This is a genomic window from Mesorhizobium sp. M0590 (assembly GCF_040320905.1).
Classification (GTDB): domain Bacteria; phylum Pseudomonadota; class Alphaproteobacteria; order Rhizobiales; family Rhizobiaceae; genus Mesorhizobium.
This window is the reverse complement of record NZ_JAMYQN010000003.1, coordinates 226,774-281,075: the sequence shown is the minus strand read 5'-3', so window position 1 is coordinate 281,075 and position 54,302 is coordinate 226,774. Positions and strand designations below refer to the sequence as shown.

Annotated in this window: 61 protein-coding genes (2 of these 61 only partly in view); 38 read left to right on the top strand and 23 right to left on the bottom strand. The window is 62.7% G+C overall.

The window, feature by feature from the left end; translation table 11 throughout:
* Positions 1–285: the 5' portion of a (R)-mandelonitrile lyase gene (locus tag NKI52_RS08450; RefSeq protein ID WP_023678338.1), read on the bottom strand. 111 nt of this gene lie to the left of the window's left edge; 285 of the gene's 396 nt are visible here — the first part of the coding sequence; it begins with the start codon at positions 283–285; its stop codon lies off the left edge, out of view.
* Positions 286–315: 30 nt separating this feature from the next.
* Positions 316–912, bottom strand: coding sequence for a methyltransferase family protein (locus tag NKI52_RS08445; RefSeq protein WP_023678339.1), 597 nt, complete (start codon positions 910–912; stop codon positions 316–318).
* 147 nt (positions 913–1,059) lie between these two features.
* On the opposite strand from NKI52_RS08445, the gene NKI52_RS08440 reads away from it, so the two are divergent.
* Together NKI52_RS08440 and NKI52_RS08435 are read left to right on the top strand one after the other, a co-directional pair.
* Positions 1,060–1,926, top strand: coding sequence for an alpha/beta fold hydrolase (locus NKI52_RS08440; protein WP_023678340.1), 867 nt, complete (start codon positions 1,060–1,062; stop codon positions 1,924–1,926).
* A gap of 163 nt (positions 1,927–2,089) precedes the next feature.
* On the top strand, positions 2,090–4,141 hold the full coding sequence (locus tag NKI52_RS08435; RefSeq protein ID WP_023678341.1) for an elongation factor G: 2,052 nt from the start codon (positions 2,090–2,092) through the stop codon (positions 4,139–4,141).
* 514 nt (positions 4,142–4,655) lie between these two features.
* On the opposite strand, the gene NKI52_RS08430 is transcribed toward NKI52_RS08435, so the two are convergent.
* Positions 4,656–4,859, bottom strand: a complete 204-nt coding sequence (locus tag NKI52_RS08430) for a hypothetical protein (protein ID WP_352697627.1) — start codon at positions 4,857–4,859, stop codon at positions 4,656–4,658.
* A 101-nt stretch (positions 4,860–4,960) separates the two neighbouring features.
* Here NKI52_RS08430 and NKI52_RS08425 point away from each other — a divergent pair, with 101 nt between their 5' ends.
* Positions 4,961–5,458 (top strand): methyltransferase family protein, encoded by a 498-nt coding sequence (locus tag NKI52_RS08425; protein ID WP_023678342.1) that lies wholly within the window; start codon positions 4,961–4,963, stop codon positions 5,456–5,458.
* A 19-nt stretch (positions 5,459–5,477) separates the two neighbouring features.
* Here NKI52_RS08425 and NKI52_RS08420 read toward each other — a convergent pair whose 3' ends face one another.
* Complete coding sequence (locus NKI52_RS08420) at positions 5,478–6,230, bottom strand: SDR family oxidoreductase (protein WP_352697625.1); 753 nt, start codon at positions 6,228–6,230, stop codon at positions 5,478–5,480.
* Positions 6,231–6,351: 121 nt separating this feature from the next.
* Between NKI52_RS08420 and NKI52_RS08415 the strand changes: the two genes are divergently transcribed.
* Positions 6,352–6,996, top strand: a complete 645-nt coding sequence (locus tag NKI52_RS08415) for a TetR/AcrR family transcriptional regulator (protein WP_023678344.1) — start codon at positions 6,352–6,354, stop codon at positions 6,994–6,996.
* A gap of 104 nt (positions 6,997–7,100) precedes the next feature.
* Here NKI52_RS08415 and NKI52_RS08410 read toward each other — a convergent pair whose 3' ends face one another.
* The gene (locus NKI52_RS08410; protein WP_023719100.1) at positions 7,101–7,997 is read right to left on the bottom strand and encodes a LysR family transcriptional regulator; all 897 of its coding nucleotides are present in this window, start codon (positions 7,995–7,997) and stop codon (positions 7,101–7,103) included.
* Between the two features lie 97 nt (positions 7,998–8,094).
* Complete coding sequence (gene trxB / locus NKI52_RS08405) at positions 8,095–9,069, bottom strand: thioredoxin-disulfide reductase (RefSeq protein ID WP_352586850.1); 975 nt, start codon at positions 9,067–9,069, stop codon at positions 8,095–8,097.
* Positions 9,070–9,324: 255 nt separating this feature from the next.
* Between trxB and NKI52_RS08400 the strand changes: the two genes are divergently transcribed.
* Entirely contained in the window at positions 9,325–9,801 is a 477-nt protein-coding gene (locus tag NKI52_RS08400) for an Lrp/AsnC family transcriptional regulator (protein WP_023678347.1), read from the top strand.
* 283 nt (positions 9,802–10,084) lie between these two features.
* Here NKI52_RS08400 and NKI52_RS08395 read toward each other — a convergent pair whose 3' ends face one another.
* From NKI52_RS08395 to NKI52_RS08385, 3 genes are all read right to left on the bottom strand, one after another.
* Positions 10,085–10,660 carry a D-sedoheptulose-7-phosphate isomerase gene (locus NKI52_RS08395; protein ID WP_352586848.1) on the bottom strand — a complete coding sequence of 192 codons (576 nt, stop codon included), beginning with the start codon at positions 10,658–10,660 and terminating at the stop codon, positions 10,085–10,087.
* Between the two features lie 7 nt (positions 10,661–10,667).
* Positions 10,668–12,146, bottom strand: coding sequence for a D-glycero-beta-D-manno-heptose-7-phosphate kinase (gene rfaE1, locus NKI52_RS08390; RefSeq protein WP_352586847.1), 1,479 nt, complete (start codon positions 12,144–12,146; stop codon positions 10,668–10,670).
* Positions 12,147–12,285: 139 nt separating this feature from the next.
* Positions 12,286–12,918 carry a LysE family translocator gene (locus NKI52_RS08385; RefSeq protein WP_023678350.1) on the bottom strand — a complete coding sequence of 211 codons (633 nt, stop codon included), beginning with the start codon at positions 12,916–12,918 and terminating at the stop codon, positions 12,286–12,288.
* Positions 12,919–13,095: 177 nt separating this feature from the next.
* On the opposite strand from NKI52_RS08385, the gene rfaD reads away from it, so the two are divergent.
* The 3 genes from rfaD to waaC are packed head-to-tail and all read left to right on the top strand — an operon-like array spanning position 13,096 to position 15,997.
* On the top strand, positions 13,096–14,046 hold the full coding sequence (gene rfaD, locus NKI52_RS08380) for an ADP-glyceromanno-heptose 6-epimerase (RefSeq protein WP_352517064.1): 951 nt from the start codon (positions 13,096–13,098) through the stop codon (positions 14,044–14,046).
* Positions 14,019–15,026: a lipopolysaccharide heptosyltransferase II gene (gene waaF, locus NKI52_RS08375; protein ID WP_352697623.1), complete on the top strand. Its 1,008-nt coding sequence runs from the start codon at positions 14,019–14,021 to the stop codon at positions 15,024–15,026. The genes rfaD and waaF overlap by 28 nt, the downstream gene beginning before the upstream one ends.
* Positions 15,023–15,997 carry a lipopolysaccharide heptosyltransferase I gene (gene waaC / locus NKI52_RS08370; protein WP_352697621.1) on the top strand — a complete coding sequence of 325 codons (975 nt, stop codon included), beginning with the start codon at positions 15,023–15,025 and terminating at the stop codon, positions 15,995–15,997. Before waaF ends, waaC begins: the two co-directional genes overlap by 4 nt.
* Positions 15,998–16,135: 138 nt before the next feature.
* Here the strand turns inward: waaC and greA are convergent, their stop codons facing one another.
* Complete coding sequence (gene greA, locus NKI52_RS08365; RefSeq protein ID WP_352697619.1) at positions 16,136–16,609, bottom strand: transcription elongation factor GreA; 474 nt, start codon at positions 16,607–16,609, stop codon at positions 16,136–16,138.
* Positions 16,610–16,926: 317 nt separating this feature from the next.
* Positions 16,927–17,484: a tetratricopeptide repeat protein gene (locus NKI52_RS08360; RefSeq protein ID WP_254819249.1), complete on the bottom strand. Its 558-nt coding sequence runs from the start codon at positions 17,482–17,484 to the stop codon at positions 16,927–16,929.
* 235 nt (positions 17,485–17,719) lie between these two features.
* On the opposite strand from NKI52_RS08360, the gene NKI52_RS08355 reads away from it, so the two are divergent.
* The 4 genes from NKI52_RS08355 (at position 17,720) to NKI52_RS08340 (ending at position 20,859) form a co-directional block, all read left to right on the top strand.
* Positions 17,720–18,145 carry a DUF3775 domain-containing protein gene (locus NKI52_RS08355; protein WP_023678354.1) on the top strand — a complete coding sequence of 142 codons (426 nt, stop codon included), beginning with the start codon at positions 17,720–17,722 and terminating at the stop codon, positions 18,143–18,145.
* A 100-nt stretch (positions 18,146–18,245) separates the two neighbouring features.
* Positions 18,246–19,118 carry an extensin-like domain-containing protein gene (locus NKI52_RS08350; RefSeq protein WP_502897745.1) on the top strand — a complete coding sequence of 291 codons (873 nt, stop codon included), beginning with the start codon at positions 18,246–18,248 and terminating at the stop codon, positions 19,116–19,118.
* Positions 19,119–19,230: 112 nt separating this feature from the next.
* On the top strand, positions 19,231–20,085 hold the full coding sequence (locus NKI52_RS08345; protein WP_352697615.1) for an extensin-like domain-containing protein: 855 nt from the start codon (positions 19,231–19,233) through the stop codon (positions 20,083–20,085).
* A 66-nt stretch (positions 20,086–20,151) separates the two neighbouring features.
* Positions 20,152–20,859, top strand: a complete 708-nt coding sequence (locus NKI52_RS08340) for an LssY C-terminal domain-containing protein (protein WP_023678357.1) — start codon at positions 20,152–20,154, stop codon at positions 20,857–20,859.
* Between the two features lie 45 nt (positions 20,860–20,904).
* On the opposite strand, the gene NKI52_RS08335 is transcribed toward NKI52_RS08340, so the two are convergent.
* Positions 20,905–21,924, bottom strand: coding sequence for a zinc-dependent alcohol dehydrogenase family protein (locus NKI52_RS08335; RefSeq protein ID WP_352697613.1), 1,020 nt, complete (start codon positions 21,922–21,924; stop codon positions 20,905–20,907).
* A 127-nt stretch (positions 21,925–22,051) separates the two neighbouring features.
* On the opposite strand from NKI52_RS08335, the gene NKI52_RS08330 reads away from it, so the two are divergent.
* The 3 genes from NKI52_RS08330 to NKI52_RS08320 all read left to right on the top strand — a co-directional run bounded on the left by NKI52_RS08330 (position 22,052) and on the right by NKI52_RS08320 (position 25,178).
* A complete protein-coding gene (locus NKI52_RS08330; RefSeq protein WP_023678359.1) occupies positions 22,052–22,993 on the top strand; it encodes a LysR family transcriptional regulator in 942 nt (313 codons plus the stop codon).
* Between the two features lie 60 nt (positions 22,994–23,053).
* Positions 23,054–24,364, top strand: coding sequence for a hemolysin family protein (locus NKI52_RS08325; protein ID WP_023678360.1), 1,311 nt, complete (start codon positions 23,054–23,056; stop codon positions 24,362–24,364).
* Between the two features lie 76 nt (positions 24,365–24,440).
* Positions 24,441–25,178, top strand: coding sequence for a class I SAM-dependent DNA methyltransferase (locus tag NKI52_RS08320; protein ID WP_023678361.1), 738 nt, complete (start codon positions 24,441–24,443; stop codon positions 25,176–25,178).
* 133 nt (positions 25,179–25,311) lie between these two features.
* Here NKI52_RS08320 and arr read toward each other — a convergent pair whose 3' ends face one another.
* A complete protein-coding gene (gene arr, locus NKI52_RS08315) occupies positions 25,312–25,734 on the bottom strand; it encodes an NAD(+)--rifampin ADP-ribosyltransferase (protein WP_352697611.1) in 423 nt (140 codons plus the stop codon).
* Between the two features lie 199 nt (positions 25,735–25,933).
* Here arr and NKI52_RS08310 point away from each other — a divergent pair, with 199 nt between their 5' ends.
* Complete coding sequence (locus tag NKI52_RS08310) at positions 25,934–26,227, top strand: hypothetical protein (RefSeq protein WP_352541050.1); 294 nt, start codon at positions 25,934–25,936, stop codon at positions 26,225–26,227.
* 52 nt (positions 26,228–26,279) lie between these two features.
* Here the strand turns inward: NKI52_RS08310 and NKI52_RS08305 are convergent, their stop codons facing one another.
* Positions 26,280–26,570: a hypothetical protein gene (locus tag NKI52_RS08305; RefSeq protein WP_352450454.1), complete on the bottom strand. Its 291-nt coding sequence runs from the start codon at positions 26,568–26,570 to the stop codon at positions 26,280–26,282.
* A 195-nt stretch (positions 26,571–26,765) separates the two neighbouring features.
* On the opposite strand from NKI52_RS08305, the gene NKI52_RS08300 reads away from it, so the two are divergent.
* From NKI52_RS08300 to NKI52_RS08280, 5 genes are all read left to right on the top strand, one after another.
* Positions 26,766–27,083: an ArsR/SmtB family transcription factor gene (locus NKI52_RS08300; RefSeq protein WP_023678365.1), complete on the top strand. Its 318-nt coding sequence runs from the start codon at positions 26,766–26,768 to the stop codon at positions 27,081–27,083.
* On the top strand, positions 27,080–27,568 hold the full coding sequence (locus NKI52_RS08295) for an SRPBCC family protein (protein WP_023678366.1): 489 nt from the start codon (positions 27,080–27,082) through the stop codon (positions 27,566–27,568). The genes NKI52_RS08300 and NKI52_RS08295 overlap by 4 nt, the downstream gene beginning before the upstream one ends.
* 574 nt (positions 27,569–28,142) lie before the next feature.
* The gene (locus NKI52_RS08290) at positions 28,143–30,140 is read left to right on the top strand and encodes an ABC transporter ATP-binding protein/permease (protein ID WP_352697609.1); all 1,998 of its coding nucleotides are present in this window, start codon (positions 28,143–28,145) and stop codon (positions 30,138–30,140) included.
* Positions 30,141–30,398: 258 nt separating this feature from the next.
* Positions 30,399–30,872, top strand: a complete 474-nt coding sequence (locus tag NKI52_RS08285) for a VOC family protein (protein ID WP_352450557.1) — start codon at positions 30,399–30,401, stop codon at positions 30,870–30,872.
* A gap of 84 nt (positions 30,873–30,956) precedes the next feature.
* On the top strand, positions 30,957–31,739 hold the full coding sequence (locus NKI52_RS08280) for a class I SAM-dependent methyltransferase (protein WP_352697607.1): 783 nt from the start codon (positions 30,957–30,959) through the stop codon (positions 31,737–31,739).
* A 39-nt stretch (positions 31,740–31,778) separates the two neighbouring features.
* Here NKI52_RS08280 and gcvA read toward each other — a convergent pair whose 3' ends face one another.
* Complete coding sequence (gcvA, locus tag NKI52_RS08275) at positions 31,779–32,672, bottom strand: transcriptional regulator GcvA (protein WP_352615639.1); 894 nt, start codon at positions 32,670–32,672, stop codon at positions 31,779–31,781.
* Between the two features lie 207 nt (positions 32,673–32,879).
* Here gcvA and NKI52_RS08270 point away from each other — a divergent pair, with 207 nt between their 5' ends.
* The 5 genes from NKI52_RS08270 to NKI52_RS08250 all read left to right on the top strand — a co-directional run bounded on the left by NKI52_RS08270 (position 32,880) and on the right by NKI52_RS08250 (position 36,483).
* Positions 32,880–33,065, top strand: coding sequence for a DUF1127 domain-containing protein (locus NKI52_RS08270; protein ID WP_352637203.1), 186 nt, complete (start codon positions 32,880–32,882; stop codon positions 33,063–33,065).
* Positions 33,066–33,137: 72 nt separating this feature from the next.
* Positions 33,138–33,623 (top strand): VOC family protein, encoded by a 486-nt coding sequence (locus NKI52_RS08265; protein WP_352697605.1) that lies wholly within the window; start codon positions 33,138–33,140, stop codon positions 33,621–33,623.
* A gap of 34 nt (positions 33,624–33,657) precedes the next feature.
* A complete protein-coding gene (locus NKI52_RS08260; protein WP_352586823.1) occupies positions 33,658–34,383 on the top strand; it encodes an SDR family oxidoreductase in 726 nt (241 codons plus the stop codon).
* Between the two features lie 234 nt (positions 34,384–34,617).
* Positions 34,618–35,052 (top strand): FKBP-type peptidyl-prolyl cis-trans isomerase, encoded by a 435-nt coding sequence (locus tag NKI52_RS08255; RefSeq protein WP_352450461.1) that lies wholly within the window; start codon positions 34,618–34,620, stop codon positions 35,050–35,052.
* An 840-nt stretch (positions 35,053–35,892) separates the two neighbouring features.
* The gene (locus NKI52_RS08250; protein ID WP_352645022.1) at positions 35,893–36,483 is read left to right on the top strand and encodes an HAD family acid phosphatase; all 591 of its coding nucleotides are present in this window, start codon (positions 35,893–35,895) and stop codon (positions 36,481–36,483) included.
* Between the two features lie 41 nt (positions 36,484–36,524).
* Here NKI52_RS08250 and NKI52_RS08245 read toward each other — a convergent pair whose 3' ends face one another.
* A complete protein-coding gene (locus NKI52_RS08245) occupies positions 36,525–37,505 on the bottom strand; it encodes a quinone oxidoreductase family protein (protein WP_352697603.1) in 981 nt (326 codons plus the stop codon).
* A 98-nt stretch (positions 37,506–37,603) separates the two neighbouring features.
* Between NKI52_RS08245 and NKI52_RS08240 the strand changes: the two genes are divergently transcribed.
* On the top strand, positions 37,604–37,996 hold the full coding sequence (locus NKI52_RS08240) for a winged helix-turn-helix transcriptional regulator (RefSeq protein ID WP_352697601.1): 393 nt from the start codon (positions 37,604–37,606) through the stop codon (positions 37,994–37,996).
* 74 nt (positions 37,997–38,070) lie between these two features.
* Here NKI52_RS08240 and NKI52_RS08235 read toward each other — a convergent pair whose 3' ends face one another.
* Positions 38,071–38,676 carry an NADPH-dependent FMN reductase gene (locus NKI52_RS08235; protein WP_352697599.1) on the bottom strand — a complete coding sequence of 202 codons (606 nt, stop codon included), beginning with the start codon at positions 38,674–38,676 and terminating at the stop codon, positions 38,071–38,073.
* A gap of 91 nt (positions 38,677–38,767) precedes the next feature.
* Here NKI52_RS08235 and NKI52_RS08230 point away from each other — a divergent pair, with 91 nt between their 5' ends.
* Positions 38,768–39,136, top strand: a complete 369-nt coding sequence (locus tag NKI52_RS08230) for a winged helix-turn-helix transcriptional regulator (protein WP_023678378.1) — start codon at positions 38,768–38,770, stop codon at positions 39,134–39,136.
* Positions 39,137–39,185: 49 nt separating this feature from the next.
* Here the strand turns inward: NKI52_RS08230 and NKI52_RS08225 are convergent, their stop codons facing one another.
* From NKI52_RS08225 to NKI52_RS08210, 4 genes are all read right to left on the bottom strand, one after another.
* A complete protein-coding gene (locus tag NKI52_RS08225) occupies positions 39,186–39,506 on the bottom strand; it encodes a hypothetical protein (RefSeq protein WP_352567975.1) in 321 nt (106 codons plus the stop codon).
* A gap of 143 nt (positions 39,507–39,649) precedes the next feature.
* Complete coding sequence (locus tag NKI52_RS08220; protein WP_023678380.1) at positions 39,650–40,045, bottom strand: acyl-CoA thioesterase; 396 nt, start codon at positions 40,043–40,045, stop codon at positions 39,650–39,652.
* Between the two features lie 200 nt (positions 40,046–40,245).
* Positions 40,246–41,217 carry an MBL fold metallo-hydrolase gene (locus NKI52_RS08215; RefSeq protein ID WP_352697597.1) on the bottom strand — a complete coding sequence of 324 codons (972 nt, stop codon included), beginning with the start codon at positions 41,215–41,217 and terminating at the stop codon, positions 40,246–40,248.
* Positions 41,218–41,479: 262 nt separating this feature from the next.
* On the bottom strand, positions 41,480–42,406 hold the full coding sequence (locus NKI52_RS08210; protein ID WP_352697595.1) for a LysR family transcriptional regulator: 927 nt from the start codon (positions 42,404–42,406) through the stop codon (positions 41,480–41,482).
* A 106-nt stretch (positions 42,407–42,512) separates the two neighbouring features.
* On the opposite strand from NKI52_RS08210, the gene NKI52_RS08205 reads away from it, so the two are divergent.
* From NKI52_RS08205 to NKI52_RS08175, 7 genes are all read left to right on the top strand, one after another.
* Positions 42,513–43,304 (top strand): alpha/beta fold hydrolase, encoded by a 792-nt coding sequence (locus NKI52_RS08205; protein WP_352697593.1) that lies wholly within the window; start codon positions 42,513–42,515, stop codon positions 43,302–43,304.
* Between the two features lie 127 nt (positions 43,305–43,431).
* Positions 43,432–44,001: a GNAT family N-acetyltransferase gene (locus NKI52_RS08200; protein ID WP_352697591.1), complete on the top strand. Its 570-nt coding sequence runs from the start codon at positions 43,432–43,434 to the stop codon at positions 43,999–44,001.
* A gap of 623 nt (positions 44,002–44,624) precedes the next feature.
* Positions 44,625–45,814 (top strand): IS3 family transposase gene (locus tag NKI52_RS08195; protein ID WP_352697589.1). Its coding sequence is split into 2 segments (ribosomal slippage): positions 44,625–44,874 and positions 44,874–45,814, totalling 1,191 coding nucleotides; the frame shifts between segments, so codons are not numbered across the junction.
* A gap of 18 nt (positions 45,815–45,832) precedes the next feature.
* On the top strand, positions 45,833–46,234 hold the full coding sequence (locus tag NKI52_RS08190; protein ID WP_352697587.1) for an SMI1/KNR4 family protein: 402 nt from the start codon (positions 45,833–45,835) through the stop codon (positions 46,232–46,234).
* Between the two features lie 332 nt (positions 46,235–46,566).
* On the top strand, positions 46,567–47,169 hold the full coding sequence (locus NKI52_RS08185) for an SMI1/KNR4 family protein (RefSeq protein WP_352567981.1): 603 nt from the start codon (positions 46,567–46,569) through the stop codon (positions 47,167–47,169).
* Positions 47,170–47,311: 142 nt separating this feature from the next.
* Positions 47,312–48,928 (top strand): GMC family oxidoreductase, encoded by a 1,617-nt coding sequence (locus NKI52_RS08180; RefSeq protein ID WP_352697585.1) that lies wholly within the window; start codon positions 47,312–47,314, stop codon positions 48,926–48,928.
* A complete protein-coding gene (locus NKI52_RS08175) occupies positions 48,925–50,136 on the top strand; it encodes a mandelate racemase/muconate lactonizing enzyme family protein (protein WP_352697583.1) in 1,212 nt (403 codons plus the stop codon). Before NKI52_RS08180 ends, NKI52_RS08175 begins: the two co-directional genes overlap by 4 nt.
* Before the next feature lie 105 nt (positions 50,137–50,241).
* Here NKI52_RS08175 and NKI52_RS08170 read toward each other — a convergent pair whose 3' ends face one another.
* Positions 50,242–51,180 carry a diacylglycerol/lipid kinase family protein gene (locus NKI52_RS08170; protein WP_023719156.1) on the bottom strand — a complete coding sequence of 313 codons (939 nt, stop codon included), beginning with the start codon at positions 51,178–51,180 and terminating at the stop codon, positions 50,242–50,244.
* 737 nt (positions 51,181–51,917) lie between these two features.
* On the opposite strand from NKI52_RS08170, the gene NKI52_RS08165 reads away from it, so the two are divergent.
* The 3 genes from NKI52_RS08165 (at position 51,918) to NKI52_RS08155 (ending at position 54,165) form a co-directional block, all read left to right on the top strand.
* Positions 51,918–52,352 carry a DUF4383 domain-containing protein gene (locus NKI52_RS08165; protein ID WP_023719157.1) on the top strand — a complete coding sequence of 145 codons (435 nt, stop codon included), beginning with the start codon at positions 51,918–51,920 and terminating at the stop codon, positions 52,350–52,352.
* Between the two features lie 6 nt (positions 52,353–52,358).
* On the top strand, positions 52,359–53,489 hold the full coding sequence (locus tag NKI52_RS08160; RefSeq protein ID WP_352697581.1) for a hypothetical protein: 1,131 nt from the start codon (positions 52,359–52,361) through the stop codon (positions 53,487–53,489).
* Positions 53,490–53,649: 160 nt separating this feature from the next.
* Positions 53,650–54,165 carry a hypothetical protein gene (locus tag NKI52_RS08155; protein ID WP_352645045.1) on the top strand — a complete coding sequence of 172 codons (516 nt, stop codon included), beginning with the start codon at positions 53,650–53,652 and terminating at the stop codon, positions 54,163–54,165.
* Positions 54,166–54,173: 8 nt separating this feature from the next.
* Here NKI52_RS08155 and NKI52_RS08150 read toward each other — a convergent pair whose 3' ends face one another.
* Positions 54,174–54,302, bottom strand: partial view of an FAD-binding oxidoreductase gene (locus NKI52_RS08150; protein WP_352697580.1) — the end only. Its footprint extends 1,551 nt past the window's final position; the window shows 129 of its 1,680 coding nt (coding positions 1,552–1,680); its start codon lies off the right edge, out of view — the gene reads right to left on this strand; its stop codon occupies positions 54,174–54,176.

The following is a 54,302-nucleotide window of genomic DNA, read 5'->3' as shown; positions in this document are numbered from 1 at the left end:
CCAGTGCTTTTCGCCGGCCGCAAAGGAGATGACGTCGCCGGCCCTGATCTCCTGCAGCGGCCCGCCCCAGCTTTGCACGAGACCGGCACCGGATGTGACATAGAGCGTCTGGCCGAGCGGATGCGTGTGCCAGTGGGTGCGAGCGCCGGGCTCGAAGCTGACCAGCGTGGCTCTGAGCCGCGCCGGCGCCTCTTTCTCGATGATCGGCGTCTGCAAAACCCGGCCAGTGAAGTATTTTTCCGGCGCAACAATCGTCGGCACGCTGCCGCAGGCAATAATCTTCATCGTCGCAAGTCCTCGATTCAATCCAGTGTCTTAGACCCTACCACTTTCGTCCGATGCCGGCTGCATCTCCTGCCGGCTGCGGGCAAAACGCGGCCAGAACAGACCGGTCCGCGTGCGGTAAGCGTCGTAGGCATCGGCCAACCTTGTCCGCGAAAATTTTCGCTCTTCGTCCAAGGCTGCGATCACGTAGATCGTAACGATGCCGGCGACCGGAACCACCGCCCAGACCGACCAGGTCGCGATACCCCATCCGATCCAGAAGATGATGTAGGACGTGTAGAACGGATGCCGGACATGGAGATAAGGGCCTTCGGTCACCAGGCTGTCGGGATTGTCAGGATCGAATGCGAACCGCAGCCGCGCCTTGCGGGAGACCGAGATCGCCCACCAGAACAGCGCCGAGCTTGCCAGTTCGATGGCGAGCCCGCCGATCTTCGCCGCCACCGGCTGCCGCTCGATCCACAGCAGCGCAAGAAAGAACAGCGCCGTGCCGACCACGACGGCCGAAATGATCATCGCGCCTTGAGACATGGTCTGCGACTGGAAATGCGCGCGCATCGACCAGGCATATTGCCCGAGCGTCGCGATGCTGCTGATCGAGAGGAGAAGGTCGAGCGTGGATTCCATCATCAGGGTCCCGGGGTTAGCTGTGGTGGATTCGTTCATCATACCCGGCGCAAGCCGAGAAATCATTTCTTAACCACCGTTCTAAACAACATGGTGACCTCGGCATGCGATGTTGACCTGGAGACAATCCCAAGGTCCAAACCAGATATGGCCGTTTCCCACCGCACGATCCGCACGCCGCAAGCGGATTTGCGCCTCAGCCAGTCGTCGGGACCCGGCATCCCGCTTGTCCTGATCCACGGCTCGGGCAGTTCGCGCGCCGTATTCGCCCGTCAGTTCGACAGCCCGTTGGCCGCTGCCCATCGGTTGATTGCTTTCGACCTGCCCGGCCATGGCGAATCGTCGGACGCCCGCGATCCGGCGACGGACTACACCATCGCCGGCCTTGCCCAATCGGCGGCTCAGCTCCTCGATGTTTTGGGGATCGGCCGCGCCGTCGTCTTCGGCTGGTCGCTTGGCGGGCACGTGGCAATCGAACTCGCAAGTTTTCACCGCGCCGTCGGCGGGCTGATGCTGACCGGCGCGCCGCCGGTATCGAAGGGTCCTTTCGGCATGCTGCGCGGCTTCCACGCGCATTGGGACATGCTGCTGGCGTCCAAAAAGACGTATTCCGAACGCGATGCCGAGCGCTTCGAGACGCTGTGCTTCGGCGACACCGCCGATCCGTCCTTTCGCCAAGCCATCCTGCGCACCGACGGCCGGCTGCGCGCCGCGGTGACGCGCGGCATGCTCACCGGCAAGGGCGCCGACCAGAGACAGGTGGTCGAGCAAGCCGCGTTTCCGGTCGCTATCGTCAATGGCGAGAACGATCCGTTCGTCCGGCTCGGCTATTTTGAGACACTCGCATACGGCTCGCTGTGGGAGCATTGCCACATCATCTCTAGCGCCGGGCATGCGCCTTTCTGGGAGCGTGCGGACCTGTTCAATCCGTTGCTCGCGCGCTTTGCCGAGACGGTGGCGGTGCAGCGCGTCGACGCACCCTCGCTGGCGTCGCGCCTAACCGGCACCGGCTGAACCGGCCCCAACTTCAAATCCCTTCAACCTCAAATCCCTTGCCCTCCCGGCCTGCCCGTGGGACGATGCCCTTTGGGTAGGTGGCAAATTGAAAAAAGCCTCGCCCGCGACGGCCGACAGGCCGGCCGCCGCTCACAGGGAAACGCCTGAGTGGAGGTCAGCCATGGGTACTCGCGCCGGAGGACGACGCACGGGACCGAAATGCATTGCCATAGTCGGTCCCTTCGCAAGCGGTAAGACGACACTTCTCGAAGCCATACTCGCCCGTACAGGCGCCATTCCCCGCCAGAATCCCGTTTCGTCCGGAAATACCGTTTCCGATCATTCGCCCGAGGCGCGCGCTCACGGCATGAGCGTCGAGGCGACCTTCGCCACCACCGATTTCATGGGCGAGCCGTTCACCTTCGTCGATTGTCCCGGCTCCATCGAATTCTCCTTCGAAGCCGAGCCGGTGCTGGCCGCCTGCGACGTCGCCGTGGTCGTTGCCGAGGCCGACGAGAAGAAGATCCCTGCCCTGCAGCTGATCATGCGCAAGCTCGACGATCTCGGCGTGCCGCGCATGCTGTTCCTGAACAAGGTCGACAAGGCGATAGCAGGTGTGCGCGACACGCTGAAGATGCTGCAGCCGGCAAGCTCGGTGCCATTGCTGCTGCGCCAGATCCCGCTGCGCAAGGACGGCGTCGTCATCGGCTCGATCGACCTCGCTCTGGAGCGTGCCTACATCTACCGCGAATATGCCGAGAGCGAGGTCGCCCAGATCCCGAGCGACGACAAGGCGCGCGAGCTCGAGGCGCGCTTTTCCATGCTGGAGACGCTCGCCGACCATGACGACCGGCTGATGGAGCAATTGCTGGACGAGATCGAACCGCCGAAGGATGCGATCTTCGACGATCTTGCCGCCGACCTGCGCGACGGCATGGTGACGCCGGTGCTGATCGGCACCGCCGAGAAGGGCAATGGCGTGCTGCGCCTGTTGAAGGCGATCCGTCACGACGCACCCGACATCGAGGCGACGCGCCAGCGCCTCGGCGCTCTCGATGGCAATGCCACCGTGGTCCAGGTGATGAAGACCATCCACACCGCGCATGGCGGCAAGCTGTCTGTGTCGCGCATCCTGTCCGGCCAGGTCGCCGACGCCGCCGAGCTGTTCCTTTCCAATGGCGAAACGGCAAAGGTCTCCGGCATCTACAAGATGCTCGGCAAGGACCAGGTCAAGCTGACTTCGGCCAAGGCCGGCGACACGGTCGCGCTCGGCAAGCTGGACGCCGTCAGGACCGGCCAGACGCTGAGCTCGACCAAGGGCGGCATCCAGCCGCTGGTCACGCTGGCGCCGCCGCAACCGGTCTTCGCCTTCGCGCTGCGGCCGAAAGAGCGCAAGGACGAGGTCAAGATGTCGGCGGCCATCCAGCGCCTGGCCGAGGAAGATCCCTCGCTCAACCTGCATCACAACCAGGATTCGGCCGAAACCGTGCTGTCCGGCCATGGCGAGATGCATCTGCGCGTCGTGCGCGAGCGGCTGGAAGGCAAGAACCAGATCCCGGTCGAAGGCCATGTGCCGGCCGTGCCCTACCGCGAGACGATCCGCAAAGCGACGCAGCAGCGCGGCCGCCACAAGAAACAATCAGGCGGCCACGGCCAGTTCGGCGACGTCGTGATTGAGATCAAACCGCTGCCGCGCGGGTCAGGCTTCCAGTTCACCGATACGATCACCGGCGGCGTCGTGCCGAAGACCTACATCCAGTCGGTCGAGACCGGCGTGCGCGATTACCTGAAATCCGGCCCGCTCGGCTTCCCGGTCGTCGATGTTGCCGTCAACCTTTCCGACGGCTCCTACCATGCGGTCGATTCCTCCGACATGGCCTTCCAGATGGCAGCGAAGCTGGCGATGAAGGAAGGCATGGCCGCGTGCTCGCCGGTGCTGCTCGAGCCGGTGATGAAGGTCGAGATCGTCACGCCGTCGGATGCGACGTCGAAGATCATCGCTCTGATCCCGCAGCGGCGCGGCCAGATCCTCGGCTACGACGCGCGGCCCGACTGGCCCGGATGGGACGTCGTCGAGGCGACCATGCCGCAAGCCGAGATCGGCGACCTCATCATCGAGCTGCGCTCGGCCACGGCGGGTGTCGCCAGCTACCGGGCCGTCTTCGACCACATGGCCGAACTCACCGGCCGGTTGGCCGACGAAGCGCTGAACGCCAACGGCAAGGCCGCCTGATCTGCCTTTGCGGCCCAACAGGAAACGGCGCCCGGATGATCCGGGCGCCGTTTCTTGCGGACCGTCTTCGTGGGAGGCGAAACGGCAGGTCCGCCGCATGCTTGCCGCCGGTGCCTGGCGGCGGAGGAAGGTTCGGACGCGGTAGCTGCCTGAGCCCGGGTCGTCCGAGTGATGCCCCCATCCCCCGGACGAGCCACACCGCGTCCTGTGCTCTGCTTAATCGATTTGGCGCGCCCGCGGCATGTTACCCGAGGTTACATGTCACTGTTACGCGACCGCTCCGGCCGATTTTCTGGCGATGTGTTGGTTTCGGGCAACAAAAAAGCCGGATCAATGAAGACCCGGCTGAGTTTGATTGGAAGTGCCTGTTAAGGCTAACCTCCAGAGGGGAACACTCGAGAGCGCTAATGGGAGGAGAACGCGCTCAGGAGATGATCTATATATGTGCTCTTCATGCCCAAGAAACAAGCATCTATTTTGCAACACTCACATGCAAAAAGGCGCCGGCTGTGGTCTAATCCGTCCCGAAGCGCAATAGGACCAGTTGAATCGCTGAAATACAGCCTACGGCAAGGCAAAAATCGATCCGCGGCAGCGAATCAGCAGCGATTCCTGCTCGGAAAGTCGAAAAACGCAGGATGACGTGGAATCGTGCAGCACGCGTTTGTTTTTTCGGCAGCCAGACCTTGCTGGTGCATGCCGCCCAAAAGCCCGCCATCGAGCTTGACCTGAGGGTGCAGCGGTTTGGGTTACATGCCGGACAAGACCTGAAGCGCGTTGCAGGAGACCGTTCAAGGCCGCGCCCGTAAGGAGAGCTATATGCGAGCCACTTCGGCGATCGCCGGCAGCGTCATCTTCCTTGCTGTAGCGCCCGGCGTGGTCGCCGGGCTGTTGCCTTGGCTGCTGACCGATCGCTATCGCCTGCCCTGGTCGAGACTGCCCGGTTTCGTTCCTGTGGGCTGGCTGCTGGTTGTCGCCGGCACAGCCATACTGCTGCACGCCTTTGCCCGGTTTGCCCTAGAGGGCCTGGGTACCCCCGCCCCGGTCGCGCCGACCGAAAGGCTGGTCGTCGGCGGCATCTACCGCCATGTGCGCAATCCGATGTACGTCGCCGTGCTGTCGATCGTCCTCGGCCAGGCACTGCTGTTTTCGAGCTGGACGGTCGCCGCCTATCTAGTCATCGCCGCGGCCGCCATGATCTCCTTCGTGAGACTATATGAGGAACCGACGCTTGCCCGCCGCTACGGCGACGAATACGAGGCCTACCGCCGTGCCGTACCAGGCTGGCTGCCCCGCCTGACACCTTGGCGCGGCTGAAGCAGGCTCCAACGCTACGTCACCACGGCAGCGGGCCGTCCTCGTTCGAGAACGTGCCCGTCGGACCGCTCGCGTCGAGAAGCGCGAGGCGCACGGGCTCCCGCGCGGCCTGTTCGACGGTGCGCGGACCTTCGAAGTTGTTCAGCTCCGTCGCGGTGTAGCCCGGGCACGCAGCGTTGACCTTGATGCCGGTCTCCTCGAGCTCGATGGCGAAGGCGAGCGTCATCGCGTTGACGGCCGTCTTCGACGGGTTGTAAACGGCGCCAAACGAAGCGCGGTACGGAAAGGCCGGATCCGCGTTCAATGTCAGCGAGCCGGCGCCGCTCGATACGTTGACGATACGCGCCGCCGGCGCCTCACGAAGGAGCCGCAGCATCGCTTGCGTGACGGCGACGATGCCAAACACGTTCGTCTCGAACACCGCGCGTACGTCGTCGAGAGAGGCAACACTCGGGCGGCCCGAGTTGATGATCTCCTCGAACAACGTGCCGGGCTTTCCCGCGTGGGAGATGCCGGCATTGTTCACCAGCACATCGAGGCGGCCGATTTCGATGCGGATGCGCTCTGCCGCGGCGGCGATCGAGGCCTGGTCGGTGACGTCGAGCTGCAGGGCGTGGGCATCCTCTCCGATGCTCTTTGCGGCTGCCTCGGCATGCTCGAGCCTGCGCGATCCTACGAGCACGGTAAGGCCGTTCGCCGCGAGGTCCTTGGCGATCTGAAGACCGATGCCCTTGTTGGCCCCGGTGACCAGGGCGACGGGTTTGTCCTGCATGGTAATCTCCTTTTGTGCACCGATGTGTGGCCAACACCGCCTTGCCGTGCTAGATACAAGTCAAACGGAACCACGTTCCACATATATCCGGAACAAGGTTCCGTTTGCAAGAGGTAATTTGATGGGCGAAAAAACGCCGAACGGCAAAACGGATCAAGGCGATAGTCTGGAACCCCGCGACCGCGCGGATCGGCACGTGCGCGCCGACGCACGGCGCAACATCGACGCGTTGCTCCGGGCGGCCATGGCGGTGTTCGCGACCTCCGGCGTGGAGGCTCCGGTGCGAGAGATCGCGGAAAAGGCTGGCGTCGGCGTCGGCACCGTCTACCGCCACTTTCCACAGCGCTCGGACTTGATCGTGGCCGTCTTCCGCAACGAGGTTGACGCCTGTGCGGACGCCGCGCCGATCCTGGCCGGAAAGCATGAGCCCGGTGAAGCGCTGGCCCTGTGGATGCAGCGCTATGTGGATTTCATCACGGCAAAACGCGGCCTCGCGGCAGCCTTGTACTCAGGCAATCCGGCCTTCGACACTTTGCCTGCCTATTTCAACCAACGGCTCCGGCCCGCGCTCCAAACATTGCTGGAGGCAGCGGCCGCGGCCGGCGAGGTGCGCGCCGATATCGAGCCGGGCGATCTGTTGGGGGCGGCCGCCAGCCTTGCCATGCCGGCACATGGCGGCGGCCCTGCCCAGGCGCGGCGCATGGTTGCCCTGCTGGTCGACGGTTTGCGCTACGGCGCCAGCACGCTGGCGGATACGCGTTCCTAAAGCGCGTTGCGTTCGACCGACCTGATGCGACGCGCTTTAGGTTCTTGTTTGATGCATGTCGTTATCGCAAAACCGCTGCACACTTTTGCGCGACATGCATTAAATCAGAACGACCAGCTGCGCGCCTTGGCGATGATGAAATCGCGGAAGACATGCAGCTTCGCCTGGTTCTTCATCGCGTCGGGATAGGCGAAATAGGTATCGAAGGACGGCACTTCGGTCTCGGGCAGCAACTGCACTAGCCCGGAATCCTTGCTGACCACGTAATCCGGCAGCATGGCGATGCCGGCGCCGCCCTGCACCGCCCGCTTGATCGACAATATGTCGTTGATCTGCAGCGTCGGCACCCTTTGCCCGCCTTCGAAATCGCCGACCGTTTCCAGCCAGTTCAGTTCCGACAGATGCGCCGGCACCGGCACGCCGAAGGTGACGATACGATGGGCCTTCAGCTCGGCAATCGAATTCGGCTTGCCGTATTTGTTCACATAGGAGGGCGCCGCGTAGAGATGGAAATGCACGGTGAACAGGCGGCGCTGGATGAGGTCGGGCTGCTGCGGCTGGCGCAGCCGGATGGCGCAGTCGGCCTGGCGCATGGTGAGGTCGAGCTCCTCATTGGCCAGGATGAGCTGCAGGCTGACCTCGGGATAGAGCTCGATGAACTCTTGCACGCGCTCGGTCAGCCAGCCTGCGCCGAGGCCGACCGTCGTCGTCACCCTGAGCACGCCGGAGGGCCGGTCCTTGGTTTCGGTCAGTCGCGATTTGATGGTTTCGAGCTTCATCAGCACGTCGTGTGCCGTGCGGAACAGCATCTCGCCCTGCTCGGTCAGCACCAGGCCGCGGGCATGGCGATTGAACAGCGGCACGCCGACGTCATGCTCGAGCGCGCTGACCTGCCGCGAGATCGCCGATTGCGACAAATGCAGTGTTTCCGCGGCATGGGTGAACGACCCCGCTTCCGCTGCGGCGTGAAACACGCGTAGCTTGTCCCAATCCAACGCCATGATTTCCCCTCGTCCTGTTTTCTGGCGTCCGCCTGTTTTGGCGTCTGAATGAAAAATCAGGCTTTTGCGCGGCTTTTCTCAGCCGCTTGTTCAACATTCACTCCGCCGCTTCGCGGTGAACCTCGATCCCCGCCAGATATTTTTCCGCCTCGAGCGCGGCCATGCAGCCGAGCCCGGCCGCCGTCACCGCCTGGCGGTAGATATCGTCGGTCACGTCGCCGGCGGCGAACACGCCCGGCATATCGGTGCGGGTCGAATCCGGCGCCGTCCACAGATAGCCGTTCGGCTTTTGCTTCAGCTTGCCGGCAAACAGCTCGACCGCCGGCGCGTGGCCGATCGCCACGAACACGCCGTCGACCACCAGATGCATCTCCTGCCCGGTCACCACGTTGCGCAGCTTCAGCCCTTCGACCGATGGCGGCAGCGGCGCCTTGCCGGGCCTGCCGGTGATCTCGTCGACCACCGCGTCCCAGATGACGCGGATATTATCTTTCCGCAGCAGCCGCTCGCGCAGGATGCGCTCGGCGCGGAAATCGCTGCGCCTGTGGATGACGGTGACGCTCTTGGCCAGGTTGGAGAGATAGAGCGCTTCCTCCACCGCCGAATTGCCGCCGCCGATCACCGCGACATCCTTGCCGCGATAGAAGAAGCCGTCGCAGGTGGCGCAGGCCGAAACGCCAAATCCCATGAAGGTCCGTTCGCTCGGGATGCCCAGCCATTTCGCCTGCGCGCCGGTGGCGATGATCAGCGCGTCGGCGGTATAGATCGTGCCGGAATCGCCCTTGGCGCGGAACGGCCGCACGTTGAGGTCGACTTCGGTGATGATGTCGTTGACGATGTCGGTGCCGACATGCTCGGCCTGCCTGAGCATCTCGCTCATCAGCCATGGACCCTGGATCGGTTCGGCGAAGCCCGGATAGTTTTCGACATCGGTGGTGATCATCAGTTGCCCGCCCTGCTGCAGGCCGGCGACCAGCATCGGCTTGAGCATGGCGCGGGCGGCATAGATCGCCGCCGTATAGCCGGCGGGGCCGGAGCCGATGATGAGAACAGGCGCATGCTTGGTGATCATGAAAAACCTCTGCGGGGAGCAGCCATGGATTGTGGCATGAACTCTCGTCGATTGTTGCGCGTAATGTAAGTGTTGCCTGCGACGCGAGCAAGGCAAGTTGCCGTTCGTCCCCGGAAAGCTTCGGCGCCGGCGACGGCGACAAGCAACCCGCAGCAAGATGATGCAAAAATCCTCGATCCAGCGGATGGAATAGACAGCAAAGTCGTTTAATTACAAAGTCGCGAAAGATTCTTTCGCGTCATCACGGAAGCCACCATGCCGATCAAGGCCGATCTCGATGCCATCGACTGGAAGATCCTGCGCGAGCTTCAGCAGGACGGACGCATGACCAATGTCGAACTGTCGAGCCGCGTCGGCATTTCGGCGCCGCCGTGCCTGCGCCGCGTCAGGCGGCTGGAAGAGGCCGGCATCATCCGCGGCTACCGCGCTTTGCTCAACGCTCCGGCGCTCGGCCTCGACGTCGTCGCCTTCTGTCTGATCGGCCTGCATCACCAGGCCGACGCCGAACTCAAGACCTTTGCCGAGCGCACCCGCGGCTGGCCGATCGTGCGCGACGCCTGGATGGTGTCGGGCGAGTCCGATTTCCTGCTACATTGCGTGGCGAGCGATCTCGGCACCTTCCAGACCTTCGTCATCGAGGAACTGGCCTCGGCCCCCAATGTCGATACGGTGCGAACCGCGCTGACCATCCGCCGGGTCAAAGACGAAGGGCTGGTGGCGTTTTCGGCTTAAGAGAGCAGGCAAAGCGGCTGCGAAACAAAAACCCGGAAACAAAAAACCCGCCTCGGCGGGCGGGATCGTCGGTGGAAATCATCACCATACCGAAATTAGTAGCATAGCTGCCGGCACAAAGCAAGAACAAAATGTGGCTATGCGTCAAATAATAATCGCTACAGGCTAGGGCTGCCCCTCACCGACCCCTCTCCCCGTGAAGGACGGGGAGAGGGGTCGCCAGCGTTGCGGCTAGTCCCTTCTCCCCGTTGACAATTGACGGCCTCTACCCGGCCTGGCGCAATCACCCTGCGTCGCAGAGGCGCGTTTCGACCATTTCGCACAAATGGTGGTAGAGGCACAAATGCCCCTGCTGGATGATCGGCGTCGAGGTCGAGGGTACATTGAGCAGGATGTCGGAGAGCGGCTTCAGCTTGCCGCCGGTGTCGCCGGTCAGGCTGACCACCGTCATGCCCATCATGCGCGCCTGTTGGGCGGCGGCGAGGATGCTTGGCGAATTGCCGCTGGTCGAGATGGCGAGCAGCACGGCGCCCGCCGAACCATGCGCCTCGACCTGGCGCGCAAACACCGTGTCGAAGCCGTAATCATTGCCCCAGGCGGTCAGCACCGCCGCGTTGGCCGGCAGCGCGATGACGTTGTAGGCCTTGCGCTCCCTGAGGAAGCGGCCGACCAGCTCGCCGGCGATATGGATGGCGTCGCTGGCCGAACCGCCATTGCCTGCTATCAGCAGCGCCTTGCCCTGCGAAAGCGCGGCGACGACGGCGCTGACCGCCCGCTCCATCTCGCTGGTCAGGTCGCGCTCGACCATCGCCGAAATCGCGGCCGCCGAGCGGGCCAGGTAATCGTTCAGTTCGGACATGAAACCCTCAGTTCCCGGCGCGCAACCTGCCGATAGTGCCGGTCGTGCTCTTGCCGGCGACGAGGTCGACCAGCACGACGCGCCCGCCGGCCTTCTGCACGACATCGGCGCCAACCACCTGATCGACCGTATAGTCGGCACCCTTGACCAGTATGTCGGGGCTCAGCGCCTCGATCAGCGAAAGCGGCGTATCCTCCTCGAAGATGACGACGGCGTCGACCGAGGCAAGTGCTGCCAGCACGCAGGCCCGGTCATGCTGGTCGTTGACCGGGCGCCCCGGCCCTTTCAGCCGGCGCACCGAGGCATCGCTGTTGAGGCCGAGCACCAGCCGATCGCACTGGCTGCGGGCCGCATGCAACAGGCTGACATGGCCGGCATGCAGGATATCGAAACAGCCATTGGTGAAGCCGACGCTCAAGCCCTCGTCTTTCCAGCCCGCCACCAGCCGCGCGGCGGCGGCGGCATCGAGGATCGCATCCAAGTGGGCGACCGGACCATGCGAGCGAAACAGCGCACCGGTGAGTTCCTCGATCGTCAGCCGCGCCGTGCCGCGCTTGCCGACGACAACGCCGCCGGCGGCGTTGGCGATCGATCCGGCCATGACGCGGTCGGCGCCTGCTGCAAGTCCCAGTGCAAACGTCGCGATCACCGTGTCGCCGGCGCCCGAAACGTCGAACACTTCGCGCGCCTGCGTGGCGATATGGCGGGCGTCGTCCGCACCGATGACGCTCATGCCCTTTTCGCTGCGCGTCGCGACGACGAAATCGAAACCGTGCGCCGAAATCAGCTGGCGCGCCGCCGCCTCGATTTCGTCGTCGGCAAACACTGCGCGGCCGACCGCCTCGCCGAGTTCCTTGCGGTTGGGCGTGATTGCCGTCGCGCCGGCATAACGCGCATAGTCGCGGCCCTTCGGGTCGACCAGCACCGGCTTGCCCGCTTCCCGACAGATCGAGATCAGCTCGCCGGCGGCGCCGTCGAGCAGCACGCCCTTGCCATAGTCGGACAGGATGACGATGTCGGCGCGCGCCAGCGCTTCGCGAAAATGCCCGACCAATGTCGCGCGCTCGGCATCGCCCAGCGGCTTGATTTCCTCTTCGTCGAAACGCAGCACCTGCTGGTTGAGCGCGCTGAATCGGCTTTTGGACGACGTCATGCGATCGGCATCCTGCGCCAGCCCGCCGGTGTCGACGCCAAATTCGCCGAGCATGCGCATGAGGTTCTTGCCGGCCTTGTCAGCGCCGATCACCGAGACCGGTATGACGGCAGCGCCGAGCGAAACGATGTTGGCGACGACATTACCGGCGCCGCCCATCGCCAGCGTTTCGCCGCGCCCGTGCAGCACGGGGATCGGCGCTTCCGGCGAAATGCGCTCGATCACGCCGTTGACGAAACGGTCGAGGATGAAATCGCCGACCACCAGCACAGTGGCGCTGCCGAAGCGCGAGATGGCGCGGTGAAGGGGTTCGGGAGAGGGCAGCTTGATCATGTCAACGCGTGGGAGGGCCGATTTTCGGTGACGGGAAATTCGATGGGCAGGGCCGGCCGTTCATGGCGATGCCGATATACCGCAATTTCAGCCGACGCAACGGCAGGCCTTCGACCGATCGCCGCGGCGAGACAGTGCGTCAGCTTTTCTGCAACGCGACATGCACGCCCAGTCCGACAAGCACCGCACCGCCGGCGCGCCGCATCAGGCGCTGCGCCCGGCTCGACTGCCGCAGCCTGGCGATCACCGCGCCGGCCAGTATCACGCAAACAATGTCGGCCGACGAGAACATCAAATTGACGATCGTTCCAAGCACGACGAACTGCAGCCAGACCGGAAACGCTGCCGAGGCATCGATGAATTGCGGCAGGAACGCCATGAAGAAAATCGCCGTTTTCGGGTTGAGCACCTCGACGGCAACGCTCTCCAAAAACGCGCGGCGGGCGGATTTCGGCTGAATTCCCGGCAAGACAACGTCGCCTTGCGCCTTGGCGCGAAACAAAGAAACACCGAGCCAGACCAGATACAGCGCACCGACCAGCTTGACCGCCATGTAAAGCACCGGCACGGCATGGAAAAGCACCGACAGGCCGACAGCGGCGGCGAAGACATGAACGTAGCCGCCGAGATGGATGCCGAGCGCCGCCATCAGCCCGGACCAGCGGCCGCGCGCCATGGTTTGCGCGGCGGCATAGAGCATGGCGGGACCGGGGATATAGGCGAAGATCGCCGTGGTGGCGAAAAAGGCGACAAGCAGTTCGGTTGACGGCATTACCTTGCTCCTGTCACGCTTCGCCGGTGGTCACCGACTGAAGCGAGAGCTTTGCGGCGGCACTGTGGCGCTCATCCGGCCGCCCCGCCACCTGCTTTGTCGACAGCCCGGCCCGCCTCCCCTATAAGGCCAGAATCCCACAAGGGCTACAACCGGCACAAGGTACCAGAGGCTTTCATGATCATCGTCACGGGCGGCGCCGGCATGATCGGTTCCAACATCGTCGCCGCGCTCAACGCCGAGGGTTTCAGCGACATCCTCGTCGTCGACGACCTCACCGACGGCCACAAGATCGCCAACCTCGCCGATCTCGAGATCGCCGATTATCTCGACAAGGACGATTTTCTGGCGCGGATGGAGGCCGGCGACCTCGGCCGCATCGAGGCCGTCTTCCACCAGGGCGCCTGCTCGACCACCACCGAATGGAACGGCAAGTTCATGATGGAGGTCAACTACGCCTATTCGAAGCGCCTGCTGCACGCCTGCCTGGCCCTGCGCTTGCCCTTCCTCTATGCCTCGTCCGCTTCCGTCTATGGCAGCGGCGCCGAGTTCCGCGAGGAGCCGCAATACGAGCGCCCACTGAACGTCTATGCCTATTCGAAAAAACTGTTCGACGACTATGTCCGCCGCACTGTCTTCGATACCGACCACTCGCCGGTGGCGGGCCTGCGTTATTTCAACGTCTACGGACCGCGCGAGGCGCATAAGGGCGCCATGGCCTCGGTCGCCTTCCATCTGTTCAACCAGGTCGAGCAAGGCCAGAACCCGAAACTGTTCGGCGCCTATGGTGGTTTCGGGCCCGGCGAACAGAGCCGCGATTTCATCCATGTCGGCGATGTCGCCGACGTCAATCTGTGGCTGTGGAAACGCGGCTCGAGCGGCATCTTCAACTGCGGCACAGGCAAGGCCCAGCCGTTCCGCGCCATTGCCGAGACGGTGATCGATACGCTCGGCAAGGGCCAGATCGAATTCATCGAGTTTCCCGACCACCTCAAGGGCAGCTACCAGAGCTTTACGCAAGCTGATATGTCCCGCTTGCGCGCAGCCGGTTACAACGGCCAGTTCCGCACAGTGGAAACCGGCGTCAGAGATTATGTCGAATGGCTGAAAGCCCAACGATCCTCGTGATCGGCCCACGCTGGGTGGGCGACATGGTCATGGCGCAGTGCCTGTTCCAGGCGCTGAAGGAGCTTCATCCCAACGCCGCCATCGACGTGCTGGCGCCGGCGTGGGCAGCACCCCTGGTCAAGCGCATGCCCGAAATCCGCCAGCAGATCGACCTGCCGCTGCAATCCGGCGCGTTCGAATTCCGCGTCCGAAGGCGCTTCGGCCGCCTGCTGCGCGGCCGCTACGACATGGCCTTTGTCCTGCCGGGAAGCTGGAAGTCGGCGCTGATCCCGTTCTTTGCCGGCATTCCGCGCCGCGTCGGCCATCTCAAGGAAATGCGCTATGGGCTGCTGACCGACATCGTGCCCTTGCCCGATCGCCTGAAACGGCGCACCGCGCAGGCCTACTTCAGCCTTGCCCGTGGTGGCGCCTTCCAGGCGCCGAAGCTTGCCGTCGATCAAGCCAACCAGGCAGCACTGCTCGGCCGTTTCGGGCTGACGGGGGGGAAATTCGTGGCACTCATGCCCGGCGCCGAATTCGGTCCGGCCAAGCGCTGGCCGAGCGAACACTATGCCGGGCTCGCCCGCGAGATGATGGCGAAAGGATTTGGCGTGGCGCTGTTCGGATCGAAGAACGACGCCGAGGTAACGGCTGAAATCGCCGCGCTGGCTCCGGGCGCCGTCGATCTTGCCGGCCAGACGCGGCTCGAGGATGCCATCGACCTGATCGCGGCGGCGAGGCTTGCCGTCTCCAACGACAGCGGGCTGATGCATGTCGCCGCCGCCGTCGGCACGCCGGTCGTCGCCGTCTACGGCTCGACCTCGCCGCAGAACACGCCGCCGCTCGCCGAGCGCCGCGAATTGGTCTGGCTTGGCCTGTCCTGTTCGCCCTGCCACAAGAAGACCTGCCCACTCGGTCATCTCAACTGCCTGAAGACGTTGGAGGTCGAACGCGTCGTGGCGGCGGCGGAGCGGCTGCTGGAAATGCCGGCCGCCGCATGAAAGTGCTGATCGTCAAGACATCGTCCATGGGCGACGTCATCCATACCTTCCCGGCGATCGAGGACGCGCGCCGCGCTCGGCCGGATATCTCCTTCGACTGGTGTGTCGAAGAGGCATTTGCCGGCATCGTGGCGCTGCATCCAGCCATCCAAACCATCCACAGCGTGGCGATCCGGCGCTGGCGCAGGAAGCTGCTTCAGCCCGGCACATGGCGGGAAGTGATCGGCTTGCGCCGCGCCTTGCGCGATTGCCGCTACGACCTCGTTCTCGATGCGCAAGGCTTGCTGAAATCGGCGCTGGTGGCGCGGCTGGCGGCAGCGCCGATCGCCGGTTTCGACCGTTCGAGCGCCCGCGAGCCTTCGGCGAGCCTGTTTTATGGCCATCGCTACGCCGTGCCGCGCGGCCTGCATGCCATCGAGCGCACGAGACGCCTGTTCGGGCTGGCGCTCGGCTACGAGCCGGATTTTTCCAGGCTTGAATCGGGTATCGCGCCGCCAGCCGGAAGATCGACTTTTGCCGGTGAAAAGACCGCCTTCCTGCTGCACGGCACCAGCCGCGAGGACAAGAAATGGCCGGTCGCGGACTGGATCGAAACCGCTCGCCTGCTGGTGGACAAGGGAATAACGCCGGTCACCACCTGGTCGAACGATCGGGAACAGGCGGTTGCCGAGGCGATCGCCCGCGCCATTTCGCAAACCGTGGTGGTTCCCAGGTCGCCGCTAGCCGAGATCGCCGCCGTCATCGGCGGCTCGGCGCTGGTCATCGGCGCCGACACCGGCCTGACCCATCTCGCCAGCGCTTTCGGCCTGCCGACGGTGGCGATATTCCTCGCTACCGAGCCTGGCCTGACCGGCCCGCGCGGGCCGTTCTCATCGACGCTACTGGCCGCGCCTGGCCGCAGCGTCACGCCGCCGGAGGTGATGGCGGAAGCCGAGAGATTGCTGGCGCTTAAATTACAAGGCGCTGCATAGGACCTTTTCAGAATTCGCTCTGGCGAGTCGAATAGCGTGGTTTTCGAGAACCGGAGCGGAGCGTACTTAAAGTACGTGAGCACCGGAAGCGCAGAAAACCGCGCTAGTCGGCCGCCAGAGTAGAATTATCAAAAGGTCCTAGATGAACTGCACCTGGACGATCTCGTAGCCCCTGGCGCCGCCTGGCGCATTGACCTCGATGGCGTCGCCGACTTCCTTGCCGATCAGGGCGCGGGCGATCGGCGAGGAGATCGAGATGCGGCCGGACTTCACGTCGGCTTCCTGGTCGCCGACGATCTGGTAGGTCTTTTTCTCCTCGGTATCCTCGTCGACCAGCACCACGGTGGCGCCGAACTTGACCTTGTCGCCGCTGAGCTTGGTGACGTCGATCACCTCGGCCCGCGCGATCAGGTCCTCGAGTTCGTTGACCCGGCCCTCATTGAGGCTCTGTGCCTCTTTCGCCGAGTGATATTCGGCATTTTCGGATAGGTCGCCATGCGAGCGCGCTTCGGAAATCGCCTCGATGATACGCGGCCGCTCCTGTTGCTGGCGCCAGCGCAGTTCTTCCTTCAATGACGCGAACCCCTCGCCTGTCATCGGGACCTTGTTCATAATGCCTGACCTTTCCTGCCGCCGCCCCCGCAATCGGGAGCGACCTTGTCGATGGTACAAAAAGAAAACGGTCCGGCAGCCTCGGGCTAACGGAACCGTCTCACCACAATTTCGCAAGATATAGCAATCTTCGCGGGTTTTTCACGTCCAAAAAGTCGGATTTTGAAAAATCATCCACCGATTGCGCGGCTGACCTAACGTCAAGGAGCGCATCACGTGTACCGTGATGCCAAATTCCGGGTTCGGGGCAGCATCCAGTACAGCAAAAAACCGGCTGCGATCGCCGCAGCCGGTATGAGCAGCGTCCGGAGGTCGGATCAGCTCCTCATGAAATGATCGATCTGCTCCGACAGCATGCCGTATTCGCGAGACCCCTTGCCCGTGCGCTTCTCGATCTCGCGAAGCTGTTCCTGGGCGCCGGCAAGATCGCCGATCTGCAAGTGCGCCTCGCCGAGATATTCGCGCACCAGCGTGTAATTCGGGTCGATGCGCAGCGCTTCCTCGTAATAGCCAAGGCCGACGGTGACGCGGCCGGAATGGCGGTGCGAATAGCCGAGATAGTTGAGGATGCGCGGATCCTGCTTGTTGGCGGCGAGGCTGAGCACGGCGATCGCCTCGTCGTAGCGTCCATCCATCGCCAGCGCGCGACCGGCATCGTAGATGCTGTCGTCGTCCAGCATGCCTTGCTTCGGGGAGACGCATTTCTTCTGTTTCTTGTCCCACGCCTCCCCCTTCTTGCATTGGGACTGGCCGCCGCCGCCATTGCCGCCACCGCCGCCACCACCTCCTCCGCCCTCTCCAGCCGAAAACGCCGGAGCCGCAATCAGCGGCAGGGCGGCGATGGCCATGGCGTAAATCAGCAATCGTCTGCGCATCGAATTCTCCTTTGAACTGACAATGCAACACTAACGCCGGGCCAACGCCGTTTCGTCCCGGAAAATGTCATTCTATCTCAAAACCGCGATCTCTCCCAGCAAGGCCATCTTATCCCGGGAAGAGAGGGCATCGGAAATCATGCTTCACGATCAACGCCGCCGCGCAAGATAATGTGACGAGCGCTGCAAATCCGCTATCATCGGGCCGACCGAGCACGAAGCAGGGAGACGGCCGGTGCAGCAACGCGTTGAACGAGACTGGGAGCTTTCGATCGGTCCCGACACCGTGCGCCTGTTCATCCTGAAGGCGAAGGCGCTCAGCGCCGCCGTCAACGAAGACTATGCCGACGGCGCCGAGCACGAGGTAGAGCTCGACGGCAACGCGCACGACAACCACCATCATGACGGCCTTGCCGAGGAAAGCTCCGAAGATCTCACCGAAGAAGAATTGCGCGAGCTGATCGACGATCTCAATGTCGACGAAGCGGCCGAACTGATTGCGTTGGCCTGGGTCGGCCGCGGCGACTATGACGCGACGGAATGGACGGACGCGCTGTCCGCCGCCCGCGAGCGCGCCAACAAGCGCACGGCAAAATATCTGCTCGGCATGCCGCTGCTGGCGGACTGGCTCGAGGAAGGCTTGGAAGCGATCGGCGCGTGACGGCGCGGTTACCGATTGTGATCGGCCGCCCCCCTCGCTCAAGGCAACTTCCCTGCATTCTGGCCGTTGCGACGTAATGGCGGCGTTTGGCTTTTTCAGATTGGGCAGATTGCTGCTGGCCGTTGCGGCTACGCCGCTGGCGGGACCCGTTTTAGCCAAGGCACCTGACCTACCGCAAACTGCACCGGTTCCGCAGCTCAACCAGCAAGTCACTCCGCCGCCACCAACCGAGATCCCGGTCCCCGAACCGCGCCCGGAGGATGCTCCGGAGCCGCCGGCGATTGCACCGCAGCCGCCCGAAAAGCCGGCACGGGCTGAGCCGCCGGCAAGCCCACCAGGCGCGCCACCAAACCCGGCCGAGGCAGACGAGAAGGCGGAGCAAAAAATCCTTCCTGATCCTCGATCGGCCGCCATTGCCGGGAAAGAAATGCCGGCCGAGGAATTGGCCTGCCGCAGGCGGCTGAAGTCGATGGGCGTCGATTTCGAGGAGCGCAAGCCGGAGCATGATACGTCAGTCGGTTGCTCGATCCCCTACCCGATCGCGCTGAAGACGCTCGGCAAATCCATCGCCATCGGCCCGGAGCCCGAGCTGAATTGCCAGATGGCGGAAGCGGCCGCCCGCTTTGCTGCGTCCGTCATCCAGCCTGCCGCAAAGGCCGAGTTCGGCGCGGATATTAAATCGATCGGCCAGGCCTCCGCCTTCGTCTGCCGCCCGCGCCACGCCGGCGGCAGACTGTCGGAGCACGCCTTCGGCAACGCGCTCGACATCGCCAGCTTCACGCTCTCCGACGGCAAAGAGATCGATGTCGGTCCAACGCCGCCAGAGAAGGACGCGAAATTCCTGGATACAGTGCGCAAGGCGGCCTGCGGGCCGTTCAAGACCGTGCTTGGCCCCGGCAGCGATGCCGATCATTCGCTGCATCTCCACTTCGACCTCGAACCGCGCCGCAATGGCGGCACGTTTTGCCAATGACCTTAGCCTATGGGGGCGCCGCAATTTGGCCGCAGGCGTGAACGGCGCCGCTGAGTTTTCCTTTACTCTTCAGGTTTAGAGTCTGTGCCATCTAGGGACAGGAACCCTTCCGATGGCTGGGCTATTTCGCGCTGCGCTTGCCGCTGTGCGGCACACAGAATGCGCGCGCATAGCCGGCAGGCTTGCCGCCCTGCTTGCCATTGCGGGGGTCTCGGCCTGCAATACCGGCAGCGTGCTGTCGCTGCAGCCGGCCGTCGATGTCGGCAGCCAGACCGCTGCCGTCCCGCCCAATTCCGACCCGCAATATTCCGGCGCGCAAGATTCCGGGCCGCAATATTCGGGTATGCAGCGCCTCGTCCCGTCCAATCCCTTTATGACGGCCGCGTATCCGCGCCTGGACAACCCGATGTCGCCGGCCGAACAGATGCCGGCCACAGAGATCGATTGCCGCAAGGAATTGAAACGCCTCGGCGTCGTCTACACCGACGTTGCGCCGATCCATGAAGGCCAGTGCGGCATCGACTATCCGGTCAAGGTCTCGGCCATCGGCAGTGTCGAGATGAAGCCGGCCGCGACGCTGACCTGCGACATGGCCGCCACCTTTGCCGGCTGGACCAGGAACGAACTCGTGCCGTCGGCCCGCTGGCGCTATTTCTCAGGCGTCAAGACCATCCACCAGGGCTCGAGCTATTCCTGCCGCAGGATTGCCGGCGAAGGTGTTTTGTCGGAACACGGCAAGGGCAATGCGCTCGACGTGATGAGCATCGAGCTTAACAATGGCGACGACATCGATGTCCGCAAGCCCGGCCTGTTCGCCTTCCGCACGCGCGGCTTCCTCAACAATGTGCGCGCCGACGGCTGCCAGTATTTCACCACCGTGCTCGGCCCCGGCTACAACTACGACCACCGCAACCATTTCCATTTCGACATCAAGAACCGCAAGAACGGCTATCGCGCCTGCCGCTGATTGCAGCCCCTGCCCAAGACTTGCTGTGCCGGTTAAGATGGTGCGCAGACGCTTGGGTGGTGCCTCTTGAGCCAACGAAGCCTTCGACGACGTGCAACGACCTGGCTGGTGGCATGCTGTGCCGCTTATCTTTCGCTCGCCTATTTCGCCGCGCCTGAGTTCTGGACGTTACGGGACCGCAATTTTCGCAATCAGCAATTCGAGATGGTGACGCACACGCCGCAAGGCATTCCGGGCGATCCGATCAATGTCGGCCTTGTCGGCACCAAGAAGGAGCTTGTCCATGCTTTTGCCGCCGCCGGCTGGGATACGGCAGACGCCATCACGCTGAAGACTGCCATCGAGATCGGCGAAAGCGTGCTGTTCAACCGCCCCTATCCCGACGCGCCGGTCAGCCGGCTTTTGTTCGAAGGCCACGCCCAGGACCTAGCCTTCGAAAAGCCGGTCGGCGACAGCGCCGACCGGCGTCACCACGTCCGCTTCTGGCAGACCGATGCGACCGGAGACGACGGCCGGCCGCTTTGGCTTGGCTCGGCAAGCTTTGACCGCGGCGTCGGCCTCAGCCATGACACCGGCGCGATCACCCATCACATCGGCCCCGACATCGACGCCGAGCGCGACGGGCTGATGCGCGACCTCTCCGCCGCCGGTATGCTGATCTCGACCAGCGAGATACCAGGCGTCGGCGCCACAAAGACCGGGCGCAACGGCGAAGGCGATCCCTATTTCACCGACGGCAAGGCCATCGTCGGCGTGCTGCTGCAACTGCCGTAGGCGCCATCAGCCTTCCCGTCTGACAGCCATTTCGTCCCGACGGGGTCAGGGCACGGCGATCACGATCTTGCCGAACGGTCCCGTCTCCAGACGCTCAAATGCCTGCGGCACCTCGTCGAAGCCAAACACCTTGTCGATTACCGGCTTGATGGCAAGCGTCTCGATCGCCTGGTTCATCCGCTCGAAAGCGCGGCGGTGGCCGATCGATATGCCTTGGACGACGATCCGGTTGCGCAGGAACGGAATGATCGGGAAACTGAGCTCCATGCTGCCGAGAAGGCCGATGAGCGACAGCCTGCCGTCGGCGCCCAGCGCATTGAGCGAGCGCCGCGCATTGTCGCCGCCGACCATTTCCAGCACGTGCCTGACGCCGGCGCCGTTTGTCAGCTCGCGCGCGGCTTCATCCCACGCCGGCCGGCTGCGATAGTTTATCCCTTGCCAGGCGCCGAGCGCCTTCGCCCGTTCGAGCTTCTCGTCGCTACTCGAGGTGACGATGGCGCGCAGGCCGAAGGCGGCGGCGAACTGCAGCGCAAACAGCGACACACCGCCGGTGCCCTGGATGAGAACGGTCTCGCCCGGGATCGGCTTGGCCGCCTCGACCAGCGCGGACCATGCCGTCAGCGCAGCGATCGGCAGCGTCGATGCCTCGACATCGCTGAGCGATGGCGGCGCCGCCACGGCGGCATCCTCGTGAAAAAGCACATGCTCGGACAGCGTGCCGGGCAGCGACGATCCCAACGTGTGCTTGTGCAGCACCGGCGGGGCGTCGCCGTCCGGCCAGTCGGCGATCACCTGGCCGAGCACGCGCTGCCCGATGCCGAAGCGGCCGACTTCGCTGCCGGTGGCGACTACTTCGCCTACCGCGTCCGATGTCGGCACGAACGGAAAGCTGAGGTCCGGTATCAGCACGCCATCGACGATCATCCTGTCCTTGTAATTCAGCGATACCGCTGTGACGCGTACCAGAAGATCATGCGGCCCGGGTTGGGGCAGCTTTCCATCAGCCGGCTTCAACCTGGCCAGGCCGAAACCGTTCATCTGCCAGGATCTGTTTTCGGTGCTCATTTGGTTCGCGCTCCGTGGTTGATGATTGCGCGAGACATTTACGCCGTTTCACTATGGAGAAAAGTGCTTCCATGTGGCATGTTCTGCAACAGATTAAGGAGCAAAACTCTACAATAGGAGCGCTTCATTGGAATCGGCCAATTTGCAAGGCATCGTCGCATTCGTTCACGCGGTGGAGGCCGGCAGCTTCACCGGCGCTGGCGCACGGCTGCATGTCACCAAATCGGCGGTCGGCAAGTCGATCGCGCAGCTGGAACAGCGATTGGGCGTCCGCCTGCTCAACCGCACCACCCGCAGCCTCAGCCCGACCAGCGAGGGCCTGAGCTATTACGAAGCCTGCGTCAGGGCACTGGCCGAAATCGAAGCCGCCCAGTCACTACTCGCTTCCCGCAAGCAGGTGCCTTCCGGGCGGCTGCGCGTCGACCTGCCTTTGGCCTTCGGCCGGCGATGCGTCGCCCCGCTGCTGTTCGACATTTCCAAAAAATTCCCGGACCTGACGATGGAAATCTCGTTCAACGACCGGCGCGTCGACCTGATCGAGGAAGGCATCGACCTGGCGGTGCGTATGGGCGACCTCGACGACAGCTTGTCGATCGCCGCGCGCCGCATCTATGCCCAACGTTCGGCCATCTGCGCCGCCCCCGCCTATCTCGACGCCCATGGCAGGCCGCTATCGATCGAGGACCTGGCCAGGCACAGCCTCATCGGCTACGGCCGCGACGGCACGGTCCATCCCTGGACCGTCAGGCATGTCGACGGCCGTCTCGAAAAATTCGCGCCCAAGGCGCGGCTGGTGCTCGGCCACGGCGAACCGATGCTCGATGCGGTACTGGCCGGCTGCGGCATCGTCTATCTGCCGACATGGCTGACGGCCGACTGCATCAGGCGCGGCGAGCTCGAAATGGTTCTGTCGGACTGTCTTGTCGAAAACACCGTGGTGCATGCCATCTGGCCGGTAACACGCAATCTCGCGCCAAAGGTGCGCGTCGTCGTCGACGCCCTGATCGAGCATTTTGCCGCGCCGCCCTGGGATGCGGCATGGGTGCCGCCTGATTGCCCGGCTCGCTAAATTTAAAAAGCGCGACCGTCCTATTTTCGAAAACCGCGCGGCAATGCTATGGACCCCGGCATGCTTTATGCTGAAATTGCCATCGTGGTCGTCCTCATCTGCGTGAACGGCCTTCTGTCGATGTCCGAACTCGCCATCGTCTCGTCGCGGCCGGCGCGCCTCAAGACGATGATCGACCGCAACGTCAAGGGCGCCGGCCGGGCCCTGGCGCTCGGCGCCAATCCGGGAAAATTCCTGTCCTCGGTGCAGATCGGCATCACTTTGGTCGGCGTCTTGTCCGGTGCCTTTTCCGGCGCCACGCTCGGCGAGCGGCTGGCCACCTCCCTGGCGTCGGCCGGCATCCGCGAAAGCCTCGCCGATCCGCTCGGCGTCGGCATCGTCGTCGCCCTCATCACCTATGGCTCGCTGATCATCGGCGAACTGGTGCCCAAGCAGATCGCATTGCGCGACCCCGAACGGGTAGCCGTCAGGGTCGCCCCGGCAATGACCATCCTCGCCAGCGTCTCGGCGCCGCTGGTCTTCCTGCTCGATTTTTCCGGCCGCGCCCTCCTGTGGCTGCTTGGCCAGCGCGGTCAGAGCGAGGATAAGGTCACCGACGAGGAGATCAAGATGCTGGTCGCCGAAGCCGAGCACCACGGCACCATCGAATCCGACGAACGGCGGATGATCGCCGGCGTCATGCGGCTCGGCGACCGTGCCGTGCGCGCGGTGATGACGCCGCGCACCGAGGTCGACTGGATCAATCTGCAATCCGACGAGGCGGCCATCAGGAGGCTGCTGATGGACACCCAGCATTCGCGCCTGCCGGCCGGCGACGGCGGCGTCGACGCCATGATCGGCGTCGTCCAGACCCGCGACGTGCTGGCCGCAATGCTCGGCGGCCGCGCTCTCGACCCGCGCCGGCACGTGCGGGCCGCGCCGATCGTGCATGACCAGGCCGACGCGCTGGACGTGCTTGCGACACTGAAGGAATCCGACGTGCCGATGGCGCTGGTGCATGACGAATACGGCCATTTCGAAGGCATCGTCACCCCGGCCGACATTCTGGAGGCGATCACCGGCGTCTTCCGTTCGGATCTCGACGCCGGCGAAGAGGAAAACGCCGTCAAGCGCGAGGACGGCTCATGGCTGCTCGCCGGCTACATGCAGGCCGACGAGATGGCAGAGGTCCTCGGCATCGACCTGCCTGAGAGCCGCGACTACGAAACCGTCGCCGGCTATGTGCTGTCGCATTTGCACCATCTGCCGGCGACCGGCGAATGTGTCGACGCGCAAGGCTGGCGTTTCGAGGTCGTCGACCTCGACGGCCGCCGCATCGACAAGCTCATCGCCACCCGCCTGCCCGGCCGCCACCGCGAGGTCGTGCGGTAACGATCGACGCGACTTATGGGCTATATGCTCGCGGCGACACCGCTCGCACAGTCAAAGTTGATTGGGAATACCGCCTATGGTCGACCACCTTTTCGCCGACCCATATCTCGCTGCCGTCTACGATGCCTGGCACCCGAGATCTGCGCGCGACGACTATGATTTCTACCTGCCCCGCATTCTAACAGCAGACGCGGTGCTTGATGTCGGATGTGGAACGGGCACCCTCCTTCACGAGGCACGCCTGGCCGGACATTCAGGGCGGCTCTGCGGCATCGACCCAGCACCCGGCGTGTTGAATCGCGCACGAACGCGCGCGGATATCGAATGGGTTCTCGGCGATCTCCAATCGGCCGGCTGGACAGCCGAGTTTGATCTCATTGTGATGACGGGGCACGCATTCCAGGCCCTTGTCAGCGAAGAAGACCTGAGGGATTTCATGGCGGCTGTCCGACATACCCTTGTGCCAGGCGGATGCTTCGCGTTCGAAACGCGGAACCCTTCGGTGCGGGCGTGGGAGCACTGGACACCCGAAAATGCGGTCGTCGTTGAGCTGCCTGACGGGTCGCTGGTGCAGATCACAACAGAGGTGATCATGCCGTTCGATGGACAGACGGTGACATTCACCCACAGGTTCGGCGGAAAGCATCCGAGCCTTCCGCAAGTTAGTCGCAGCACCTTGCGATTCCTCGAGACGGACGCCTTATCGAGCCTGCTGGGGAACGCGGGGCTACGAATCGAACAGCAATTCGGCGGCTTTGACGGCAGCCCACTTGGCCCTTCGAGCCCAGAGATCATCACGTTCGCGACGAGATGAAAAGGAGCATCCGCTCTCCAGCCCTGCAAGCAACGACAACTCGCGGACCCATTGCGGACGTGGAGCCGTATTTCGCGGGGACTGCCGCCGACCGTAGGTCAGAGCCAAGCTTGGCAATCGCAGGGCTCAGCGATCAATCGATTGCCTCGATGCCTTGTGCCTTCAGCCGTTCGAGATGGTCCTTCATCTCTTTCAGCCGCTCGGGGGAGTGGCCCTGCCACTCGGTGACCTCGCCCGTGATCCTGAGCGGCTCGCGGCAGCGATAGGACTGCGTCGGATTGCCGGGAAATTTCTTGTCCGTAAGATTGGGGTCGTCCATGACCGGGCCGGTTGGTTCCACGATGTAGATCCTTTCGCGTCCGTCACCGGCGGCCAGTTCTGCACCCCAGATAGCCGCATCCAGAGTGCCGGTTAGATAGACCCAGGCTGCCTGCTTTCGCGCCCCGTAATTGGAGCTGTAACCGGCTTCGATCAGGTCTCCCGGCTTAAGGTCGGCCCGGGTGCCGTGGTAGAATTGCCGCGGGTCGTCGGTGGCTGTCATCGGCTCGCTACTCATCCTCGCTGTCTCAGGCGTCATGGTGTCGTGGTGCGCACTATTTCATGCACGTCATCGAATCAAGCCTCCGGCCGCGCGGTTATCGGACGTCCGCGCTCAGCGCTCCCGACACCCATTCCGGTCATACCGCCCGATGCGCGCTAGCGGTCGGCTGCCGGCGCGGTTATTATCGGCGCCTGCACCGTCGCTAAGGTGGAAAATGGATCTGCAAGCCTTCAGGGAATCGATTGCGAAACCACAGCCGCCAGCCGGCTTGAGCCCTGCCCTGCAGGCGCTGTGGTGGGATGCAAAGGGCGATTGGGCTAAGGCGCACGAGTGCGCGCAGCAGCGCGACGATACGGCGGGCATGCACGTGCATGCCTATCTCCACCGCAAGGAAGGCGACCAGTCGAATGCGGAATATTGGTATCGCCGCAGCAACGCGGCGCCGTCGACCTTAACGCTTGACGAGGAATGGCAAGAGTTGGCACGTACACTTTTGCAGCAAAGCTGACGCTTGCTCAGTCATCGTAAAATAGCCGGTCCTGCATCCACTCTCCGGGGTTTCAGCTGGCGCCCTGTGGCTTGTCCCTGCCGTTCCATTCCGCATTGCGCGCCTGCGCCTCTTCGGCGATCAGCTTGAACTCCCGCATCTTCGCAGCTTCGATGGCGAATGCGCGGCTTGGCAGGACGCCAGGGTCCTCCTGACTGTTCTGAAACTGAAAACGGGCCTCCAGTTCGGCCCATATTCGCTCGGGTGCCGTATCCTTGCTGGCAAGCAGCGCAACGACCAGCGCCAGAGTCTCGCGCTGGGCGTTCAGCCGCCCTTCGATCTCTTCATTGGGCAATTCGGACATGCGGGTCGCTTCCAGTTTCTGGCTCAACGGCAAAATCGCACCCTTGTTCCGGAATCCAGCGACGGCACGTGAGCAATTCCGAAAACGCGAGCAACAGTTTTCCCGTTAACCGACAGGGTCCGACCGGGGCTGTGGTTCCGCACCGTCGACCCCTCCAGGTTGACAGCGCAGGCCCATCGATTTAAGTTCGCGTTAGTGGCCACTAACGCGAAACATTGGACAGCGCTCGGAGACTCGACGAGGCGCACGATATTCGAATTGTTGGTCGAACAGCCTTGTTCGGTCAGCGGACTTGCTCGTGTGCTGCCTGTAACCAGGCCGGCGGTCTCTCAGCACTTGAAAGTACTCAAGGATGCCGGGCTTGTGGCCGACACGCGCTCAGGCAAGGAACGAATATACCGTATCGATCCGGACGGCCTAGCAAGTCTGCGCGCGGAAATCGATCAGTTCTGGAGCAAGACCCTGGCGAGCTACAAACTGGCCGTCGAGCACCCAAAGAAGGACCAGCCATGAGCAAGCTTCCTGCAACCGCGCCCGTAAGGCATTTCGTCGTTGTCGAGGCACCTATCGCGCGTGCCTTCAAGGTCTTCACCGAGGATTTCGGGAAATTCAAACCTCGCGAGCACAATCTTCTTGCCGTACCGATCGCAGAGACGATCTTCGAACCCTGGGTCGGGGGCCACGTTTACGATCGCGGCGTGGACGGCAGCGAGTGCCGCTGGGCTCGTGTGTTGGCTTACAATCCCCCCAGCCGGCTGATTCTGAGCTGGGACATCAGCCCTCGGTGGCAGATTGAGAGCGACCTGAACAAAACCAGCGAATGGGAAGTCCGGTTCACGGCTGAGACGGAGAACCGAACCCGGGTTGAGATCGAGCACCGGAATCTCGAACGCCATGGCGAAGGCTGGGAGGGCGTGCGCGGGGGGGTTGATAGCGATCAAGGCTGGCCGCTGTACTTGCGGCGGTTCCACGACCTTTTCCCCGGTGCGACCGCCTGACACCGTTGGCGACTTTGAGGGCGTGACTGGCAAGAACCGTTTGGTTCACTGCGATCCCAGTGAGTGGAGACAAGACGGACGTCTATTGTTAAGCGTTCTCGGCGTGCTCGCGCTCTTGTTTGCTCTCGATAGTATTGGCAGTCTACTCGGGTTCGTCCAATGGGTTGGTAGGAGCGCTGGCGAGACCGGTAATCCCGGCAGACGACGACAACCGGCTCTATAGGATCGACCGCGTTCACATGAACTCGGTCGAGGCATTGGCGCCCCCATCGCGCCCGCAGTGCTAGCGATGATGGTTGGTGTTGGAGCGCCCACTTTGGCGACATTGGTCTGGGCTCACCTGGCGATACGCCTCCTCCATCTGGGAATCTATCGGCATGGCGGAAACGCCGCCAAGGGAGATAGTCTCGGGACGATTCTGTACGTCTCTGGAGCGTTGGTCACGTTGGCCCTCATCCTTTTGACTGGATGGGCAGCGCTCAATTGACGTTGGCGCCACTTCTTGAGGCTACGGTTCGCGAGACTCGGCGGCCGACGCTATGAAACCTTCTGATTTTTAAGCCGTTATCGCCGGATGCCCGAGGCTAAATTCAAGCTGAAATCGGTTGACGGCGCCCGAACGCGCGATGCCGAGAAGTCGCGCCGCGAGAAGCAATCGACCGTCGAAGTCGCGTCCGAGGTCGTCGGCGAGCCCGCGCCGCCGCCGGATTTCATCGAACCCGATCCGGAGTTGACACCTGAAGAGGCCGAGCAGGCGCGCAAGAGATATCTGCTGAAGCGCTTCTGGATCAGCGCGCGCGGTTATTGGGGCAGCAGTGGCGACAGGGTCGCCTGGCCGTTGACAATCGGGCTGTTGGTTCTGATCGTCACCAATGTCGGCTTCCAGTATGGGATCAATGTCTGGAATCGCGCAATTTTCGACGCCATTGAGCAACGCAATGCCCATACCGTATATTGGCTGAGCGCCGTTTTCGTGCCACTCGTGCTCGGAAGCGCCAGCCTTGTGGTGGCGCAAGTCTTCTTTCGCATGAGGATACAGCGCCGCTGGCGTTCCTGGCTCACCACCGCGGTCATCGCGCGCTGGCTCGCAAGCGGCCGCTACTATCAGCTGAACCTCGTCGGCGGCGATCATAGCAACCCCGAAGCCCGCATCGCCGAGGATTTGCGGATTGCCACCGAATCGCCCGTCGATTTCATCGCCGGTGTCATCGTCGCATTTCTGTCGGCCTCGACCTTCATCGTGGTGCTCTGGACGATCGGCGGCGCCCTGACCCTGACGATTGCAGGTTCGACCGTCACCGTTCCCGGCTTCCTGGTCATCACCGCAGTGCTCTATTCCGCGATCACGTCCACTTCGATGGCGGTCATTGGCCGCCATTTCGTCCACCTCTCCGAGGGAAAAAATCAGGCGGAAGCCGAGTTCCGCTACACGCTGACGCGCGTACGGGAAAACGGCGAGAGCATCGCATTGCTCGGCGGCGAGGAGGAGGAGCGCAGCGGCATGGACAAGACATTTGCCCATGTGCTCAGGCAATGGGCGCTCCTTGCAGGCCAGCACATGCGCACGGCGCTGGTGTCTCAGGGGTCGAGCCTGTTTGCGCCTGTCGTGCCGGTCTTGCTTTGCGCTCCAAAGTTCCTCGAAGGCAGCATGACACTTGGACAGGTCATGCAGGCTGCCTCGGCCTTTGCCATCGTGCAGGGCGCGTTCGGATGGCTGGTCGACAACTATCCCCGTCTCGCCGATTGGAACGCCTGTGCACGGCGCATCGCCTCGCTGATGATGTCGCTCGACGGGCTCGAGCGGGCGGAACAGAGCAACACGCTGGGACGCATAAAGCGCGGCGAGACCGGCGGCGATGCGATGCTCAGCCTGAACAATCTCTCCGTGTCGCTCGACGACGGCACCGCCGTGGTCAAGGAAACCGAGGTCGTGATCGAACCAGGCGAGCGGGTGCTCGTCGCCGGCGAATCCGGCTCGGGCAAGAGTACGCTGGTGCGGGCCGTCGCGGGTCTGTGGCCATGGGGTAGCGGCAGCGTCAACATCCGCGCCGACAGACGGTTGTTCATGTTGCCGCAACGGCCCTACATCCCGACCGGGACGCTTCGCCGCGCTGTCGCCTATCCAGGCGCCGCCGACAACTGGACGCTGGATAAGATCAAGGCTGCCCTCGACAAGGTGGGGCTCGACTACCTCAACGACCGGATCGAGGAGGACGCGCCATGGGACCAGACCTTGTCGGGTGGCGAAAAGCAGCGCCTCGCCTTCGCGCGTCTTCTGCTGCACCGCCCCGATATCATCGTGCTGGACGAGGCAACGTCGGCACTCGATGAGAAGAGCCAGGACAAGATGATGGAGATGATTATTCGCGAATTGCCGACGGTCACCATCATAAGCGTAGCGCACCGCGCCGAGCTGGAGGCCTTCCACAGCCGCAAGATCACATTGGAGCGGCACAAGGGCGGCGCAAAACTTGTCAGCGATATCGAACTCGTCCCGCGCAAGGACAGACGGAACTTGCTCATGCGCCTTCTGAGGCAACGGCGCGCCAACGGAAAGCCAGCGCGACCTTGAGCAAAGCGGCGCTGCCCTACGCAAAGAGTGAGGCCGCCGGTCGGACTAGGCGGACCATCGCCGGTTCGAGTCACTGCCCGCATCTGGTCCTGAAAGCACCAGCCGTGGTACCTTGATTCCGGGCAGCTGCTGCTGTCGGAACGTCGATGGCACGAGCGCATTTCCATGTCCGGTGCAACGCCGAGGCCAGCTGTGAAAAACCCGGGTTGATTTCAAAAGCCCAGATTGATTTCGAAAGCAAAGGGACCAGCAATGACAATCGCCAAGAACACGATCTGCCTTTGGTACGACAAGGACGCCGAGGCTGCGGCCCGCTTCTATTCCGAGATTTTTCCCGACAGTTCGGTGAAATCCGTCCACCGCGCTCCCAGCGACTACCCGTCCGGCAAGGCAGGCGACGTGCTGACGGTCGAGTTCACGGTCGCCGGCATCCCCTGTCTCGGCCTCAATGGCGGGCCCGCGTTTAAACACAACGAAGCCTTCTCCTTCCAGATCGCCACCGACGATCAGCAGGAGACCGACCGCTATTGGAACGCCATCGTCGGCAATGGCGGCCAGGAAAGTGCCTGCGGCTGGTGCAAGGACAAATGGGGCATCTCCTGGCAAATCACGCCGCGCGTGCTGACCGAAGCGATGGCCGCCGGCGGCGATGAAGCAAAGCGCGCATTCGAGGCGATGATGGAGATGAAGAAAATCGACGTTGCAGCGATCGAGGCGGCGCGGCGCGGCTGACAGTTCGGGGATGGCCCGACGCGAAAAGATCAGGGCAGAGCGGCCGGAAATGCTGCCGGCCCATCATCTCCAGGCAGGCGTGCGATGGTGCTGAACTGCGCTGCGTTTTACGACGCCGAACTGCGACGGCACAACGAGGTCTTCAGGGCTGCGGTCAAGGTGGGAACGCGCGATCGCGTGCTCGATATCGGATGCGGTTCGGGACAATCCTCTCGTGATGCTGCCCGTGTCGCGGTGGAAGGCAGCGTGCTCGGCGTGGACGTATCGGCCGAGATGCTCGAGATCGCCCGGAAGTGTAGCGCGAAAGAGGGATTGCGAAACGTCGCCTTTGAGCGCGGCGATGCGCAATTGCTGGTATTTCCGCCTGCCGGCTTCGATCTGTGCATTAGTCGATTTGGAGTGATGTTCTTTGCCGATCCGGCGGCGGCGTTCGCCAATATCGCCCGGGCGATGCGACCAGGGGCACGTCTTGTGTGGATGGTATGGCAATGCCAGGACCGTAACGAGTGGGCAACTGCCATTCAGCGGGCAATTGCGCCGGGGACCGCCATATCGGGGGGCGCCGCCACCCCGTTTTCGCTTGGCGACCCCGCCATCACCGCGGAGATCTTGCGTGCATCCGGTTTTGTTTCGGTCGACTTTGCCGAAGTGCATGAGCCGGTCTTCTACGGCCAGGACGTCGATGCGGCCTATGACGCTTTGCTTGGCCTGCAACTGGTCAAGGATCCGCTCGCCCGCGCAGATGTGGATGTCGACGCGGCGCTGCGGCGGTTGCGCGATCTGCTTGACGCGCATTTGACCGCGGACGGTGTGCTTTTCGACTCGCGTGCCTGGATCGTCACCGCGTTTCGGGCGAGCCGATGGTGACTGCGCGATGTAGACGATCCTGTTCTCTCGGCCTTCCCGTCAGTCCATTTGCGGCGCGACTTCTGAGAGCAGCCAATCCCGAAAAGCCTTGACTTTGCGCTGACGGATCGCCTCTGGCGGGTAGACGAAATAGAAGCTGGAGGGGGATTTCAGGGCGTGGCCGAAGGGGCGGACAAGTCGCCCGGCGGCAAGGTCGGCCGCAACCAGCATGGTCCGGCCGAGCACCACCCCCTCGCCTTGTGCGGCCGACTCCATGGCAAAGGTGGCAGAGTCAAAGGTAATCCCGCTCTGCGGGTCCACGCCCTCGACCCCGGCGCTTGCTAGCCAGGTCGCCCAGTCGATCGGAAAGCTGTCACGGATCAGCGTGTGGTGTTTGAGGTCCTGAGGCGTGCGGAGCGGATGTGCACCCTCAAGAAGCTTTGGGCTGCACACTGGAAACACCTCCTCGCCTGTGAGGAACTCCGACGTGAGCCCCGGATAGTTTCCGTTGCCATAACGGACGGCGACATCGATGCCGTCGCCGAGGAAGTTGGTCAGCTTCCCGCTTGTCGAAACCCGCACATCGACGTCGCCATGCGCACGGTGAAAGCGATAGAGGCGGGGCACCAGCCATCTCCCCGCGAAGCCATCGGAGGTGCTGACGTTCAATGTCGAACTCGAATAGCGGGCTGTTGCTGCAGCGGTGGCGGTGGCCAACTGGGCGAGCGCCTCGCGCACCGCCCGCGCATAGGGCTCGCCAACGGCTGTCAGACTCACCGAACGCGTACCGCGCTCGAACAGCTGCACACCGAGCTGATCCTCAAGATTCTTGATCGCCCGGCTGATCGCACCGTGGGTGACATGAAGTTCCTCTGCCGCCTTGGAGAAACTCAACAGGCGCGCCGCGGCCTCGAAACTTGGCAAGGTGGTGAGGGGAGGCAGCTTCCGGGGCATGGATCGATACCTGTACGTGTGAGTGATGCTCACACATTGTCGCCGATAAGTCGTTTGTCGTCCAGGCCAGAAGCCGGCATGTTTGCTCGCGTAATCAGTCATTCACCGCCGCTGCAAAAGGCGAGTTTGATGTGACTGATACTCTCGCTGACGAAAGTCGCGGGGCAACTGCTGAAACCAAAACTGCCGCCACTCTGGGAGAGCACCATGAACGCCAAACGAGTTGAACCCATCGTCGACGTACTGACCGGCATGGCCGGCCGCATCCTCGCCTCGAGCAGCCGGCGCCGGACCGGGCGGCAGATTGCACGCTTCTCGACCCGCCGGCTCGAAGACCTCGGATTTGCCCGCGACTGGGACGGCTCGGTCTATCGGCCGTCGGACTACCGCTAGCCTGAACGAAAGCAACAGCGGACAGGCTCTTCGCAAAAGATCGCTGTCGCAAGGAATTAATGGAGAACGGACATGGCCACCATCCACCCATTCCTCTGGTTCAACACCGATGCGGAGCAAGCTCGCGATTTCTATCTCTCGGTCTTCAAGAACAGCAAAGCGCTCCAGACCATCGAATACACCGACTGGGTGTCCGGAACCAACAAGACGGTCCCGCATGCCACCTTCGATTTCGAGCTCGAAGGACTGCACCTTACAGCGCTCAACGCCGGGCCGCAGCCGCCTTTCAACGAGCGGCTCTCGCTCTACATCGAGACCAGGGACCAGGCCGAGACCGACTACTACTATGAGGCGCTCACCGCCGGCGGCGGCAGGGCACAACCCTGCGGCTGGCTCACCGACAGATACGGCGTCTACTGGCAGGTCATCCCGGAAATCCTGCCGCGGCTCAGTGCCGATCCGGACCGCGAAAAGGCCAACCGCGTCCGGCAGGCGATGTACGGGATGCGCAAGATCATCATCGCCGACCTCGAAGCCGCCTATGCCGGCAAGGCCTGACCCTCACCGCAATCGCAACGAACGGAGAACCCTCATGACATCGCTCGTGGACAGGAAAGTCATCGTCGTCGGCGGTAGTTCCGGCATCGGTCTCGGCGTCGCGGAAGCTGCTCTCAACGGCGGAGCGAAGGTCGTGATCGTCGGACGCTCGCCCGAGAAACTGCTGGCTGCCGAACGGACGCTCAATGCGGGCCGCGTGACCAGCGTGGTCGCCGACATGACCGACGAAGCGGACGTCGCTCGCCTGTTCGACGAGGTCGGTCCCTTCGATCACCTCGTATCGACCGCCGGAACACTGCCGCCCGGCGATCCGATCGGCAGTACCGACATGGAGGCTGTGCGAGGCTTCGTCGATAACAAGCTGATTGGCGCTGTCATGCTCTCCAAGCATGCTGTGCGCACCCTGAAAGCCGGCGGCTCGATGACCTTCACCTCGGGAATAAATAAGGATCGGCCGCCGGTGCCGGGAGGCTCGGTCGTCTCCGCGATTGCCGGTTCATTCAGCTACTTCGCCCGCGCCCTGGCGCTCGAACTGGCCCCGACGCGCGTCAATGTCGTGTCGCCCGGATGGGTCGACACACCGATGTGGGACATTGTTGGAGAAGCCAAATCCAGCTTCTTTGCCGACATGGCTGCCCGGTTGCCATCGAGAAAAATTCCGACCGCTGCGGACGTCGCCGCCGCCTACCTCTACCTCATGGAAAGCGACTTCACGACCGGCGAGACGATCCGCATCGATGGCGGCCATAACCTGATCTAGCCGCCATTTGCACGCCGCCTGGATGGGCTGAGCCGGCATGACTGCTAGACCGGTGCACTGCTGCCGAAGGCGACGAAGGCCGGCGGGTCATGCCGGCGTCGCGCAATCGGGGTTTACATCGGCAGCCAGGTCCCTAGTTTTAGCGTTTCGCGCCGCGCACCTAAGTGTGTGGATGATCGAGGACGGGACCGTGAGCTCTGGCCGGCCCCTCGAAACTTTCAAAGGATGGCTATCATGACACAGGCCAAGAATGGCGACACCGTGCGCATCAATTACAATGGCCGCCTGGCTGACGGCACTCAGTTCGATTCTTCCGGCAACGAACCGCTGCAATTCACGTTGGGTGAAGGACAAGTGATCGCCGGTCTCGAAACCCATGTCGAGGGTATGGAGGTGGGCGCGAAAAGCACCGTCACCATTCCCGCCGACGCCGCCTATGGCCCCCACCGCCCCGAAGCGGTCATGACCGTCGACCGCGCCCGCGTACCAGACAACATCAATGTCGATATCGGCGCTCGACTGCAGGTCAGAACCCCGGAAGGGCGCCCGATGCCGGTAACAGTCGTCGGCGTGGACGACACCAGCGTCAAGCTCGACGGCAATCATCCGTTGGCCGGGCGCGATCTCGTGTTCGACGTTGAACTGGTCGAGATCGTTCAGGCGGCGTAGGGCACGGCAAAGCGCGTGACGGCCATGATTTTCGGGTGACGCATTTCGACCGGCGGTTCCGGCGGTGCGTCACCTGTTTGGAGGCAAAGACCGCGACGGCGGAAATCGTGTAGCGTGCAGCAACCCATAGAGACATTCGGCATCTGGAATGTCCAATTCAGCGTCGCGGTCTCGAGGACCTGTGGAAGGGTAGTGTCTCAGTTTGAAATTAAGACGACGGTCCATCGTAGTCAGGCGGTGGCGGCGTGCCTGGCCACCGAAGCACGACTTCCTCGCAGGAGTCTTGCATGCGCATGACGCGGACGGCGTTGCCGATCACATCGGCGGGGCGCTTCTGGCCTTTAGGTCCGGTGGGCAATTGCTGCCTCCTGAATTGGCCAGCGCTTATACGCGACGACCCAGAGAATGATTATCATTCCCAACGGGACCACAGAGAGAAGCACCCACGCCCGAGACATTCTTAGTCGCCCAAACAGCACCCACGCGGGGATTGCTGTGAGGACTGTCAACAAGGCGAATGGTAGCAACTGAATCGGATCTGACATTGGGTGCCTTCCATGCTTTCCGCTGAGCACATAGGCGGTTTCGCCTAGGCGAGCAAACCGGGATAGGCGCTTTCGCATATTTCAAATTTCAAACTGAGACACTACCTTTGGAAGACCTCGCTTGACAGCCGACTTCTCGTGACAGCAAAGTCTCGTGATGCGGGCGATTGGTTGGAATAGAATTGCGCGTGCCGGGGCAATCGTGCTGATGATTGGCACAAATGTTCCTGCGCCGGCACGTTCCGACTCGCTCCTTCTCACAAGCCCGTCCCAGCCAGCCAATGTCGGCGATGCGATGCTGGCGGCTGCCAATTATCATGATTCCGGCGACTATGACCGCGACCTTGCCGCTGTGGCGAAGCAGGCAGGCGACTGGGTCATCAAGCGCGCAATGGAGGTGCCTCGCCCCGCACTGGTGCTCGATATCGACGAGACGGCTTTGGCCAACTGGGAAGTGATCACACGTGACAATTTCGGCCGCCCGATCGGCGGCGCCTGCGACATCGCAATCGATGGTCCCTGTGGCTGGGCCGCCTGGGATCAGCTTGCGAAGGATCCGGCCATCGACGCCGTGCTGGAGGTTTTCCGGCAGGCGCGAACGGCGAAAGTCGCGGTGTTCTTCATCACCGGACGTCCGGAGGACCAGCGTCAGGCAACCGAACAGAACCTGCAGTCGGCCGGCTATGCCGGCTACGAGCACCTTTACATGGTCCAGCCTGGGGCCAAATACGGCTCCGCCGCAGATTTCAAGTCACCCATAAGGGCCGAAATCGAAAAGGCCGGCTACACGATAATTGCCAATGTCGGTGACCAGCCATCCGACCTGTTCGGCGGGCATGCCGAGAGGCTGTTCCTGCTGCCAAATCCGTTCTACCGGGTTCGCTGACGGCCTGTACGGCACAACCCCGGATCCTTGCGGAGCACCTACTAAGGTATCAAGACGACCTTGCCGGTCGCGCCGCGCTCCTCCAGCAGGCGATGCGCCTGGCTGGCCTGGTCGAGCGGGAAGCGGCCACCTTTGGTCACCACAAGCTGACCACCAGCGGCCAGATCGAAAAGCTCCAAAAGGCCGTCACGGAGCCCGTCCCTAGACAGCAACGGCAGCAGGGCAAAACCCTTCAGCGACTGGTTGCGGCCGATCATCGCCTCCATCTCCGGGGCGCCGAGCGCGTATCTGCCAAGTGCTGCAAACACCAACTCTCCGCGAGGTGCCAGAGCCTCCAGCGCAACCGCCGTCAGCGGGCCGCCGACAATGTCGTAGATGATGTCGACGCCGGCGCCGTCTGTGGCTGACCGGACGTGCACCGGCCAATCCGTGTTGCTGTAGTCGACGGCAGCATCGGCTCCCAGCGACAAAGCAAGGTCGAGCTTGGCCTTGCTGCCGGCTGCCGCGATGACACGGCTCGCGCCGGCGCGCTTGGCAAGCTGGACGAGCAACGAACCGACGCCGCCCGCGGCAGCGGCGACCAGCACCGATCTGCCGGCCGGCGGGCTTTGCCGCGATAGATACAATGCCGTCAGTCCTTGCACCATCAATGCCGTCGCGTTTTCGAACGAGAGCGAATCCGGCAAGGGCACGGCCAGGCTTGCGTCGATCGTCACATACTCGGCATAGCCGCCAAACGGGCGGCTCGAGGCGAACAACGACGCGGCGACGCGCGTGCCGAGCAAGGAAGCGTCCACCCCCTGCCCAAGCGCCTCCACGATCCCGGCGGCCTCGACGCCAGGGATCATCGGCAGTTGCGGCGTCACCGCATAGCGATCCGCGCGCATCAGCACTTCGAAGAAATTCACCCCGGCCGCATGAACGCGGACCAAGACCTCGCCGGCTTGCGGCTCAGGCTTCGGCACCGCGACTATGTCGAGAACGTCGGGCCCGCCGAAGCGGCTCAGTTGAATGGCTATCATCGCATGCACCGATCGCTGTTGGCATCGGCCGCTGTTTGCCACTATCTGCCTGGCTTCGACTACATACCGATTTGTCCGCTGCTGACCGGGAGGTGACCATGGCCAAGCTGATCAAGAGACTGCCGGCGCTGCCGGCGGAGCGCGCGCTGAAAGTGATTTCGGGCCGCTGGAAGGCGGTCATCCTGTACCATCTCTTCGACGGCCCCCGGCGGCTGTCGGCGCTGCAGGCGCTGATGCCCGATATCACCCAGAAAGTGCTGATCCAGCAGCTTCGCGAAATGGAAGAGCACGGCCTCGTCCGCCGCGAGATCTTTGCCGAGATACCTTCGCGCGTCGAATATTCGGCGACGCGGCTCGGCCTCAGCCTCGAGCCGATCCTGCTGGCACTTTGCCAGTGGGGCCAGCATCACGCCGACGAGCTGAATGAGATGGACCGCCTTGCCGATTGCATCATCAGACCACGGCAAGCGCAGTACGCCCATGCCGTGTGAACGAAAAGGGCGGCGCATGCGCCGCCCCAATGCTTGGGAGAATTAATCCTTGGGAGGACTGCTCGAACCTGTGCTCAGGCCGCCTTGACTTCCTCGGCGACGGCATCGGCCTGACGCGCCGTCTTCAGCACCCTGGCCCACCATGCAATGTCGTTGACCAGCGCGGTTGCCGCCTGGTTGAGGTGCTCGAACTCATCGAGCTTCTTGTCGCCTTGCTTGACCGCAAGGAAATCGGCCCAGGAGATGTGTACGGCGGACTTCACCGGCGCCATCTGCAACTCGACCGCATGCAGCCTCAGCTGCTCGACCGCGCGCGCGCCACCGACGCTGCCATAGCCGACGAAGCCGGCCGGCTTCTTGTTCCACTCGTTGGCGGCGTAGTCGATGGCGTTCTTCAGCACGGCCGTCGGGCCATGATTGTATTCCGCAGCGGTGAAGATGAAGCCGTCGAATCCGGCGACCTTCTTTTGCCAGCGCTGCGCCACTTCGTTCTGCGACGGCGCCCAGGCGGAGGATGCGACCTCATCGAAGAACGGCAGCGGGAAATCGCGCAGGTCGACGACTTCAACGTCGATGTCGGCGTGCGACTTGGCTATCTTGGCAATCCATTGGGTCGGGACGTCGGCAAAGCGGGCCGCGCGGGTTGAACCAATGATGATGGCGATTTTGGGTTTTGACATAGAGGGGGCTCTCCTTACGGGAATACTGGTATCGTTTAGATACCTGAGCTATATGAGTAACTGGCCGCTCAATGTGCAAGGAGGCACTTTTTTGTTACCAAGGCACCCGCACCGCACCGAGGACTGCCGCGCCATCTCGGAAATCCTGCAGCGCGTCGGCGACAAATGGACGGTGCTCGTGGTCGGCAAGCTTGGCAACGGGCCGCTGCGTTTCAACGAGTTGCGCAGCGCGGTCGGCGGCATTTCGCAAAAGATGCTGACCACGACCTTGCGCGGGCTCGAGCGCGACGGCTTCGTTACGCGCACCGTGTTCCCGACCATCCCACCGCGGGTCGACTACGAATTGACCGATCTTGGCTACGAACTGCTGGTGCCGGTCGATGCGCTCGGCGAATGGGCACGCAAGAACACCGAGCGCGTCAAGGCGGCGCGCGAGAAGTTCGACGCCATGCACAGCTGAACCCTTGTGCTGCAAGGGTTTGAACCTGTCGGGGAGCCTCGGATGAGCGCTACTGCTGTAACTGCATCTTGCTCTTCGGCAGCTTCTCGATCCGGTTCCATTTCGGGTTGGGACTGACCACCCTGCCGCCAATCGTGCAGGTCGTGGTCGTCTCCTTGCGGCAATTGCTCACCGTCGTGCCGCTGGTGTCGCATTTCGTCGCCGAGCAGATCTCGCACTTGGCCGCTTGCCCGTTGATGGTGCGGTTTTCCGACGTGCAGGTGGCGCCTGGATCGCCTTTTTTGACCTCGGCCAAAGCGCTTGCTGACGACAGGCAGAGCAAGGCTGCAAAGGCACCCGCCAGGGCAGCGTTCAGCATGTGTTGACGCATTGTCTTTCCTCCCAAGATCCCGTCGGTCGCGCTGCAGGCGCGCATGCGGGAACCCGTTAGCCAAAGACCACGCGGGATCGCTGTCCGCATCCCCCGCGCGGGAGAGACGGCTGTTTAAATCCGTCTTCTGGAATCAGGCCGGGTCAGCCTTCGGCCGGAACCGCCTTCGGCTTGCCTTCGCCGTCCAGCGCCACCATGACGAAGTCGGCATGGGTGACCTTCTCCATCAGGTCGGAGAGATAGCGCTGCGCCCAGGCCTCGACCTTGAGCGTCATCGAGGTGCGGCCGACGCGTTCGACATGCGTATAGATGCACAGCGTGTCGCCGATCTTCATCGGTTTGGCGAAGGACATTTCCTTCACCGCCGCCGTCACCACGCGGCCCTTGGCGCGCTCGGCGGCGCGGATGCCGCAGGCGAGATCCATCTGCGCCATCACCCAGCCGCCAAAAATGTCGCCTGCCGCATTGGCGTCGGAAGGCATGGCCAGCGTCCTGAGCGTCAGATCGCCGATCGGCCGCCCGTCCGCGTAATGCACCATTTGGCCAATCCTCTCGAAGCCGATTGTCCCGATCCCGTATCGTCATGGCACGGACAGGTCAACGCGCCACTGAACAGGTCGCGGCCTGAGGTTCGGCTATCGGTCGACAGTGTTGAAAAGATGCTGTGCGGAGCTAGACGAGCGCACCAGCAGGATTGCATTCCATGGCCGAGGTAAGAAAGCTTACCAATAGGCGTGCTTCACAAAGCGGGCCAGGGCGTTGGGACGTAGGCGTAGGCGTTGCCCTCGCGAATAACATGACCGATGCCTGGAAAGGGCAGGTGCATGCCTGCGACGAGCAGGCCATCCGCCGACACCATGTCGAGCACCTTCTTGCGTGTGGCGATTGCGGCCTGCTGGTCCACGTCGAAGGCGATTGCCCATTCCGGATGCGCAAATTGCAGCGCGGAGGCGTGGATTACGTCAGTGAAGAGCAGCAGGTTGGCGTCACCAGAGCCAATTCGAAGCGCGAGATGCCCCGGCGTGTGTCCGGGCGCAGGCAATGCCCTGATCCCGGGCGCGATCTCGACCTCGCCTTCGATCTTCCGGACCTTGCCATGGTAAGGCACCAGCGATTTGCGCGCTATTTCGAAGTACGGTTTCATCTGGTCGGGCGCCTTGGACCGGATCCCGTCATCGTGCCAGAAAGCGAATTCCGGCGCGGCAACCACGACCTCCGCTGCCGGGAAGGCGGCCTTGCCTCCAATACCGACAAGGCCGTTGGCATGGTCGGGATGGAGGTGGGTGATGATTACCGTGTCGATTTCTTCCGGCCTGACGCCAGCGGCGGCGAGCGCCTCGGGTATATGTCCCAGTATAGGCCCCATCGCCGATGCCGTGCCGGTATCGATCAGCACCCGTCTGTCGCCTTTGGTGACAAGGTAAGCATTGACCGAGGTCGGGAGTGGTTTTGGCAGGAATGCCTTTGCCAGCAGCGCTTCGGCGGCAGCCGTATCTGCGGAAGGGAAGAGTTCGAGGCCGAGATTGAGGTAGCCGTCGCTCAGTGCTGTGATCTCGAGGTCGCCGAGCATGAACCTGTCGGCGCTCGCAAGCGAAGCCGGAGACCGGGCGGCGATAGCCGCAGCGTTGCTCCCAAAGAGGCTGATCGGGGAAAGTAGCAGGGCACCGGCACTAAAGGTGCCGATGCCGAAGGTTCGACGGTCGATATTCATGGTCTTGTCCTTCGAATTGCAGATGAAGCTAGTCCCAGACTACGTCGTCGCTGCCGGGGCGGATGCCGACCGCTCGGACCGCTCTTGGGCGGGGGTCGGCGCGGTTCATGGCCAACTCCTTGCGACATCAATAATCCGCCTCACAAACTGCGGGAATAGCGATGGGATGCAGTTCACTGCTGCAGATTATGCAGCAGTGAACTTAAGCGAGTAAGGCCGCTGGTTCGGCCCTCCGAACGGCCTCGCTGAGCCCCGGCTTCACCTACTGGACAGGTTGCCGGGGCTCGAGCGCTCGGCGCAACGTCGGCGCCTCTTGCTCGATATAATCCCACAGACGGTTCGAGATCGGCCCGTGCGGCCGGTCGCGGCGGCGCGCCACCACCAACTCCTCGGTACGGCCTGGCAGATGACGGCCGGCCATGGATTGCAGGCGTCCGTCGCGCAGTTCCTCCTCGATCAGGAAGCGGGGCATGTGGCCCCATCCGAGGCCCTGCAGGATGATTTCCTTCTTCATGCCCTGATCGGCCACCATGCATTGAGGCGCACCCTCGATCATGAAGTAGTCTTGTTGCGGTGAATGGCGGGCCGTGTCGCGCATGACACATTGGGTGAACGCGTGCATCTGATCCGGCGTGATGGGGTGCTTGATGCGCTCCGGCAGAAAGCCCGACGCCACTACTGGGACGAAGGGCACCTTGCACAGATCGATCCATTCCACCCGCGGATCGCTCTTGTCGATCCAGTGCAGGATCAAATCGGCTTCGTCGTCGAAGAGGCGCTCCCACGGGCCGCCCACCGCCTCGAAATGCAGATGCAGGCGTGTGCCCGGACACTGGGCGAAGAACCGTCCGAGCATGCCCAGTGCCTGTGGGCGCGGGCACAGGTCGCCGATCACCACATGGATCTCGCTTTCTTCGCCCATTGACAGCTGAGCAGCATGAAGCCGCAAGCCTTCCAGCTCGCGCAGCAGCGATTGTGCCCTGTGATGGAACGACAGCCCTGCCTCGGTGGGGCGCACGCGATAGCCGCTGCGATCCAAGAGAACGAGGTCGAGTTGCCGCTCCAGCTTTGCAACGGCTGCGAACACCGCCGGGTGCGAGCGATGCAGCATGGCCGCCGCAGGCTGAAAGCCGCCGCAGCGGACCACGGCATCGAAGCATTGCAGGTCGTGCAGGGTGAATTCGGCCATGTCAGCTTCTATTACAGAGATAGTCCTATCTTTGTAATATCATCAAAAGCGCGCCGCAGCTAGGCTTTGCCACACTCAACGCTCCAAGAAGGAAGGTGTATTCACCATGAATGAGCTGGATTTCGTGACCGTCGGCGATGGTACCCGCATCGCCTACCGCATCGACGGCGACGCCGGGAAGCCCGTGCTGATGCTGTCGAATTCAATCGCCACCACACTGCGGATGTGGGAAATGCAGGTCAACGAACTGTCGAAGCATTTCCGTGTTCTGCGCTATGACTTTCGTGGCCACGGAGGGTCGAGCGTTCCGGCCGGCGCTTATTCGCTCGACCGGCTTGGCCGCGACGTGATCGAGTTGCTCGACGCCCTGGGCATTGAACGCGTACACTTCCTCGGTCTGTCGTTGGGCGGCTTCGTCGGGCAGTGGCTCGGCATCCACGCGCCCGAGCGGATCGAGCGCTTGATCCTGAGCAACACCTCATCCTACCTCGGACCGGCAAAGCAGTTTGACGAGCGGATTGCCGCCGTGCTGCAGGCGCCGGATATGTCCGAAACCGCCGAGATGTTCCTGGGCAACTGGTTTCCTGCGCGTATGCTGGCGGCCAACGAGCCCGTCATCGAAGAATTTCGCACCATGCTGCTGGCCATCGACCGGCAAGGCTTGGCTGGCTTGTTCGCGGCGGTTCGCGATGCGGACCTTCGCCGAACCGTAGCGCTGATTTCCAGGCCAACGCTGGTGATCGCCGGCCGGCACGACACTGTGACAGCCGCCAGCCATAGCGAGTTGATCGCGGCGATGGTGCCCGGCGCGAAACTGGTTGTCCTGCCCGCGGTCCACTTGTCGAATGTCGAGTACCCCACCGAGTTCATGGAGGCCGTGCTTGGTTTTCTGCGCTGAGATGGAGCACGACAGGGACGCTGAGTGAAACCCCGGTTTGAACATCCCCGCATGGACCGCAACCTATGATGCGCTAGCGCGCAGTGCAGGCTAGACTGGGCAATATCAATAGCGGATGACGGCTGACATGGAACTTGGCTTTCGCCCATTAACGCCCGATCTGTGGCCGGCGCTCGAGGACCTGTTCGGTGACAGCGCCGTCTGCAGTCGCTGTTGGTGTATGTACGGACGGATCGGCAGTTCTTATCGAAAGCGACCCGGCGAGGAAAACAAGGCAGCGTTCCGGCAGGCCGTCCAGCATGGTCCGCCTCCGGGTTTGCTCGCTTTCGACGGCGATACGGCTGTCGGCTGGTGCCGGGTGACGCCGCGAGATGCCCTGCCCTGGCTCGATCGGCTATGGCAGCTCAAGCGCGTGGACGACAGGCCGGTCTGGTCCCTGTCCTGCCTCTACGTGCGAAAACGATACCGCAGGCGGGGCGTAACATTCCAGCTGATTGCGGAAGCACTGGAAGTCGCAAGGCGCGCAAATGCTCCGGCACTCGAAGCCTATCCTTTCGAGGCCGACGTATCGCCGAGTGCTTCCGGCAGCGGATATGCCTCCACCTTCGCGCGCGCCGGGTTCAGGGTCGTCGCTCGCAGAACGCCGGCCCGCCCGATCATGCGCTATGATTTCAAGATTGCCGATCTTCGTCTGTGATCGCAGCTTGAAGTTTCGGCTATGGGTGGAAAGTTGCCATCCAGCCGCTATTGCGCCCGCTTCGCTGTCACCGGCGAACATTACTGAACGCAAACAGATTAATCAAAGCCGTAGCGAGGCTCACCGACATTGCAACAGCAAGACTAGACTTCCGCAGCGGATCGCAGCTTGGCAAGTCTCACGTCTCCGGCCGAACGAACTGGCTGGCGACCTTAGGTTGTAGGCGCGAAAGTCACCGTCGGGCGTGATTACCAACTCTGTGATGTTCGCCCGTTGTTTTCGATGTGATAGATCAGGTTGACAAGGTAGACCCTAGAACCCGTCAAAAGTGGGTAAATGGAGCTATTAGGGACAATGCGTTCGCAGGAAGAATGGTCAAGCAATGAAGACGCTCGTGCATACAGAGAGCTCCGAACCCTAGTCGATAAATGGAAACGCCTCGGGCAGAAGACCTATCCGGATGGAACCGAGTGGATTGGCCATACCCCACATCGAGCGCCTCAAGCGTATTTGCATCAGCTGTACGCACCACTTGACGCCATCGGAATTGGGCAGATGGTGACCTTGCCCCTCTAATCTAATCCGGTTTGAAGTTCGTTCTGGCCCATCGAGAGGACCAGGACATGAAACGTAGCCGCTTCTCTGAAGAGCAGATCATCGGAATTTTGAAGGAACATGAGGCCGGGGTATCGGTTGCCGATCTGTGCCGCAAGCACGGGGTCAGCGACGCCTCGATTTACAACTGGAAGGCCCGCTTCGGCGGGATGGATGTCTCCGAGGCTCGGCGACTGAAGGCTCTGGAGGACGAGAACACGCGGCTGAAGCGGCTTCTGGCCGACGCCATGCTCGACAATGCCGCATTGAAGGATCTTGTGGGAAAGAAATGGTGACGCCCGCGGCCAAGCGGAAAGCTGTCGCTCGCCTGAAGGAAGGCTTCGGGATGAGCGAACGGCGGGCGTGTAAAGCCATCGGCTGTTGCCGCATGACGGTTCGCTACGAGACTAGCAGGCCGAACGACCGCGAGCTTCGCGAGCGGATGAAGGCGATCGCGCAGGAGCGTCGCCGGTTCGGCTACCGGCGTCTTCTCGTGATGCTGAGGCGGGAGGGCCTGGTCGTGAACCACAAGAAGCTGTTCCGGCTCTATCGGGAGGAGAAGCTCGCCGTTCGCCGCCGTGGCGGCCGCAAACGGGCGATCGGGACCAGGGCGCCGATGGTGGTGCCGCTGAGGCCCGACGAGCGCTGGTCGCTCGACTTCGTATCGGACCAGCTCACAGACGGGCGCCGCTTCCGCATCCTGGCCGTCGTCGACGACTGCACGAGAGAGTGCCTGGCACTCATCATTGATACGTCTCTCTCGGGCATGCGGGTTGCCCGCGAATTGGACCGGCTCATCACCGAGCGCGGCCGGCCGAGAATGATCGTCAGCGACAATGGCAGCGAGTTCACCTCGAACGCCATCCTCTCCTGGGCGGATCAGAACCGCGTCGAATGGCATTACATTGCGCCCGGCAAGCCGATGCAGAATGGCTTCATCGAGAGCTTCAACGGCCGACTACGCGATGAACTGCTCAACGAGACGCTGTTTACTTCGCTGGCTCAGGCACGCGTCGCCATCGCCCTGTGGCGCGCCGACTACAACACCGCCCGGCCGCATTCCCAAATCGCCTGGCAGACACCGGCCGAGTTCGCCACCACCTTCAATCTGCGACGGTCGCTCGCGCTGCGCGATGCCAAAGGCTCCGCGCCAGCGCCCGTCGCTTCACCCGCCCAGCAGGGCACAACCCACGCCGGAAACGAACTCAAAACTGGATAGAAACTGGGGGCAACGTCAATGGAGTCTGAAATTTCGCGTCGACTCCCAGATAATTTCCGTTGCTTTCTCATGCTCCACAACGGGATAGGTCTGTTTGCGAATTATATAAACGTCTATGGGCTGCGACGTAGCTGGTCACGCACAAATTTAGTGGAGGCAGGTCAACAACCCTTCTCCATACTGGAACCGAATGTGCAGAGACGACCAAGCAATGCACCAGACGAAGTTCTTTTTATTGGTTCGCTCGGAAAAAATAGAAATTTAATTGGCATGAATCCGGACGGGAGGGTCTTTCGCTGGGAGAGTGATGATCCTCTGTTCGGTTCGATCAACTCCTACTCAAGCGTGTTCACCTTCCTGCTGGAAGAAGGCAATGAGGTTGCGGCCTTGTTCGACCCGGATGGGCGCAGACGCGACTGAACTCGGGCAGCAGGCGTCAGGCTGACATTCAAACTGAATATCCCCGGTCGCTTTTTTCACATCGGATGCCGGAAGACCCGGCGACGCCGCCTCGCGCCCAAGCCTAGGTTAGAGCCGAATTCCGGAGCCAGCCGCAGCCACCATGCAGACCTATGATTTCATCATCGTTGGCTCCGGTTCGGCCGGCTCGGTCCTGGCCGAAAGATTGTCGGCTTCCGGCCGGTCGCTAGAGCCACTTGGTAAAGTTTTCGATGCGATGGATGCGTTCGACAGGTTAGACCCTACGGACCCGTCGAACTGGGTAAATGGAGCCTATTAAGGATATTAAGGAAATGCCTAAGCAGGAAGAATGGTCAAGCGAAGAAGACGCTCGTGCCTACCGAGAGCTCCGAACCTTGGTCGATAAATGGAAACGCCTCGGATACAAGACCTATCCGGATGGAACCGAGTGGATTGGCCATACCCCGCATCGAGCGCCTCAAGCGTATTTGCATCAGCTGTACGCACCACTTGACGCCATCGGAATTGGGCAGATGGAGTCTGAAATTTCGCGTCGACTCCCAGATAATTTCCGTTGCTTTCTCATGCTCCACAACGGGATAGGTCTGTTTGCGAATTATATAAGCGTCTATGGGCTGCGACGTAGCTGGTCACGCACGAATTTGGTGGAGGCGGGTCAACAACCCTTCTCCATACTGGAACCAAATATAAAGAGACGACCAGGCAATGCACCAGACGATGTTCTCTTTATTGGTGCGCTAGGGGACAATGACGATTTAATTGGCATGAATCCGGACGGGGGGGTCTTTCGCTGGGAGAGTGATGATCCTCTGTCCGGTTCGACCAAGTCCTACTCAAGCGTGTTCACCTTCCTGCTGGAAGAAGCCAATGAGGCGGCGGCCCTGTTCGACCCGGATGGGCGCGAACACGACTGAACTCGGGCAGCAGGCGACAGGCTGACATTCAGACTGAATATCCCCGGTCGCTTTTTTCACAACGGATGCCGGAAGACCCGGCGACGCCGCGTCGCGCCCAAGCCTAGGTTAGAGCCGAATTCCGGAGCCAGCCGTATCCACCATGCAGACCTATGATTTCATCATCGTCGGCTCCGGTTCGGCCGGCTCGGTCCTGGCCGAAAGATTGTCGGCTTCCGGCCGCTTCTCGGTGCTGGTGCTCGAGGCCGGCGGCAGCGACCGTCGCTTCTACGTGCAGATGCCGCTCGGCTACGGCAAGACCTTCTTCGACCCGGCGGTCAACTGGAACTACAAGGCCGAGCCGGATCCCGGCCTGGCCGGCAATGCCGACCACTGGCCGCGCGGCAAGCTGCTCGGCGGCTCGAGTTCGATCAACGCCATGGTCTGGATCAGGGGCGCGCGTGAGGATTTCGACGCTTGGGCAGCGGCCGGCAATCCCGGCTGGGGCTTCGATGACCTGCTGCCCGCCTTCAAGGCGCTGGAGGATAATCAGGCCGGCGCCGACCAATGGCGCGGCGTCGGCGGGCCGCTGCATGTCACCGACTGCTCGACCTCCGTCCATCCGCTCACCAAGCGCTATCTCGCCGCCGCCAACCAGGCCGGCCTGCCGCTCAACCCGGATTTCAACGGCGCCTCGCAGGAAGGCGTCGGCGTCTACCAGATCACCACCAGGAACGGCCGCCGCATGTCGGCGGCGCGCGCCTTCCTGCGCCCGGCGATGAAGCGCAAAAATGTCCGCGTCGAGATCAACGCGCTGGCGACAAAGATCCTGTTCGAAAGCAAGCGTGCCGTCGGTGTCGAGTATCTCCAGAATGGCGCGACGAAAACCGCCCGCGCCGGCCGCGAGATCATCCTGTCGGGCGGCTCGGTCAATTCGCCCCAATTGCTACAGCTTTCAGGCATCGGCCCGTCGGCGCTTCTTGGCGCGCTCGGCATTCCCGTCGTTCACGCCAACGAGAATGTCGGGGCAAACCTGCAGGACCATGTCGGCATCAATTACACTTTCAAGGGCAGGCTGCCGACGCTCAACCAGATCCTGCACCCATGGTGGGGCAAGCTGCTGGTCGGCATGCAATACGTGTTTTTGCGCTCAGGCCCGCTGTCGCTGTCGATGAACAATGCCGGCGGCTTCTTCCGCACCGATCCGGCCGCGGCGCGGCCCAACATGCAGCTCTATTTCCAGGCGTTTTCGACCGTCATTCCGAAGAGCGGCGAACGCCCGATCCTGACGCCCGATCCATGGCCGGGCTTTTCCATCGGGCTGTCCAATTGCCGTCCGTCGAGCTGCGGCGAAATCATGATCCGTTCCGCCAATCCGCGCGATTATCCCAAAATCGTCGCCAATGCCTTTTCGACCGAGGCGGACGTCGCTGAAATGCTGGCGGCGGTGAAATTCGTCAGGAAGATCGCCTCGATGCCGGCGATGGCCGAGATTATCGAGGAAGAGGTTTTGCCCGGTCCCTCGATCACCTCCGATGCGGATCTCATTCAGGATTTCAGGAAGCGCTCGGGCACCGTCTATCACCCGGTCTCGACCTGCCGCATGGGGCCGGACGCGGCGCGCGCCGTCGTCGATCCGCGCCTCAAGGTGCACGGCATCCAGGCGTTGCGCGTCATCGATGCCTCGATCTTTCCCGACAACATAACCGGCAACACCAACGCCGCCGCGATCATGACCGGATGGAAGGGCGCCGAACTGGTTCTGGAGGATCAGAAATGAAAATCACCGACGTCAAGACCTGGGTGGTCGGCAATCCGCCGCCCGGCATCGGCGGCAAGTATTTCATCTTCGTCAAGCTCACCACCGATGGCGGCGTCGTCGGCTATGGCGAAGCTTACAACGCCACCTTTTCGGCTCATGTCACGGCGAAAATGGTTGAGGACATGGCCGAACGCTATCTGATCGGCCGCGATCCGCACGACGTCGAGAATTTCTTCCGCCGCGCCTATTCGTCCGGCTTCACCCAGAGGCCCGACGTGTCGGGCATGGGCTGTTTCTCGGCGCTCGAAATCGCCTGCTGGGACATTATCGGCAAAGAGGCCGGCAAGCCGGTCTACAAGCTGCTTGGCGGCCAGGTACACGAAACGCTGCGTTCCTATACCTACCTCTACCCGCACAGCGGCAGCGTCCACTCCGAGGACGCCCGCGGCAAGAACGTCTACAATGATCCTGACCTGGCCGCCGCCTGCGCGCTCGAATATGTCGAGCAGGGTTTTAACGCGGTCAAGCTCGACCCAGCCGGCCCTTACACCGCCTTCGACGGCCACCAGCCGCGCCTCGTCGACGTCGACCTCTCCGCCCGCATGGTCAAGGCGATCCGCGAGGCGGTCGGCACCAGGGCCGACATCCTGTTCGGCACGCACGGCCAGTTCACCGCATCGGGCGCGCTGCGCCTCGCCCGCGCCATCGAGCCCTATGATCCGCTGTGGTTCGAGGAGCCGGTGCCGCCCGACATGCCCGAGGTGATGGCGCAGGTCGCCCGCGCGACCTCGATCCCGATTGCCACCGGCGAGCGGCTAACAACCAAATTTGAGTTCGCCCGCGTCATCGAGAACCGTGCGGCGACCATTCTTCAGCCCGACCTTGGCCGCTCCGGCGGCATTCTCGAAACCAAAAAGATCGCCGCCATGGCCGAAGCCTACCACATCCAGGTCGCGCCGCACTGCTACTGCGGACCGATCGTCGGCGCCGCCAACATCCAGCTTGCGGTGACGCTGCCCAATTTCCTCATTCTGGAATCGCTGAAACAGTGGGACGGTTTTCACGCGAAGCTGCTCAAGAAGAAGATCGAATGGCGGGACGGCAACGTCATCCCGTCGAAGGAGCCAGGCCTCGGTGTCGAACTCGACGAAGCCGTCTGCGAGGCGCATCCCTGGACCGGCAAGGACCTGCATTTGCAGATGCTGCAGACGCCGTTGATGCCGTGACCTGTCGAGCGGGATCGACAGACAATATCACGCGATTTCAACGTGTTGGACGCAGGATCGGAATCACCGCCGAAAGGATTTGAATCAATCCCTCAACACCTTGATTCAATATCTCAGCGTCAATGCGCCGGGCAGGATCTCGAAAGTTGCTGGTATGCGACCCGGCGATTCGCCGTCTATGTCGATCAGCGCGGCGTTCTTTTGCACATCGCCGAGCGGCTCGACAACCACTTTCTTGCCGCGCAGGATGGTGATCGCCGGATGGTTGCGGTGCCGCCCGCCATAGAGCAGGCGGATGTCCCAGATCAGCTTCAGCTTGCCGGCGGCGCGCAGGATGACGATGTCGAACTCGCCGTCGTTAAGCTCGGCGTCGGGCGCGATCATCATGCCGCCGCCGAAGAATTTGCCGTTGGCCACCGCCACCAATGCCATGCGCGCCTCGACCGGGGCACCGTCGTCGATGGTGATCGCAACCTCCTGGAACCGATAGCGGAGGAATTCCCAGACCGTGCGCCAGTAGAACAGTGCCTTGGCCGAAACCTTGCCCTTGCGCCTGTCGGCGTTGACGGCACGGTCGGTGGCGCCGGAAAGCCCGAGGCTGGCGATGTTGATGAAATGGCGGCTGGCCAGTGCGCCATGGTCGTCGACATAGCTGATGCAGCCGGCATCGACCTTGCGCGGCTTGGCCTCGGCAATCCGCTTCAGCGTCAGATCGACATTGTTCGACAGGCCGAGCCCGCGGGCGAAGTCGATGCCGGTGCCGCAAGGCAGCAGCCCAAGTTCAGCCGTCCGGCCGCTTTCCCGGAAAGCCTTCAGCAGCCCGTCGGCGACTTCGCTGGCGGTGCCGTCGCCGCCGGCCGCGATCACCAGCTCGAAGCCGATGGCGGCAAGGTCGAGCGCCAGCCGTTCGGCATCCCCCTCGGCCTGCGTTTCACGCAGCTCGAAATCACCGAAATGTCTTTTCAGCGAAGCCGCAACCTCCGGCCAATGCCGCTTGAGCCTGCCGCCGCCGGCGATCGGATTGAGAACCACCGCGACCTTCAAGCCTGCCTCCCCAAGGCCATCGAACACGCCTTCCAATCATTTGCCGGCATTGAAGCCCGCGCAGGGCCGCGGGGCAAGGGTCGATTACCCGACAATGCGGCTTCGGCATCGAGGCGGCAAATCCCGACCGGCGGCGGCAGAGATCGGAAAGTCGCTATTTTGGCAGGGTCAGTCCCCGATAATCCCGCTATCCACAGGCATGCGGCAGTTCCGCCAAACGCTTATCCGACGTACGTTAAAACCCATCTCAGGCGGCTACCGATCGCCACGCCGAAAGGCAAAGCGGAACGGCGGATTTCCTGAGGCCCGTACGGCCCTGAACGAGAACAGGCTTGCTTGTTGGAGGGATGGACGCCGAGACCTACGGGGCCGCGGGAAGCGTGCGAACGCCGACGGCGGACCGATGCTGCCATGAAGGACGGCAAAAACCTTCGATGGCGCGCTGGGCAAAGCTCGCAAGAGTGGAGACCGGCGTGGTCCGGAACGGACGCTGCCCTCGGGTGGCGACTGGCAGGACCGTCAAAATCAAGGCCGGCATGGCGCGACATCTTTCGGGAGTTGCTGCCGCGACCGTGTCCTGATCTGACAGGGAGGCGCTGGGAGAAATCCCGGCGCCGACTGTCTTTGTGGCCCCGCCTGACGATTTTGCCGGCGACGCTTCACGCTGCGCCAAAATCAGCTACTATCCATTTGCCGTCGGGGGCCGTTTAAAGGGGCTGACGGCAGGGGGACATTTCATGACGCTCATCCAGAAGCTTGCTGTTGCCTATGCTTTCCTGTTCTTCGGCGTTGTTGCCATCGGCTATGTGCCGGCTTTCAACGACGCCGGCGGCAATCTGTTCGGCCTGTTCTCGCTGCAATGGTACGACGATTTGCTGCACGCCTTCTCCGGCGTCTGGGCGCTGGCCGCCGCCTTCATCTCGCACCGCCAGGCGGTGTTCTATTTCAAGCTGTTCGGCTCGGTCTATCTGTTCGACGGCGTGCTCGGGCTGGTCACCGGTTCCGGCTGCCTCGATGGCGGCATTTTCATCAACGGCTTCCGCTCCCTGAACGACATCGAATTCCCGGCCCGCTTCTTCGCCAACCTGCCGCACATCGTCATCGGCGGCTTCGCCGTCTACGTCGGGTTCTGGCTGTCGAAACGTGTGTACGACCATTTCGCCACGGCCTGACCGGCCATGTTCCTGTTTCGCTGGCTGAAGCGCATCATCAAGGCGATCCTCTGGCTCGTCGTCATTGTCGTGTTGATCCCGATCGCCGGGCTGGCCTACGGCTTTCTCACCACGCCGTCGCTGGACACAACACCATTGCCGGGCATCGCCGGGGGTGCTCCGCCAAAGGCGCTGGCCGACAAGGTCCGTGCCGAGATCTCCGGCTACCAACGGCCGGAGGAATCGACCTTTCTCACCTATCCGGAATGGGCCATCGTCTACGCCGCGCGTGAATATGCCGGCTTTGTCGACAAGAACCAGCCGAGCGGCTTCCCTTATCTCTCCTATATCGGCCGCTTCTGGCAGGATTACGCGATGGTCACCCGCGCCAGCTCCGCCTACAAGTTCAACCTCGACAACCACCAGATGCTGGTGGTCATCGGCACCAGCCACACGATCGAGCACGCCATCCAGTGGGCCTATGAAAATACGGTCGGCCGCATTACCGAAGCGACAGCCGGCAAGCGCACCACCGTCGACATCTACCAGGCCAAGGTCGCGGCCGACTACGCCGGTTTTCTCGATCAGGTGCCGTGGTACCAGTTTCCCTATGCCGAAAAACGTGCCGGCCTGTTAGCCGTCCAGCCGGCGCCGGACGACAGCGCCGTCCGCGCCGGCGAACGCAAGCTCGCCTTCGGCCTCGCCGACACGATCAAGCAGGGCTATGCCGATCTGATCAAGTCGGCGCTCGCCGCCACCACCGATCCCGCCTTGCTCGACATTCATGTCTGGGCCAAGGGTCCGGTCGGGGAAGTGACGCGCAACGAGCCCGACACCTTGCTGGAGCGCGATCTCGGCGCCGACGGCACGGTCTTCGTCACCAGGCGCTATCAGGTGTTCACCGACATGATCCCGCGCCTGATCGACAAGGGCGTCTCCTTCGTCGAGATCGGCGGCAATGACGAGATCATGGTCACCATGCTTTCCAATGACGAGATCAATGTTCCCGAAGGTGCACGCACCTTGTTCAGCTACCCGCTTCCGGCGGAACCCTCCACGCGCCGCACCGGGCTGACCGTCGCCGTGCGCAAGCTGCACATCGTGCTGCCGGCGCTGATGACGGCGGGCGCCAGGCTCGAGCATGTCTACGATTACTGAGGCCTTTCGGTCACAGCCGGCCTCGGCAAGACGTTGCGTGATGCTCCGCCACGCTCATTCCACAATCGCGGCCAAATCCCGCCTTGTTCCGCAACGATTGATGATGCCGTAGACACGTTGTCTTGCGCACATGTGCCAGGCAACTCGGAGGGACAAGACTGTGATCAAGACCGCCCTTGTCGCCATGACCATCGTCGGCTGCGATTGCGACGCCAAGCTTTGCGAATATATCGGCGAGACGCCCGCCAAATGGTCGACCATCGCCGAATGCGAAGCGGCGATGAAAAGCCAGATGCTGCACGAGCGCAATTTCGACTATCCGCTGGTCTCCGGCATCTGCCGGACACAGAACTCGTCTTCGTCATCGCAGCTCGCTGCGACCGCTTCCGAGCCTGAATTGACGACGGCCAGCACCGCAGCGACAGACCCGCTGCCACCGGAACTGAGCCATCGGCCCAGTGCTGCGGTCGGAACGCAGGCCGCGGCGACGGAAACGGAAGCCGTCCGGCCGGTCGCCTATGAAGCGGCGGTCGATGGCGGCAGCGCCCTGCTCTACCGCACGAAGGCCGGCTACGCCGTGGTCAAGACCGATCTCGGCCGCGCCGCATCGGCAACGATCGGCATCGCCAGGCGTTCGGCGAACTGGCTGGCGGCGAAGCTGCCTGACGGTCTGTAGCCGCCGCTTCAGGCCGTGCCGATCAGTGCCTTGACGGCGCGATAAAAAATCGACGAAAACAGCTCGCCCGGATCGTATTGCAGCTTCTTCGCCAGGAAGGACGGCAATTCCGGATAGCAGGCAAGCAGTTCCTTGCC

Coding starts and splice junctions, on each gene's coding strand:
- NKI52_RS08445 (WP_023678339.1), bottom strand. CDS start 912: ATGGAATCCACGCTCGACCTTCTCCTCTCGATCAGCAGCATCGCGACG.
- NKI52_RS08440 (WP_023678340.1), top strand. CDS start 1,060: ATGGCCGTTTCCCACCGCACGATCCGCACGCCGCAAGCGGATTTGCGC.
- NKI52_RS08435 (WP_023678341.1), top strand. CDS start 2,090: ATGGGTACTCGCGCCGGAGGACGACGCACGGGACCGAAATGCATTGCC.
- NKI52_RS08430 (WP_352697627.1), bottom strand. CDS start 4,859: ATGGCGGGCTTTTGGGCGGCATGCACCAGCAAGGTCTGGCTGCCGAAA.
- NKI52_RS08425 (WP_023678342.1), top strand. CDS start 4,961: ATGCGAGCCACTTCGGCGATCGCCGGCAGCGTCATCTTCCTTGCTGTA.
- NKI52_RS08420 (WP_352697625.1), bottom strand. CDS start 6,230: ATGCAGGACAAACCCGTCGCCCTGGTCACCGGGGCCAACAAGGGCATC.
- NKI52_RS08415 (WP_023678344.1), top strand. CDS start 6,352: ATGGGCGAAAAAACGCCGAACGGCAAAACGGATCAAGGCGATAGTCTG.
- NKI52_RS08410 (WP_023719100.1), bottom strand. CDS start 7,997: ATGGCGTTGGATTGGGACAAGCTACGCGTGTTTCACGCCGCAGCGGAA.
- trxB (WP_352586850.1), bottom strand. CDS start 9,069: ATGATCACCAAGCATGCGCCTGTTCTCATCATCGGCTCCGGCCCCGCC.
- NKI52_RS08400 (WP_023678347.1), top strand. CDS start 9,325: ATGCCGATCAAGGCCGATCTCGATGCCATCGACTGGAAGATCCTGCGC.
- NKI52_RS08395 (WP_352586848.1), bottom strand. CDS start 10,660: ATGTCCGAACTGAACGATTACCTGGCCCGCTCGGCGGCCGCGATTTCG.
- rfaE1 (WP_352586847.1), bottom strand. CDS start 12,146: ATGATCAAGCTGCCCTCTCCCGAACCCCTTCACCGCGCCATCTCGCGC.
- NKI52_RS08385 (WP_023678350.1), bottom strand. CDS start 12,918: ATGCCGTCAACCGAACTGCTTGTCGCCTTTTTCGCCACCACGGCGATC.
- rfaD (WP_352517064.1), top strand. CDS start 13,096: ATGATCATCGTCACGGGCGGCGCCGGCATGATCGGTTCCAACATCGTC.
- waaF (WP_352697623.1), top strand. CDS start 14,019: ATGGCTGAAAGCCCAACGATCCTCGTGATCGGCCCACGCTGGGTGGGC.
- waaC (WP_352697621.1), top strand. CDS start 15,023: ATGAAAGTGCTGATCGTCAAGACATCGTCCATGGGCGACGTCATCCAT.
- greA (WP_352697619.1), bottom strand. CDS start 16,609: ATGAACAAGGTCCCGATGACAGGCGAGGGGTTCGCGTCATTGAAGGAA.
- NKI52_RS08360 (WP_254819249.1), bottom strand. CDS start 17,484: ATGCGCAGACGATTGCTGATTTACGCCATGGCCATCGCCGCCCTGCCG.
- NKI52_RS08345 (WP_352697615.1), top strand. CDS start 19,231: ATGGCTGGGCTATTTCGCGCTGCGCTTGCCGCTGTGCGGCACACAGAA.
- NKI52_RS08335 (WP_352697613.1), bottom strand. CDS start 21,924: ATGAGCACCGAAAACAGATCCTGGCAGATGAACGGTTTCGGCCTGGCC.
- NKI52_RS08325 (WP_023678360.1), top strand. CDS start 23,054: ATGCTTTATGCTGAAATTGCCATCGTGGTCGTCCTCATCTGCGTGAAC.
- NKI52_RS08320 (WP_023678361.1), top strand. CDS start 24,441: ATGGTCGACCACCTTTTCGCCGACCCATATCTCGCTGCCGTCTACGAT.
- arr (WP_352697611.1), bottom strand. CDS start 25,734: ATGAGTAGCGAGCCGATGACAGCCACCGACGACCCGCGGCAATTCTAC.
- NKI52_RS08310 (WP_352541050.1), top strand. CDS start 25,934: ATGGATCTGCAAGCCTTCAGGGAATCGATTGCGAAACCACAGCCGCCA.
- NKI52_RS08305 (WP_352450454.1), bottom strand. CDS start 26,570: ATGTCCGAATTGCCCAATGAAGAGATCGAAGGGCGGCTGAACGCCCAG.
- NKI52_RS08295 (WP_023678366.1), top strand. CDS start 27,080: ATGAGCAAGCTTCCTGCAACCGCGCCCGTAAGGCATTTCGTCGTTGTC.
- NKI52_RS08290 (WP_352697609.1), top strand. CDS start 28,143: ATGCCCGAGGCTAAATTCAAGCTGAAATCGGTTGACGGCGCCCGAACG.
- NKI52_RS08280 (WP_352697607.1), top strand. CDS start 30,957: ATGGTGCTGAACTGCGCTGCGTTTTACGACGCCGAACTGCGACGGCAC.
- gcvA (WP_352615639.1), bottom strand. CDS start 32,672: ATGCCCCGGAAGCTGCCTCCCCTCACCACCTTGCCAAGTTTCGAGGCC.
- NKI52_RS08270 (WP_352637203.1), top strand. CDS start 32,880: ATGAACGCCAAACGAGTTGAACCCATCGTCGACGTACTGACCGGCATG.
- NKI52_RS08265 (WP_352697605.1), top strand. CDS start 33,138: ATGGCCACCATCCACCCATTCCTCTGGTTCAACACCGATGCGGAGCAA.
- NKI52_RS08260 (WP_352586823.1), top strand. CDS start 33,658: ATGACATCGCTCGTGGACAGGAAAGTCATCGTCGTCGGCGGTAGTTCC.
- NKI52_RS08255 (WP_352450461.1), top strand. CDS start 34,618: ATGACACAGGCCAAGAATGGCGACACCGTGCGCATCAATTACAATGGC.
- NKI52_RS08250 (WP_352645022.1), top strand. CDS start 35,893: ATGCTGGCGGCTGCCAATTATCATGATTCCGGCGACTATGACCGCGAC.
- NKI52_RS08245 (WP_352697603.1), bottom strand. CDS start 37,505: ATGATAGCCATTCAACTGAGCCGCTTCGGCGGGCCCGACGTTCTCGAC.
- NKI52_RS08240 (WP_352697601.1), top strand. CDS start 37,604: ATGGCCAAGCTGATCAAGAGACTGCCGGCGCTGCCGGCGGAGCGCGCG.
- NKI52_RS08235 (WP_352697599.1), bottom strand. CDS start 38,676: ATGTCAAAACCCAAAATCGCCATCATCATTGGTTCAACCCGCGCGGCC.
- NKI52_RS08225 (WP_352567975.1), bottom strand. CDS start 39,506: ATGCGTCAACACATGCTGAACGCTGCCCTGGCGGGTGCCTTTGCAGCC.
- NKI52_RS08220 (WP_023678380.1), bottom strand. CDS start 40,045: ATGGTGCATTACGCGGACGGGCGGCCGATCGGCGATCTGACGCTCAGG.
- NKI52_RS08215 (WP_352697597.1), bottom strand. CDS start 41,217: ATGAATATCGACCGTCGAACCTTCGGCATCGGCACCTTTAGTGCCGGT.
- NKI52_RS08210 (WP_352697595.1), bottom strand. CDS start 42,406: ATGGCCGAATTCACCCTGCACGACCTGCAATGCTTCGATGCCGTGGTC.
- NKI52_RS08205 (WP_352697593.1), top strand. CDS start 42,513: ATGAATGAGCTGGATTTCGTGACCGTCGGCGATGGTACCCGCATCGCC.
- NKI52_RS08200 (WP_352697591.1), top strand. CDS start 43,432: ATGGAACTTGGCTTTCGCCCATTAACGCCCGATCTGTGGCCGGCGCTC.
- NKI52_RS08190 (WP_352697587.1), top strand. CDS start 45,833: ATGGAGTCTGAAATTTCGCGTCGACTCCCAGATAATTTCCGTTGCTTT.
- NKI52_RS08185 (WP_352567981.1), top strand. CDS start 46,567: ATGCCTAAGCAGGAAGAATGGTCAAGCGAAGAAGACGCTCGTGCCTAC.
- NKI52_RS08180 (WP_352697585.1), top strand. CDS start 47,312: ATGCAGACCTATGATTTCATCATCGTCGGCTCCGGTTCGGCCGGCTCG.
- NKI52_RS08175 (WP_352697583.1), top strand. CDS start 48,925: ATGAAAATCACCGACGTCAAGACCTGGGTGGTCGGCAATCCGCCGCCC.
- NKI52_RS08165 (WP_023719157.1), top strand. CDS start 51,918: ATGACGCTCATCCAGAAGCTTGCTGTTGCCTATGCTTTCCTGTTCTTC.
- NKI52_RS08160 (WP_352697581.1), top strand. CDS start 52,359: ATGTTCCTGTTTCGCTGGCTGAAGCGCATCATCAAGGCGATCCTCTGG.